Source organism: Serratia sp. 2C06 (assembly GCF_050037615.1).
Lineage (GTDB): Bacteria > Pseudomonadota > Gammaproteobacteria > Enterobacterales > Enterobacteriaceae > Serratia > Serratia ureilytica.
In genome coordinates this window covers 4,928,928-4,986,598 of sequence record NZ_CP188299.1, presented here as the reverse complement: position 1 = coordinate 4,986,598, position 57,671 = coordinate 4,928,928, and the positions used below count along the sequence as shown (strand labels likewise).

Genomic DNA, 57,671 nt, shown 5'->3' with positions numbered 1-57,671 from the left:
GGTGCCGGCGGTGATGTACACCACTTTTTTGCCGGGTTCTATCGGCAGTTCCAGGGGGCCGCCCCAGCCGCTGGCGCCTTTTTCAATACGGATATAAGCACTCATGCTGCACTCCACGAATCAAAGTTGCACCTGGCGATCCAGACGGATGCCCATCTTGCGTTCGAACAGACTGGTGGTGAGATCGGTGACCCAGCCGCGGAAGAAGTTGGTGAACAGCCCCACCAGGAAATAGCTCACCGCCAACGGGCCGAGCGGCAGGCCGAGGGTGGTCAGGCCGCTGGCGATGCCGAGGTAAACGAACAGTTCGCCGGGGTTGATGTGCGGAAACAGGCCGTTCATCGAGTGGCAGCTGTAGGAGGCCGCCGCGTAGTAGCTCGGCTTGTATTTCTCCGGCATGAAGCGCCCCAGGCTGAGGGTCATCGGGTTGCAGAAGACAAAGGTGCCGATCAGCGGCAGCAGCAGATAACGCGAGACGGGGTTGCCCGCGCAGCGCTGCGCCAATCGTTCGATACGTTCCTGGCCAACAAATTTGATCAGCGCGTTCATGATAACCAACAGGCTGATCAACAAAGGCAAAATGCCGGTCACCATGCCGACAAACACTTCACCGCCTTTCTGAAACAGGCCGATAAACCACTCGGCGCCGTGGGTGATTAGCTCAATCATTATGTTCTCCTGTAATGGACTGATATGGCCTGGAGCGAACGGCGGCTCTGTCGCCATGGGCCTTACAGTAGTCACTTTGTTGGGCTATTTGTTTTAAATAGATCACAATTTGAAAGATAAATATTTTATTTTGAAAGTTTAAAGTGAAAGAAAGAGAAGGTGAACGGCGCGAGAGGCGGGATAACGGGCACAAAAAAGCCCGGCGAACCGGGCTTTGTGACAGGCGGTCTGTCACATCAGGCGATGGTGACCTTCTTGTCCAGGTAGGCGTCTTGTACGGCGTTGATCAGCGCCACGCCGTCTTTCATCGATTTCTTAAACGCTTTACGCCCCAGGATCAGGCCCATGCCGCCGGCGCGTTTGTTGATCACTGCGGTGCGCACCGATTCCTGCAGATCGTTCTCACCGGCGGCGCCGCCGGAGTTGATCAGCCCGGCGCGGCCCATGTAGCAGTTGGCCAGCTGGTAGCGCACCAGATCGATCGGGTGATCGGTGGTCAGCTTGGTGTAGACGCGATCGTCGGTATAGCCGAATTTCACCGCGCGGTAACCGCCGTTGTTTTCGGCCATTTTCTGTTTGACGATGTCGGCGCCGATGGTGGCGGCGATGTGGTTGGCCTGGCCGGTCAGATCGGCGCTGGAGTGGTAGTCCACGCCGTCCTTGTTGAACGCCGGGTTGCGCAGATAGGCCCACAGCACCGTGACCATGCCCAGCTCATGCGCGCGCTCGAAGGCGATCGAGATCTCTTCGATCTGGCGGCGCGACTGCTCGGAGCCGAAGTAAATGGTGGCGCCAACCGCCACTGCGCCCATGTTGAACGCCTGCTCGACGCTGGCGTACAGGGTCTGGTCGTACTGGGTCGGGTAGCTCAGCGTTTCGTTGTGGTTGAGTTTGACCAGGAACGGAATTTTATGCGCATAGCGGCGCGATACCGACGCCAGCACGCCGTAGGTGGAGGCGACGCAGTTACAGCCGGCTTCAATCGCCAGCTCGACGATGTTCTTCGGATCGAAATACAGCGGATTGGCGGCGAACGAGGCGGCGGCGGAGTGCTCGATGCCCTGATCGACCGGCAGGATCGACAGGTAACCGGTGCCGCCCAGGCGGCCGTGGTTGAACAGGGTTTGCATCGAACGCAGCACGCTGTTGGGGCGGTTGTTATCGATCATTACGCGGTCGACGAAGTCGGCGCCCGGCAGGTAGAGATTCTCGGCGGGGATAGTGGTACAGCGGTGTTGCAGCAGATCTTCCGCTTCCTTTCCTAGCAACTGCACAATATCAGTCATGATTCACTCCCGATTAAGCTTCTTCATACACCGGCAATGCAAGGGTTTTTGACCACCGGCGTAGTAAAAAAGCGGTGATTGAAGCTGTAAAGCGATGCTACCGAACTTGATCCGGCAAGGACAAACAATAGATGCGATTGAGAGGAAATGCCATTAGCGTGGCCAAATACGCGGGGGCGATCGCCCCCGGCGCGTTAAGTGCTTGATTGTTCGATCTCGCCTGCCTTGGCGTTCCGAGCGGCGAGCGGGCGCAGAGCCGGATTAGCCCAGCAGGGCGCAGTTCGGCGGCAGGCGGCATTCGATGGCCTGCGGCACCACTTCGATGCGGAAATGGCGGCCTTTGAGCGGCTCGCCGTCGAGGTTGAAGGTCATCTCATGCGGCGCGTCGATCTCCAGCCACGGCAGCGCGGCGCTGAGGATGCTGTTGCTCTCTTCGTCGTTGAACAGGGCGGCCACCAGCGCCGGCAGCAGTTCATCGGCGATTAACAGGCGCAGCTGCAACTGCCCGTCGTTAATCAGCGCGTTGGGGCACAGTTCCTGGCCGCCGCCGGCCTGTTTGCCGTTGCCGATGCCGATCACCAGCGCTTCGCCGGCCCAGCGGAAGTCCGGCCCGCGGATTTCACAGCGGTCGGCCTGCAGCGTATCCATGCGCAATAAGCCGTGAACGAAGTAGGACACGCCGCCCAACGCCGCCTTCAGCTTCTCCGGCGTTTCAGTGGTGATACGGGTGCCGAAACCGCCGGTGGCCATGTTGATGAAGTAGCGCTCGCCGTTGACCTTGGCCAGATCGATAGGCACCGAGCGGCCCTTGATCGCCAGCTGCAGCGCCTGCTCGGGCGAGAGGGGAATGTTGCAGGCCATGGCGAAGTCGTTGGCGGTGCCGAGCGGCAAAATGCCCAGCGCCGGCCGACCTTGCGCCGGCAGTTGCGCCAGCGCGGCGGCCACTTCGTTGATGGTGCCGTCACCGCCGCCGGCGACGACGGTGCCGACGCCGAGCCGAGCGGCTTCCGCGACGTAGCGCGCGGCGTCGCCGTGTTCCCAGGTGACGCGCACGTGCAGCGTTATCTGCTCTTCGCGCAGCCGGTTGACGGCCTGGCGCAGCTCTTCGTTGCCGGCGCCCTTGCCGTTGATGATAAGCAGTGCTGGTGCATGTGAGTGTTGAGGCATTGCCGAGCTCCTCCGGCGGAAAACCAATAATGCCTCAAGATAAACCAGCCCAGGCCGCCAAGCCATCAGAATATTCAGCTAATTCCGGTTATTTCCCATTGCGCCGTGAATATGAAGACGATGCGAATTTATCTGAATTTAACCTGACAATAAGCGCAATTTTAATGGCGGCAGGATTAATCGCTATAGCGTTATTTATATATCGATGTGGCGTTATTATTTTTATTAAAATGGATAACGGGAAAACGTAATGAGAAATAGGCGCGCCGGCGGCAATGGCGGGCCCATAAAGAAAAAGCCAGCCCAAGGGAGATTGGGCCGGCTAAGGAGGTGGTTCCTAGTATTGCTATGCAAATATTTTCGTTGTTCGTTTTAAGCAGCGTGATAGTAACCAAGCTGCGGGCACATTGATGTGATCCAATTCTAATATTTGCTAAAAATCGCCGCCGAATGACGGCGATTCATTGTTAGGCTCCGGCGCTATTTTCTTCCGCCAAATTGCGGATCAGCAAAGCATAATTGAGATCGATATCCTGCGGGATCGGCAAATAAACGATATGGCCGTTGCCCGGCGCGACCTCAATCGGCTCGCCTTTCTTATTTTGCATGCTTTCGAGGGTGAACAGCACGTTGCCGCCCGGCGTCATCATCTCGACGCTGTCGCCGAGTGAGAATTTATTCTTCACGTCGACTTCCGCCCAGCCTTCGCGGCGCACGCCGGTGAACTCGCCGACGAACTGCTGGCGCTCGGAGAGCGAAGAGCCGTATTCGTAGTTCTGCTGCGCTTCGTGCACGTGGCGGCGCAGGAAGCCTTCGGTATAGCCGCGGTGCGCCAGGCCTTCCAGCGTGGTGAGCAGGGTCGGATCGAACGGTTTGCCGGCAACGGCGTCGTCGATGGCGCGGCGGTAGACCTGGGCGGTACGCGCGCAGTAGTAAAAGGACTTGGTGCGCCCTTCGATCTTCAACGAATGCACGCCGAGCTGCGTCAGACGCTCTACGTGCTGGATGGCGCGCAGATCCTTGGAGTTCATGATGTAGGTGCCGTGTTCGTCCTCGAAGGCGCTCATATATTCGCCTGGTTTTTGCGCCTCAGACAGCATGAATACCTTGTCGGTCGGCGTGCCGATGCCCAGCGTCGGCTCGACGGTCTGCACCGGGATCGGCTCGTGCAGGTGCACGATATTGCCGGTGTCGTCCTCTTTGCCTTCTTCCGCCTTGTACTGCCAACGGCAGGCGTTGGTGCAGGTGCCCTGGTTGGGATCGCGCTTGTTGATGTAGCCGGACAGCAGGCAGCGGCCGGAGTAGGCCATGCACAGCGCGCCGTGGACGAAGATCTCCAGCTCCATGTCCGGCACTTCGGCGCGGATCTCGGCGATCTCTTCCAGCGACAGCTCGCGCGACAGGATCACGCGGGTCAGGCCCATTTGTTTCCAGAACTTCACCGTCGCCCAGTTAACGGCGTTGGCCTGCACCGACAGGTGGATGTCCATCTGTGGGAAGGCTTCGCGCACCATCATGATCAGGCCAGGATCGGACATGATCAGCGCATCCGGGCCCATATCGACTACCGGTTTCAGATCGCGCAGGAAGGTTTTCAGCTTGGCGTTGTGCGGGGCGATGTTGACCACCACGTAGAATTTTTTACCCAGCGCGTGCGCTTCGTTGATGCCCTGCGCCAGATTCTCGTGGTTGAACTCGTTGTTGCGCACCCGCAGGCTGTAGCGCGGCTGGCCGGCGTAAACCGCATCGGCGCCGTAGGCGAAGGCGTAACGCATGTTTTTCAGCGTTCCGGCCGGGGAGAGAAGTTCCGGTGTAAACATAGTGTGTCTCGGTCTGATTTCAGGTCAGCACCACGCCACCTGATGGCGCAGTAAAAGCGGGGGATTGTAGCCGCGGCGCGGCAAAAAATCAGCAGTTAACCGGATTTATTCAAGGGAGATTGATCCCGGTCAAACGGAAAACGCGCGATGGCGGCCACCGCGCGGGCGAAACGGGGGATCAGGCGCTCAAATCGCGAATATCGGTGGTCGGGCCGTTTTTAATCACCGACTGGATACCGTTTTTGGCTGCGCTTTCGGAGCTGTACATTTCGCTGACGCCGATCACCTGATGGTTCTTGGCCTTCAGCACAAAGTAGGGCTGGTTGCTGGTGCTGTGCTTCAGCTCAAACTGCGCTTCATGCGGCGAATTGGTCTGCACCGAGGCGATGCCGTTCTCCGCCGACGCTTTGCTGGCGTACATCTCGCTGGCCAGAATGATCTCGCCGTTACTGGCTTTCAGGTTGAAGTGGTACTGTCCGTTCTTTGCTTTTTTCAGCTCGTAATGACCGATTGCCATGGTTCTTCTCCTGTAGGTTCCGATTCGTGATGTAAGTGTAGCCAATCGCTTGAAAATCGGTGGCTAAACCTCACAGCAGCTTAGTCGAAAAAATGCGCAATTTTTTTGCGCCGGCGCGGAGTTTTCGCCCGAGAAGCCCGGCGCCGCACGGGAAGCTAAGGGAGGGGCGGTGATTGCGCAGCGCAGTATTTGGGACGTCTAAGCCGTGGAACACTCGCGATTTCATCTTGGCGGGTTCACCTCGCAGAGATAAAATAGGGCAAATTTTGCACAGGAGCGCCAAGGATGGAAAAAATCGAACGGTCAGTAGGAAATGATAAAAGCGAGGGCAGCGATAAAGATTGGGAGCCTCTGTTGAGAATGATCGCTAACACAGCCCTACCACACGACTTCCTGCTGTCGGATGAGCGACAACAGGGTGTGGCTGACCGCGCGCCTTGGTGGAACGCGGTCGATTCTCTCCCCTAAACCCCATTCACCAGCCGGCAGGGTTCGGCTTCCCAGCGGTAACCGACGCCGTATACCGAGCGGATAAAGGATTTTTGCCCGTCGATCAGCTCCAGCTTGCGGCGCAGGTTTTTGATGTGGCTGTCGATGGTGCGGTCGGTGACCACCCGATAGTCGTCATACAGGTTATTCAGCAGCTGCTCGCGCGAAAACACGTTGCCCGGCTGGCTGGCCAGCGTTTTCAGCAGGCGGAACTCCGCCGGCGTCAGATCCAGCAACTGCCCCTGATAGCTGGCCTGGAAGCGCGGTTCATCGATGTGCAGCAGATCATCTTCCCGCGCGTTCTCCTGTGGCCGATAGCTGCGGCGCAGGATGGTTTTCACCCGCGCCACCACTTCGCGTGGGCTGTAGGGTTTGCAGATGTAATCGTCGGCGCCGATCTCCAGCCCCAGCAGGCGGTCAATCTCTTCGATTTTCGCCGTCACCATCACGATCGGTACGTCGCTGAAGCGGCGCAGCTCGCGGCACACCGTCAGCCCATCGGCGCCCGGCAGCATCAGATCGAGCAAGATCAGCGCCGGCGGATGCTGGTGCACGGTCGGCACCACTTCGTTGCCGTTGGTCAGCCAACGGGTGGCGTAGCCCGCCGCCTGCAGATAATCCACCAGCAGCTGGCCCAGCTTGGGCTCATCTTCAACAATCATGATCTGCACGGGTTGATTCTGAATGTCCATCAGGGCGCCTTATTTTTTATCGGGGTAGCAAATTCTACTGTAATGCGCACGCCGCCTAAAGGCGAATGCTCGGCGCGGATTTTCCCGTCGTGCGCTTCCACGATGTTGTGGCAGATCGCCAGCCCCAATCCGGAACCGCCGCTGGCGCGGTTGCGCGAGCCTTCCGCCCGGTAGAAACGTTCGAAAATGCGCGTCAGTTGCTGATCGCTGATGCCTGGCGCGCTGTCCTGCCAGCAGAGGGATAGCCGCCCCGGCTGCAGCTCGGCGCTGATTTCCAGCCGGCCGCCGGCATCGGTGTAGCGCAGGCTGTTTTCCAACAGGTTATTGAACAGCTGATTCAGGCGATCGGGATCGCCGAACAGCGGCGCCTGGGGCGGCAGATGGGTGACGATCTCCAGCCCTTTGGCGCGAAAGCGCTCGCGGAAGGCGGCGACGGCGATCTGCAGCAGATGCACGCAGTCCACCGACGATTTGCGATAGGCCAGCGCGCCGAGATCGGAGAGCGAAAGCTGGTGCAGGTCGTCGACCAGTTTGGTCAGGGTGGACACCTCGGCCTGCAGCGAGCTGAGCGACGCGGGCGTCGGCTGGCGTACGCCGTCCTGCAGCGCCTCCAGCTCGCCGCGCAGCACCGCCAGCGGCGTGCGCAGTTCGTGCGACACGTCGGCCATAAAGGCGCGGCGCATCTGTTCATTTTTCTCCAGCGAGGTGGCCAACTGGTTGAAGTCGTGCGCCAGCCTGCCCAGCTCATCCTGGCTGCTGACCGCCACGCGGGCGGTGAAGTCGCCCGCCGCCAATCGATGGGTGCCCGCCACCAGGCGTTTAACCGGGGCCAGCATGCCGCGCGACAGTAGCCAGGTCACCGCCGCCGCCAGCAGGGTGGAGAGCGCGACGATGATCCAGCTGGTGCGGCGCTGCTGGCGATCGAAGTTGATGTCGGTATTGCGCGTCAGGCGTTCGACCGGGGTAGTGAGCACCCAACCGACGATCTCGTTGTTGTAGCGGATCGGGTGGCGCGGCCCCTCTTTCGGCAACGGGCCGGAATGCCCGACCAGCCGATTGAACTGGCTGTCCACCACCCAAAACTGGGTGCGCCAGCCCTTGGGCGGCAGGTTGTGGCTGCTGTCGCTGTTCTGCTCGAACGAACGCATGATTTGGTAGACCACCTGATCGTTGTTGCGCAGGAATATCCAGTTGCCATGATGGCTGTACTGTTCCTCCAGCGCTTCGCTCAGCATGTTGATGCGCTGCTCGTTACTGCTCTTGATGTAGTCGATAAAACCACGCTCAAAGCTGACGCGCACCCCCCAGTGCATGGTGATCAACACCAGCATGCAGGTGGCGAAAATGGCCAGGAACAGCTTCCCGGTAATGCCTATCTTCATTGCAACCTCGTTGAGCCGGTGCCCGGCTCTTTGGCCAGCGTGCGGTTAGGCGCGCTATCCGCCGGCACGCGCGCGAAGGCCAGCGCGGGCAGGGCGATAATCAACGCCATACAGCAGTAGCTGTAAATAAATGCGCTGTGGATGGCCGGGCTGTCGGCCACCGCCTGGTGATGGGCGAAGCTGCCGATCAAGATGCCGGCGACGCTGACGCCGAGGCTCATCGACAGCTGCATGACCATCGACAACAGGCTGTTGCCGCTGCTGGCCAGCCGGTCCGGCAGGTCTTTCAGCGTCAGGGTATTCATCGCCGAGAAGCGCAATGCGTTGACCATCCCCTGGAAGAACAGTATCACCGGCAGCAGCCACAGCCAGCCGAGCATCGCCGCCAGCAGGAAACTCAGGCTGACCAACGCCAGCAGCAGCGTGGCGGCCACCAGCACGTTGCGGTAGCCGAAGCGGTTGACCACCTGCACCACGATGCGCTTCATGCCCATGCTGCCGATGATCATCGGGATCATCATCAGCCCGGCGTGGAACGGCGTGAAGCCCATGCCCACCTGCAGAAACAGCGGTGTCATGAACGGCAGCATGCCGCTGCCGATGCGCCCCAGCAGACTGGCCAGCAGCCCGATCTTGTAGGTCGGGGTGCGCAGCAGCCGCAGCGAGAACAGGGCGCGGCTATTGCCGTAGGCATGCCAAACATACCCCAACAACGCCGCCGCGCCCAGCGCCACCAGGCCGGCGATGGCGCCGCCGGTCAGGCCCATGCCTTTGTGGCCGTCGAGCGCCAGCGTCAGCGACGCCATGCCGATCGCCAGCAGGAAAAAGCCGCTGAGATCGAAACGGCGGGTCTGCATTTGGTAGTTGGGCATCAGCAGCAGCGTGGCGATGGCGCCCACGATGCCCACCGGAATATTGATCAGGAAAATCCAGTGCCAGCTGGCGTATTGCACCAGAAGTCCACCCAGCGCCGGCCCCATCAGCGGGCCGATCTGGCCCGGCAGCGTCACGAAGGTCATCGCCGCCATGTACTGCTCGCGCGGCACGATCTTCATCACCGTCAGGCGGCCGACCGGCACCATCATCGCGCCGCCGATGCCCTGAAGCACGCGCGAGGCGATCAGCTCGTTCAGGGTTGCCGAGCGGGCGCAGAGGAGGGAGCCGAGGGTAAACAGCACGATGGCGCTGAAAAACACCCGCTGTACGCCGACCTTGTCCGCCAGCCAGCCGCTGGCCGGCAGCGTCACCGCCACCGTCAGCACATAGGCGACGATCACCGACTGCATGCGCAGCGGGTTCTCCCCCAGGCTGGCGGCCATCGAGGGCAGGGCGGTATTGACGATAGTGGTATCCAGCGTCTGCATAAAGAAGCCGAACGCCACTATCCAGAGTTGCCAACGTACCGTGGCGGTGTGTTTCATCAGCATCGGTCGGCCATTAGTGCGGCAGCGGGGCCAGCTGCTTGTTGCGGCGGAACTTCGCCTGCAGCCGGTCGAAGTAAAGATAGACCACCGGCGTGGTGTACAGCGTCAGCAGCTGGCTCATCACCAGACCGCCGGCGATGGTGATGCCGAGCGGCTGGCGCAGCTCCGCGCCGTCGCCGCTGGTCAACACCAGCGGCAGCGCGCCGAACAGCGCCGCCAGCGTGGTCATCAGGATCGGCCGGAAGCGCAGCAGGCTGGCCTGGAAAATCGCCTCGCGGGCGCTGATGCCGCCGTTGCGCTGCGCCTCGAGCGCGAAGTCGACCATCATGATGGCGTTTTTCTTCACGATGCCGATCAACAGCATGATGCCGATCAGCGCGATCAGGCTGAACGGCGCGCCGAACAGCTCGAGCGCCAACAGCGCCCCCACGCCCGCGGAAGGCAGGGTGGAGAGGATGGTCAGCGGATGGATATAGCTCTCGTACAGCACGCCGAGCACGATATACACCGTGGCGATCGCCGCCAGGATCAGGATCAGCTGCGACTTCAGGGTGTCCTGGAACACCTGGGCGGTGCCGGCGAAGGCGCCGCGCACCGTGGACGGCACGCCGAGCTGAGTCATGGTGCGCTCGACAGCGGCGGTGGCGTCCGACAGGCTGCCGCCGTCCGGCAGGTTAAAGGAGATGGTCGAGGCGGCGGACAGCCCCTGATGGTTGACCGACAGCGGCGCGTTGGCCGGTCGCCAACTGGCGAAGTAGGAGAGCGGTATCGCCTTGCCTTCGTTGTTGATGATGAACATCTTGTCCAGCGAGCTGACGTCCTGAGTGTAAGGCGGCGCCACTTCCATCACCACTTTGTATTGGTTGAGCGGTTGATAGATGGTCGAAATCTGTCGCTGGCCGAAGGCGTTGTTCAACAGGTTGTTGGCGTCGGACACCGAAATGCCGAGGCGCGCCATGGTCTCGCGATCGTAGACCAGATCCATCTCCGAGCCTTTATCCTGCTGATCCGAGTTGACGTCCGCCAGCTCGGGCAATGCCGCCAGCGCGGCGCGGATCTTCGGTTCCCAGTCGCGCAGCGCGGCGAGGTCATCCGCCAGCAGCGTATATTGGTAGCTGGCGTTGGCCTGGCGGCCGCCGACGCGGATATCCTGCACCGCCATCAAGAACAGGCTGGCGCCCGGTTCTTTGGCCAGGCGAGCGCGCAGGCGGGCGATCACTTTCTGCGCGTCGTCGCTGCGTACCGACAGCGGTTTCAGTGAGATGAACATCGAGCCGCTGTTGGTGCGCGAGCCGCCGGTAAAGCCGGTGACGTTTTCCACGTCCGGATCTTCGCGCACGATTTTCATGAAATCTTCCAGTTTGCCGCGCATCGCCTGGAACGAGATGCTCTGATCGGCCTGGATAAAGCCCATCAGGCGGCCGGTATCCTGTTCGGGGAAGAAGGTTTTCGGGATGCTGATATACAGCCAGACGTTGAGCGCAATGGTGGCGAGGAACACCGCCAGCACCCAGCGCGAGTGGCCAAGCACCCAGTTCAGCGAGCGTCCGTATCCCTGCTGCAGCGCCAGCAGCATTTTGCCGAAGCCGCGCGCGCGCCGCTGCGAACGCGCCGGCTGGTGGCGCAGCAGATAGGCGCACATCATCGGCGTGAGCGTCAGCGAGACGATCAGCGACAGCCCGATCGACACCGACAGGGTGACGGCGAATTCGCGGAACAGCCGGCCGGGCAGGCCCGCCATCAGCAGCAGCGGGATAAACACCGCCACCAGCGAAACGCTCATCGACAGCACGGTGAAACCGACCTCCCGCGCGCCCAGCAGCGCAGCGTTGATCGGTTTCATGCCGGCCTCGACGTGGCGGGAAATGTTTTCCAGCACCACGATGGCGTCGTCCACCACAAAGCCGGTGGCGATGGTCAGCGCCATCAGCGACAGGTTGTTGAGGCTGAAGCCGCACAGATACATGGCGGCGAACGAGCCGATCAGCGACACCGGCACGGCGACCGCCGGGATCAGCGTGGCGCGGCCGGAGCGCAGGAAGATGAACACCACCAGGATCACCAGCCCGATGGCGATCGCCAGCGACTGTTCGACCTCGGCCAGCGACGCGCGAATGGTCGGCGAGCGATCCTGCGCGACGTTGAGCGAGATTGCGGCCGGAATGTTTTCCTGCAGCGCGGGCAGCTCGGCGCGAATGCGATCGACGGTTTCGATGATGTTGGCGTCCGGCGCGCGGCTGATGGCCAGAACGATCGCCGGCTTGGCGTCGGTCATCCCGGCGTTGCGCACGTCCTGCACCGAATCTTTGACCTCGGCCACGTCGCCGAGCCGCACCGCCGAACCGTTGTTGTAATGAACGATCAGCGGGCGGTAGGCGTCGGCGGTTTTCAGCGCGTCGTTGGCCTGGATTTGCCAACGTTGCTGCGGGTTTTCGACGGCGCCCTGCGGGCGGCGCACGTTGGCGTTGCTGATGGCCTGCCGCACGGCATCCAGCGAAACACCCTGATTGAACAGCGCCGAAGGGTTCAACTCCACGCGCACCGCCGGCAGCGAGCTGCCGCCCACGGAAACGTCGCCGACGCCTTCGGTCTGGCTGATCTTCTGCGCCAGCTGGGTGGACGCGAAGTCGTAAAGCTGCCCCTGGCTGTAGGTGTCCGACGTCAGCGTCAGGATCATGATCGGCGCGTCGGAAGGGTTGACCTTGCGATAGCTGGGGCGGCTCGGCATGCCGGTCGGCAACAGGCTTTGCGCGGCGTTAATCGCCGCCTGCACGTCGCGCGCGGCGCCGTTGATGTCGCGGCTGAGATCGAACTGCAAAATCACCCGGGTGCTGCCGAGCGAGCTCATCGAGGTCATTTCATTGACCCCGGCGATGCGGCCCAGCGCGCGCTCCAGCGGCGTCGCCACCGAGGAGGCCATGGTTTCCGGCGAGGCGCCCGGCAGCGACGCGCTGATCGAAATCACCGGAAAATCCACCTGCGGCAGCGGCGACACCGGCAGCAGGCGAAAACCGATCGCGCCGCTGATGGCGATGGCCAGCGTCAGCAGGGTGGTGGCCACCGGCCGGTGAATGAACAGGGCGAAGAATTTCACGGCAGCTCCTGCGTATCCGGCTGGCGATGCGTGTTGCGCGCCAGTTTGTCAAACAGCAGGTAGATCACCGGCGTGGTGAACAGCGTCAGGATCTGGCTCATGATCAGGCCGCCGACCATACAGACGCCGAGCGGATGCCGCAGCTCCGCGCCGACGCCGGTGCTCAGCATCAGCGGCAGCGCGCCGAGCAAGGCCGCCAGCGTGGTCATCAGGATCGGCCGGAAACGCAGCAGGCAGGCCTGATAGATGGCGTCGCGCGGCGATAAGCCCTGTTCGCGTTCCGCCGCCAGCGCGAAGTCGATCATCATGATGGCGTTCTTCTTCACGATGCCGATCAGCAGGATGATGCCGATGATGGCGATCACGTCCAGTTCGCTGCCGGCCAGCATCAGCGCCAGCAGCGCGCCGACCCCGGCGGTCGGCAGGGTGGAGAGGATGGTCACCGGATGAATGAAGCTTTCATACAGCACGCCCAGCACGATATACATCGCCACCACCGCCGCCAAAATCAGCCACAGCGTGCTGCCGAGCGCCGCCTGGAAGGCCAGCGTCGCGCCCTGGAATTGGGTGGTGATGTCTTTCGGCATGGCGAGATTTTTTTCCGCCTGGGTGACCGCGTCTACCGCTTCGCCGAGCGAGTAGCCGGCGGCGACGTTGAACGAGACGGTGGCCGACGGGAATTGGTCGAGGTGGTTGACCGACAGCGGGCCGAACCGTTCTTCGATTTTGGCGATGGCGCTCAACGGCACCACGGCGCCGTCCTTGCCGCTCAGACGGATCTCATTGAGCGCCGCCAGCCCCGGCGTCGCGCTGACGTCGTGCTCCAACACCACCCGGTATTGATTGGCCTGGGTGTAGATGGTGGAGATCAGGCGTTGGCCGAAGGCGTTGTACAACGCATTGTCCACGTCGCTCATGGTGACGCCGAGGCGCGAGGCCGAATCGCGATCGACGTTGACGTAGGCGACCAGCCCCTGATCCTGCCAATCGCTGGTGACGTCCGCCAGCTGCGGGGTTTGTTTCAGCTCATCCATCAGCTGCGGCACCCACAGGCTGAGATCGTCCAGCGACATCGCCTGCAGGGTGAACTGGTACTGGGTGCGGCTGACCTGGGTATCGATGGTCAGATCCTGCACCGGCTGCAGGTACAGCTTCACGCCGGGGAACTGCGCCGTTTGCTGCTGCAACCGGCTGATGATCGCCGGAATGCGGTCGCTGCGTTCGCTCAGCGGCTTCAGGTTGATCTGCAGCCGGCCGCTGTTGAGCGTGGCGTTGCTGCCGTCGACGCCGACGAACGAGGTCAGGCTTTCCACCGCCGGATCTTTGAGGATCTGCGCCGCGACCTGCTGCTGGCGCTCGGCCATGTTGCTGAACGAAACGCTCTGCGGCGCCTCCAGCGTGCCCTGAATGATGCCGTTGTCCTGCACCGGGAAGAAGCCTTTCGGGATCAGCAGGTACAGCAACACCGTCAGCGCCAGGGTGCCCACGGCCACGCCGAGCGTCAGCCAGGGGTGGTTAAGCACCGTTTTCAGCCACTGGCCGTATCGCGCGATCACGCGCTCGAAAAAGCGCTCAGAGGCGGCGGAGAAGCGGTTCTGCTTGCGCAGCGATTCGTGGCTGAGCATGCGGGCGCACATCATCGGCGTCAGCGTCAGCGATACCACGGCGGAGATCAAAATCGCCACCGCCAGCGTCACGGCGAACTCGCGGAACAGGCGGCCGACGATGTCGCCCATGAACAGCAGCGGGATCAGCACCGCCACCAGCGAGAAGGTCAGCGAGATGATGGTGAAGCCGATCTCGCCGGCCCCTTTCAGCGCGGCGTCGAGCGGTTTTTCCCCTTTCTCGATGTAGCGCGAGATGTTCTCGATCACCACGATGGCGTCATCCACCACGAAACCGGTGGCAATGGTTAATGCCATCAGCGTCAGGTTATTGATGGAGAAGCCGAGGAAATACATGGCGGCGAAGGTGCCGACCAGCGACAGCGGCACCGCCACGCTGGGGATAATGGTCGCCGGCACGTTGCGCAGGAACACGTAGATCACCATCACCACCAGCGCGATCGCCAGCAGCAGCTCGAACTGCACGTCGCTGACCGAGGCGCGGATGGTGGTGGTGCGATCGGTCAACACCTTGACGTCGACCAACTTGGGCAGGCTTTTAATCAGCGTCGGCAGCATTTCGCGGATGCTGTCGGCGGTGGTGATGACGTTGACGCCGGGCTGGCGCTGAATGTTCAGCACGATCGCCTGTTGCTGGTTGGCCCAGGCCGCCAGTCGGGTATTTTCCGCCCCTTGTTCGATGGTGGCGATATCCTGCAGGCGGATCGCCGCGCCGTTCTGATAGGCGACGATCAGCTGGCGATAGTCGTCGGCGGATTTCATTTGGTCGTTGGCGGACAGGGTGACCGAGCGGGTCGGGCCGTCCAGGCTGCCTTTTGCCGAGTTGACGTTGGCGTTGCTGATGGCGGTGCGGATGGTTTCGCTGTTCAGGCCATAGGCGGCGACCGCCGCGGCGTTCAGTTTTACACGCACCGCCGGGCGTTGGCCGCCGGCCAGGGTCACCAGGCCGACGCCGGTCACCTGAGAGATTTTCTGCGCTACGCGCGTCTCCACCATGTCTTCCACCTGCGTCATCGGCATGGCGGTGGAGGTGACGGCCAGCGTCAGGATCGGCGGATCGGCCGGGTTAACCTTGCTGTAAATCGGCGGGTAGGGCAGATCGTTCGGCAATAGGTTGGTGGCGGCGTTGATCGCCGCCTGCACTTCCTGCTCCGCGACGTCGAGCGGCAGCGCCAGCTGGAATTGCAGCGTCACCACCGAGGCGCCGCCGGAGCTTTGCGACGCCATTTGCTTCAGGCCGGACATCTGGCCGAACTGGCGTTCCAGCGGCGCGGTAATGGCGGAGGTGACCACGTCCGGGCTGGCGCCGGGATACAGCGTCACCACCTGGATGGTTGGGTAGTCCACTTCCGGCAACGCGGAAACCGGCAGCGCACGATAGCCGATGATCCCCGCCAGCAGTATCGCCACCATCAGCAGGGTGGTGGCGACCGGGCGCAGGATAAACAGGCGGGAAGGGCCGCCGCCGCGGGTCGGTGGCATCACCTGCATCAGGACTTCCTCTGAACGTCAGGTTCGCGCTTGGCTTTTGACGCCGCAGGCGCGTCGTTCGGCGCCAGCACTTCCACCTGCATGCCTTCGGTCAGGCGATCGATGCCGTCGGTCACCACCCGATCGCCGGCGTTGAGGCCGGCGCTGATCACCACCTGCCGGCTGTCCTGCACGCCGGCGGTGACCCGGTGTTTGCTGACCTTGTTGTCTTCGCTGAGCGTCCAGACGAAGTTGCCTTCGTTGCCCATCTGCAGCGCGGCGGTCGGGATCACCACCGCATCGTGCAGGGTATCCACCTGCAGCCGCGCGTTGACGAACTGGTTGGGGAACAGCGCGTCGTCTTCGTTGGCGAAGCGCGCTTTCAGCTTGATGGTGCCGGTGGCGGTATCAATTTGGTTGTCCAGGCTCAGCAGCGAACCGGTCGTCAGCTTGTTCTGGTTGGTGCGATCCCAGGCTTCGACGCTCACCGGCCCGGCTTTTTGCGCCTTGAGCAGATCGGCGATGTTGCCTTCGGGCAGCGTGAACACCACGTCGATCGGGTGCGTCTGCGTGATCACCACCAAACCGGTGGTGCTGCCGCTGGTGACGTAGTTGCCGACGTCGACCAGTTTCAACCCGACGCGGCCGTCGATTGGCGCAGTGATGCGGCTGTAGGTGATCTGCAGTTTGGCGCTGTCGACCGCGCCCTGATCGGCTTTGATGGCGCCTTCGGTTTGCTGCACCAGCGAGGCCTGCGTATCCAGCTCTTGACGGGAAACCAGATTGGTTTTCACCAATTGCTGGTAGCGCGCCAGATCGCGCCGGGCGTTGGCCAGCGTGGCCTGATCTTTCGCCAACTGCCCCTGCGCCTGGGTCAGTTGCACCTGGAACGGCCGGGGATCGATTTCTGCCAGCAGATCGCCGGCTTTGACCTGCTGGCCTTCGGTAAAGTGGATCGCCATCAGTTGGCCGTCGACCCGGCTGGTGACGGTGACGGTATTGGCGGCGGTGGCGGTGCCCAAGCCGGAAAGATAGCGCGGCACCGTCTGTTGCGTGGCCGTCGCGGCCTGCACCGGCGACATCGGCGCGCCGCGCCGCCCGCCCGCCGCGCGACCGGCCCCCGCTTTGCCGCCGGCCTGCTGCGCGCCCGGGGCCGTGCCGGCCGGCGGTTGAGCGGCGTTAAAATAACGCCAGGCGAAGACGGCGGCGATGACCAGGATGGCCGCAACCAGCAGGCGCGGCATCAGGGAACGGCGTTGGGGTTTTGCATTCATGGCGGCGAAAATTCTCTCCAAAAGGCAGGGGTGCGGGCACTCATTGCCACAAAAATGACACTCCTTACAGGATACTAGTTTAGCCAGCGGGGACGGCATAAAAATGAAGGAAATATGGAGGAACCGTCAGCATTGTCCTAATAAGTGGGTGATTTGAGCGTGCTATGTTTATAAGTGATTTGTTTCAGCTTATAGCCAATCCGTTTTAGCGTTCTATCCTGGTTGGCGCTAATAATTAACCCGCGAATCTTTTCCCACAGGAGCAGGTGATGAGCAACAGAGAATTGGGCCGCTCAGGCATTCAGGTGCCGGCGTTGACCTTTGGCGGCAATGTGTTCGGTTGGACGGCGGATCAAGCGACCTCGTTCAGCCTGCTGGATGCGCTGGTGGACAATCAGCTCAACTTTATCGATACCGCCGACGTTTATTCCAGCTGGGCGCCGGGCAACCGGGGCGGCGAATCGGAAACCGTCATCGGCGAATGGCTGAAGAAGAGCGGCAAGCGCGACCAGGTGATCATCGCCACCAAGGTGGGTAAACCGATGGGCGAAGGCAAACAGGGTCTGTCGCCGCGCTATATTCAGCAGGCGGTGGAAGATTCGCTGCGGCGCCTGCAAACCGATTATATCGATCTTTATCAGTCGCATGACGATGACCGCGATACGCCGCTGGAAGAGACGCTGGCGGCGTTCGATGCGTTGATTAAGGCCGGCAAGGTGCGGGCGATCGGCGCCTCCAACTATCAGGCGGATCGCCTGGAAGAAGCGCTGCGGGTGAGCGAGAGCAACGGATTGGCGCGCTACGAAACCCTGCAGCCGGAATACAATCTGTATGCGCGCGAAGGGTATGAAGCCGAGCTGGAGCGGGTGGCGCAGCGCCATGGCCTCGGGGTGATCAACTTCTTCGCGCTGGCCAGCGGCTTTCTGACCGGCAAATACCGCAGCAAAGCGGATGAGGGCAAAAGTCAGCGCGGCGATCGCATCGTCGAACGCTACCTGAACCCGCGCGGTTTCCGCATCCTGGCGGCGCTGGATCAGGTGGCGGGCAAACACGGCGTCTCTGCGGCGCAGGTCTCGCTGGCCTGGCTGATCGCGCGTCCGAGCATCACCGCGCCGATCGTCAGCGCCACCTCGTTGTCGCAGCTGGATGAGTTGGTCAGCGCCACGCGTCTGACGCTGGATGCGGACGACATTCAGACGCTGAACCACGCCAGCGCCGAGTAAGAGCCGCCGGCGATTTTGCTCTATGCTGAAGGGGTCAATATGACTCATTCAGGAAACTGCAATGTCTGGCGATATCATCAACGACCTCGCGGCGCTGGAACAGCTGTACGGCAAGCCCGCCGCGCCCTCGGTTTTTAAAGAAGTCAGCTACATCCACCCGGCTTACCGTCCGTTTATCGAGGCGGCGCCGTTCGCCGCCCTCTCGACGGTGGGGCCGGACGGCATGGACGTCTCGCCGCGCGGCGATCCGGCCGGTTTCATTCATATCGAAGACGAGAAAACCCTGCTGTTGCCGGATCGGCGCGGCAATAACCGCATCGACAGCCTGCGCAATATCCTGCACGACAACCGGGTGGCGCTGCTGCTGCTGATCCCCGGCATCGGCGAAACGCTGCGGATTAACGGGCGGGCGGAGATCGTGGTGGCGCCGGCGGTGTTGCAGCGCTTCGCCCACCGCAACCAGCTGCCGCGTTCGGTGCTGCGCATTCGGGTGGAGGCGGTGTTCTTCCAGTGCAGCCGGGCGATCTTGCGTTCGGGGTTATGGGAAGAGGCCAGCCGCCTCGAGCGTTCGGTGCTGCCCAGCCCCGGCCATATTTTGGCCGCGGTGAGCCAAACGCGCTTCGACGGTGAGGAGTACGACAGCGCGCTGCCGCAGCGGCTGAAGGATACGCTGTATTAATCGCCGTGGCGTTCGCGCCACGTTTGTCGATTCAGCCGGTACAAGACGTGCTTTTGCAGCGGATGGCCCGCCGGCAGACGCGGGTGCAGGAAGGTTTCGCCGTCGAAGCGCATACCGATGCGCGTCATCACCCGGCGCGACGGCTGGTTATCTTCGGCGGTGAAGGACACCACTTCCGGCAAATGCAGCGTGTCGAAGGCGCACGCCAGCGCGGCGCGCGCCGCCTCAGCGGCGTAGCCGTTGCCCCAGTGGGCCGCCGCCAGCCGCCAGCCGATCTCCACGCAGGGGGAGCAAGGCAGATCGTCGCCCGGCCGCGCCAGCCCGACAAAACCGATAAAAGGCGCGCCGCTTTTCACTTCCACCGCCCACAGCCCCCAGCCGTGCTGTTGCAGGAAGGCGCGGATGCGTTCGGCCTGCGCGCGGCTTTCCTCGGCCGTCATCGTCGCCGGGAAATAGCGCATGACCTGCGGATCGGCGTTGAGCGCGGCGAAGGCCGGCAGGTCGTCGTCGCGCCAGGGGCGCAGCCGTAGCCTGGCGCTGTCGAGGGTAAGGATGGTCGACATGATGCATAGCCTCCAATGAACAAGGGCGCGGCGAGCCGCGCCCTTGGGCTGTCAACGGAACAGCGTTTGCGCCCAGCGCGCCAGCCCGGCGGTGACCGAGCCGAAGTCGTTGCCGCCGACGATCGGAATGCCCGGCAGCTGCTGTTGCAGCGCGGCGCGCAGCAGCGGCGAACGCGCGCTGCCGCCGGTCAGGTAGATCACCTGCGGCGCGGTCTGGCTGCTGGCCAGCGCGGCGCTGACCTGCTCCTGAATGCGCATCAACGGCTGCGAGATGGCGTCGGCGAGCTGATCCTGGCTGATGTTCTCCGCCAGATCGGCCTGCACGAAATTGAGCGGCGCGCTGATGGCCGTTTGGCCGGACAGGGCGATCTTACTCTCTTCGGCCGCCCGCACCAATCGGTAGCTCAGGCGCTGCTGGTACACTTTCAGCAGGCGCTTGACCTTTTCCGGCTCCGCCGCGTCGAGGATCAGATCGCGCAGCACGCGGCCGTTGGCGGCGCTGTAGAAATCGTTTTGCGCCGGCACATCGTTGGTCGCCACCGCGTTCCAGTAAGGCAGCGCCGGCAGGGCGATGCCTTTCGCGGTTTCGCCGCCCAGGCCGAACAGCGGCATCAGCTGCTTGAAGGCCAGCATGATGTCCAGATCGTTACCGCCGACCCGGCAGCCGCTGTGGCCCAGCAGGCTCTGCTGGCGATCGGCGCGGTTGCGCCACTGCGGCCCCATCAGCAGCACCGAGCAGTCGGTGGTGCCGCCGCCGATGTCCACCACCAGCACGGTTTGCTCTTCGCTCAGCGTCGCTTCGAAGTCCAGCCCCGCCGCCACCGGCTCGAACTGGAATTCAATGTCCTTGAAACCGGCGCGTTCGGCGGCGCGTTGCAGAATGCCCTGCGCCTGCCGGTTGGCTTCGTCGCCGCCGATGCCCTGGAAGTTGATCGGCCGGCCGATCACTGCCTGATCGATGCCGGTTTGCAGCACATTTTCTGCCTGGCGTTTGATGTGGAACATCATGGCGCACACCAGGTCTTCGAACAGCGCGATCTGCTGTGGTTTCAGGCCGTTGGCGCCGAGGAAGGACTTCGGCGAGCGCACGAAATACACCTCTTCCGGATCTTCCATATAGTGCGCCAGCGCCTGCAGGCCGAACAGCACGCTGTCGCCGTTGACCGGAATGTCTTCTTCGCGGTTGTAACTGATGGCGCGGCGCAGCAGCTGCTGGTTTTCTTCGCTGCCGGTCGGGATCTGCCAATGGCGGTGCAGGCATTCGCTCACCGCTTCGCGGGTCGGCGCGCACAGCATCGAAGGCAGATAGGGCGCGTTGTTTTCCAGCGTCAACAGCTCGGGGCCGTGGTCGCGCATCACTGCAACGGAACAGTTGGCTGTCCCGTAATCGAATCCAATAAACATCTCTTTTTTGTCCCCATGCCAATGAAGGGGGGCGACTTTACCCGAGACGGGGCCGGCGGGCAATGCGCCAATGCGCGAGTGTCGAAAAATTTAGCGGGCGCGGCGGCTTGCGCGAACTTTCTCAGTGCGGATAACGCTCAAGCCGCAGCAATGGCACAGTCGGCTATGAAAATGGCGTGCTTCGCCCATCAAGACGCACGCCATTTCTTTATACTCAACAGGTATTCCGAGCGGGGAATGCCTTTCCCTATGACTCTGTGATGAGGATTTCATGACGCGCAACTCGACCTTTCTCATGAATATCGGCTGGAGAACCCTGCTGAAAGATCTGGGGCTCCAGCCGACGGATGTTTTACGCCGGGCTGCATTGCCTGAAGATCTGTTGTCACGCACCGCTGAAGGGATCACTACGGAAGAATATTTCCGCTTCTGGCGCGCGATGGAGGAAGGAACGGGCGACCCGTTGTTTCCGTTGAAAATCGTTGCGCTGATGTCAACGGAATCGTTTGACCCTCCGATATTCGCCGCCCTGTGCAGCGCCAATCTGGCGCAAGCTGTCCAGCGGTTAGCGAAATACAAGCAACTTACGGCGCCGATGAGCCTGGAGCTCGCCATCGGCCCTGAAGGCGAAATGACGATTTCACCCCGCTGGTTGTTGGCGGAGGAGGCGGTACCTGCGTCTTTACTGGTGGCTGAGCTGGCATTTTATGTTCGGCTGGCGCAGCTTGCCACGCGCGAACCGGTAAAAGCGCGCCGTATCACCTTGCCTGAACTGCCGCCTGCAGCCCTTTCACGCCCCTTGGCAGCCTTCTTCGGCTGCGCGGTAACGCCTGGGGCAGGGCCGGGCATTACTTTCTCCTCCGCAGATGCCTTGCGTCCCTTTTTGACAGTGAATGAGGGCATGTGGCGCGTTTTCGAACCCGAGCTGCGTCGTCGCCTCAGTGAACTGGACGCCACGGCAACCACCGGAGAGCGCGTTTGTGCGGTGCTGCTGGAGTTGATTCCCAGCAATACCGCCGGCATCGACGCGGTGGCGGCAAGATTGGGCATGAGCCGCCGGACGCTGCAGCGGCGTCTGGAAGATGAGGGCGAGAGTTTTCGTTCGCTGAGCAACGGCACCCGGGAAAAATTGGCGCGCCACTATCTTAAGCATTCGACCCTTACCAGCGGAGAGATTGCCTTTTTGCTCGGTTTTGAAGAGCCGAACTCTTTCTTCCGCGCCTTTCACGAATGGACAGGGCAAACGCCGGAAGCGGCTCGCCAGGCGATGCGGCTGAATTAGCCGAGAGGCGCTGTTCACGTTGGCGCATTCTGCGAGTTGATTGGCGCGGTTCGACATGGTTGCGGCAGGGCCCGTCGCTTAAAGTGGACAACATACAGACTGCGCAGGCAGTCGCCAACGCAATCATCCTAATAAGGAGCAGTCAGTATGAAGTCCAAAGTGATCCTGGTGACCGGCGCCTCGTCCGGTATTGGCGAAGCCACCGCCGTCACGTTAAAGCAGCGCGGGCATACCGTTTATGCGGCCGCCCGCCGGGTTGAACGCATGCAGGCTCTGGCTGCCGCCGGCATTCGCGTTTTGCCGTTGGACGTCACCGACGATGCTTCCATGGCGCAGGCGGTAAAGACCATCATCGCCGAAACGGGGCGTATCGATGTGTTGGTCAATAACGCCGGTTACGGCTCCTATGGCGCTATTGAAGACGTTTCTGCGGATGAGGCTCGCGCTCAATTTGATGTGAATGTGTTCGGTGCGGTTCGGCTGACGCAGCTGATTTTGCCGCACATGCGAGCGCAGCGCTCCGGCACCGTCATCAATATTACGTCGATGGGCGGGAAAATACATACGCCGCTGGGCGGATGGTATCACGGCACCAAATTCGCCTTGGAGGCCATCAGCGACTGTTTGCGCATGGAGGTGCAACCTTTCGGCATCGACGTCGTGGTGATCGAACCCGGCGGCATCCAGAGTGAATGGGCGGATATCGCCGCGGAAAAACTGATCGGCGTTTCCGGCCAGAGCGAGTACGCCGCTCAGGCTCACGCTGTCGCCCACGCCATGGTCAGCGACGCCAGCAAGAAACGGCAATCGCCGCCGAGCGTGATTGCCGATACGATCGCCAAAGCCGTCGCCGCCCATCGTCCGAAAACGCGCTATGCCGTGGGGTTTGGCGCGAAACCGCTGATTTTTCTGCGGCGCTTGTTGTCCGATCGCGCCTTCGATGGGCTGATGCGCCGGGCATTGGGGGTACCGCGCCAGGGGCAATAAGTCGTCGGGCAGCGGGGCTTTATGTCGGTGGCGGTGAAAATGGTGCGTCTGAACACTGTTCAGACGCATAATCATTAAAGACAATCGCTAATCTGGACGGTGGGAAGGTGCGTAACTTAATGTCCGAATTCCGCACGTCAGCGCGCTAGCCGAGTCCCATAATGCAGAAAAAACCGAACCCGAGCGTTGCCATGAATACTCAACAGCAAGCGTTGTACGACGCGCTGCGCGCGCGTGACCGCAAATTCGACGGCCGTTTTTTCGTCGGCGTCTCTTCCACCGGCATCTATTGTCGCCCGGTGTGCAGCGCTCGCACGCCGAAGCTGGAAAACTGCACCTTTTATCCGAGCGCGGCGGCGGCTGAACTGGCGGGGTTTCGCCCCTGCCTCAAATGCCGACCGGAACTGGCGCCCGGCCTGGCGCTGATCGATCTGGGCAACCGCTATGCCCAGGTGGCGGTGCAGCTCATCGAGCAGGGGTATCTGTCCGAACACAGCTGCGAAGCGCTGGCGGCGCGGCTGGGCATTTCCGATCGCCATCTGCGGCGCATCTTCGCCGAACAGTTTGGCGCCTCGCCGATCGATTACGCGCAGTCGCACCGGTTGCTACAGGCCAAGCGCCTGCTGGCGGACACCGATCTGCCGCTCAGCGAGGTGGCGTTCGCCGCCGGTTTCGGCAGCCTGCGGCGTTTCAACGAGCTGTTCAAGGCGCGTTACCGCCTGATCCCGTCGGCGCTGCGCAGCGGCGGCGCGCGCGGTGAACGGGCCGCCGCCAGCGGGTTGGTGTTTCACCTGGGCTATCGGCCGCCCTATGACTGGGCGCGCATGCTGAATTTCTTGCAGGCGCGCGCCGTGCAGGGCGTGGAGCGGGTCGAGGGGCGCCGCTACCTGCGCTCGATCGCCGTCAGCCAGGGCGGCACGGAACACCGCGGCTGGCTCAGCGTGCAGCCGGAAGAGGCGCGCAATCGGGTTCGGGTCGAGATTGCGCCGACGCTCAGTCTGGTGACGACGGAGGTGTTGCGCCGGGTGCGCCTGCTGTTTGATCTGGACGCCGCGCCGGATCGCATCAATGAGGCGCTGGGCTCGCTGGCGGCCGATGCGCCGGGGCTGCGCCTGCCGGGCTGCGTGAACAGTTTCGAGCAGGCGGCGCGTGCGGTGCTGGGGCAGTTGGTCAGCGTGAAAATGGCGGCGACCTTCGCCGGGCGGATGGCCGAACGCTGGGGCGAAGCGCTGGCGACGCCACATGAGGGCATCACCCACGTTTTCCCCACGGCAGAACGGGTGGCGCAGCTGCAGCCTGAAGAACTGCGCCCGCTCGGGGTGCAAGTGAAGCGCGCGGCGGCGCTGATCGAGATCGCCCGCGCGCTGGGGGAAGGACGGCTGCAGCTCGACAACGTGCTGGATATCGAACAGGGCATCAAGGCGCTGACCGCGCTGCCGGGTATCGGCAACTGGACCGCCAGCTATATCGCGATGCGCGCCTGGTCGTGGCCGGACGTGTTCCTGGCCGGCGACTACCTGATCAAACAGCGTTTCCCCGGCATGACGCCGCGCCAGATTGAACGCTACGCCGAGCGCTGGCGCCCGTGGCGCTCTTACGCCACGCTGCATCTGTGGCACAACGGCGGCTGGGCGCCGGAAGCGGAGAGTTGAACGCGGCTAGCGGGGAGACTCGATCAGCTGCAGCAGGCGGCTCATGCCTTCACGCATCAGGAACGCCAGCAGCTTTTCCCGTTCGGCCGGCGTGAGGTGATAGTAATACTCGATCCAGACCCGTACCGGATCCTGACGTTTGACGTCGTAATCCGGATGGTCGGTTTCGCGCAACGCCGACAGGCTGCGCGCGCCGAACGGCAGACTGTCGATATGGTATTCCAGCGCTTTGCCCTGTACGCCGCTGCGGCGGCGACTGACCCAGCCTTCGCGCCGGGCCATCAGATTGACCCCTTGCGGGGTTGACGGCAACCCCGCCTTACCCATCAGTTCCCTGGCGGAAAACCATTTCTTTTCCATAGTCCCTTGTCTCTGAGCCATCACCTGTCGAGGAAAATCAACGGATACGTCGATGTTCGCATGGGGATTTCATCTTACTTAATCGTTTAAGCTTCAGGTGTTATTTATATCACTAATCTTGTCTTGGTTAATATCATGTAACGAACGAGATGCGAGGCGCCGCCCGGGAGACGGCGCCTGAGAGGGGGAGAGGGTTAACGGATGCCGAAATAGCCGTCGCTGAGCAACACCGCCAGCGGCTGCTCCAGCGCCACCTGGTCGCCGTCCGCCAGATCGACGCCAATGTCGCGCAGCGCCTGCAGCGTCACCGGCTGGTGAGCCGGTCCGGCGAAGGTCTGCGCTTTAATGCGATGCGCCGCGCCGTTGAGCATCGAGACCATCAGCTCGTCCATCTGGTTGCAGTGCACGTTGGTGATAAAGCGCTCATCGATGCGAATGATGTCGATCCTCTGGTCGCTGAGCTCATCGAACGCATTGATGTTATGCCCGAAGCCGTTGACGATCAGCCGGCAGCCCTGCTGCTGCAGTTCGCGGAGAAATGCCCGACACTGCGCGGCGTGCTCCAGTATTGCGGCCTCATCGACGCTGAACAGCAGCGCCTGCGGCGGCAGCGAGGAAGCGCGCACCGTTTCCGTCAGGTAGCGCTGGAAGTCGGCGCTCAGCAGGCTGTCGATGGCCAGCGGCAGCGCGAGCGACAGCCCTTTGCGTTTGATGTCGTCGGCATATTTCACCAGCAGTTGCGCCGCCGTCCAGCGGTCGATGTCCGGCATCAGGCCGTACAGCTGCGCGGCGGCGATGAACGCCTCGTGCGACAGCGGGCGGTCGTCCGGCGCCATCACCTGCAGCTTCACCTGGTGAAACGCGGCCGACAGCGGCGTCGCCGGCGGTGCGACCGCGTGAGTCAGCAGCCGCAGTTGCCCCTCGCTGATGATCGTCTGCACTTCCTGCAGGCTCAGCACCTCGTGTTGCCGCTCCAGCAGCTGTTTCTGCCGCGTTTCGTACAGATAAACCTGGCCGCGCCCGTGGTGTTTGGCGGTGTAGCAGGCGATGTCGGCCTGCGCCAGCAGCTCGCTGCTTTTGGCGTCGCCGCCGATGCGCGTGATGCCGGCGCTGGCGCCGACGCGGTAAATCTTTCCTTCCCAGTAGAACGGGTGTTGGCTGATTTGGTTGACCACCTGTTGCATCAGCGATTTGGCCTGTTCAAGCCGGCAGTCGAACAGGATTAGGCCGAATTCGTCGCCACCCAGCCGGGCCAGGCAGTCGCTGTTGCGCAGCTGGTGCCGCATCAGCTGGGCGATGTCCCGCAGCAAGGCATCACCCGCCGCGTGGCCGGCGGTGTCGTTCACCGCCTTGAACCGATCCAGATCGAGGAACACCAGCGAATGCGGTGACGACGGTTCGCCGCTGGCGACGATCGCCGCTTTCAACTGCTTCTCGAAGCGGGTACGGTTCGGCAGGCCGGTCAGCGCGTCGTGCGAGGCGCTGTAGCTGAGCTTTTTCATCAATTCGCGCGAGGCGGTGACATCCTGCAGCACCATCACCGCGCCCATGGTTTCGCCGTCGAGGGTTTTCAGCGGTGAGACCGACTGCTGCACGTCGAAATAGCGCCCGTCGCGGCTGTGCAGCACCAGCGCGTAATCCGCCGGCCACTGCCGTGGGTATTGCGTGAGGTTTTCGATTTCCGGGCCGTCTTTACCGTTGGTCAGGCGCACCACGCCGGCGACGGGCATACCGATCGCCAGATCGAGCGGCCAGCCGCACATCTGCTCGGCCACCGGATTCATAAAGGTAATGCGCTGGTGACCGTCGGTGGAGATCACCCCTTCGCCGATGGCGTCGAGGGTAATGTGCAAGCGCTCTTTCTCCTCGTGCAGCGCTTCGGCGAGGATCTTGAGCTCGGTCATGTCGATATTGGTGCCGATCATGCGCAGCGGCTGGCCCTGGTCGTCGAGGATCACATTGCCCTGGCCGCGAATATGGCGTAACTTGCCGCCGCGCGTGGTGATGCGAAATTCCATGACGAATGGTCGTGGCTGAGCCAGAATCTCGGCCAGCTCGCGATCGGTGCGGTCGCGATCTTCCGGCACCAACAGCGTGCGCCACAGCGCCAACGTCGGCGTTTGGTCGGAATTGAGATCGTAGAGTTCGAACATGCGCTGATCCCAGGTGAAGTTTTCCTGGCTTATCACCCATTCCCAGATGCCGACGCCGCCCACCTGATTGGCCAGCGTTATGCGCTCCACCAGCCGGTTGTTTTCCGCCTGGCTGCGCTTCAAATCGCTGATGTCCTCCACCTGAGAGATGAAGTACAACGGCACCCCTTCGGCGTCGCGCACCAGCGAAACCGCCAGCAGCGCCCAAACGGTCTGGCCGTCGCTGCGAATGTAGCGTTTCTCCAGGGTATAGCTGCTGATATGGCCATCGAGCAGGTCGTGCAACTGGCTGAGATCGGCGTTGAGATCGTCGGGATGCGTAATTTCTTGAAAGGTCAGCTTATGCAGCGCCTCCGGCGTATAGCCGAGCAGCGTGCACAGCGCCTGATTGACCTGCAGCCATTTGCCCTGCGGCGACACCAGCGCCATGCCGATGGCGGAATACTCCAGCGCGCTGCGAAAGCGGCTTTCACTTTCGACGATATGCTGTTTTTCCACTCGGAAGGCGTGCATCACCACCGCCATTGCGTGCGCCGGGATTAAAATCAGCAGCATCGGCAAGTACAGACCGAGATCGCCAAGGTGTTTGCCGGTAGCCTGAAAATGCAGCAGTCCCAGCGAAATCATCACGGTGATCAGCAAGAGGGTGCAGAAGCAAACGGTGAACGCCTCAAAACGCGGCAGTGCGATGGCTGCCCACAGCAGCGGCAAAATCACGAACGTGAACGGAAAAGGCAGATAGGTCAGCGCCATAAAGCTGAAAGCCAGCGTAACCATCAGTGTCAGCAATAATGGAAACGGGTTCAGCGCCGTCAGGGTACGACGGTTGTAAGCGAGGCCGATCGGTGCCAGCGACAGTACCCCTATCGCTTCGGAAATGAACCAGGTACCGAACGGCTGCCAAAAAGGCTGCTCTGGCGCGGGTACCAGGCCGGCGGCCAGCAGCGCGCTGAACAGCGGGGTAAAAATCACCGCACAGACCACAAAACGCAGCCAACTGGCGAGATCATTCAACGGATCGTACGGGTGTAGCATGCGGCGCAACAGCAGGGCGCAAATCGCCGCTTCCAGCAGGTTGATGGCGGCCAGCTTGACGGGAGTGACGCTGACGCCGAACAGCAAGAAGCTGGCGAGCACGATGCCGAGGCCGCTGGCCAGCAGCGGCAGCCCCCAGTGACGCGGGGCGTGGCGGTACAGCACCGCGATTGCGGCGGCGGTCGGGAACCACAGCGGCGTGAAGTGGCGGGCTTCGCTGGACAGCGACAGGCTCAGCAAGGCGAGCAAAAACGTCGCCAGCGCCACGAACAGGGAATGCGTCACCACGACGCCTTTGTGTGTGCCGAACGTGTTCGGCGCGCTGATATCCATAGACACCCTTACCGATGGCCTCTGTCAGTGATTGGATTCATGACGTGGATGAATTAAGACGATTTATTGGCAAAGGGTAGTACAGCGCGAGAGGAAAACCTACCGGGAAGCCCGACTTTACTGCGTTAACGCCAGCCCGGCGACAGAATGACGAAAAAGCCGGCGCGAGGCCGGCTTTTGGCGTATTACAGCAGGAACAGAGTGGCGAGGCCGAGGAAGATGAAAAAGCCGCCGGTGTCGGTCAGCGCGGTGATGAGCACGCTCGAGCCGACCGCCGGATCGCGGCCCAGTTTGAGCATGGTCATCGGGATCACCACGCCCATCAGCGCCGCCAGCAGCAGGTTGAGCAGCATCGCCAGCGTCATCACGCCGCCCATCGCCGCGTCGTCGTACAGCAGCCAGGTGATCACGCCCATGATGCCGCCCCACACCACGCCGTTGATGATGGCGACGCCCAGCTCCCTGAGCATCAGGCGCGAGATGTTGCCGACTTCAATCTGGTGCAGCGCCAGCGCGCGCACAATCATGGTGATGGTTTGGTTGCCGGTGTTGCCGCCGATGCCAGCGACGATCGGCATCAGCGCCGCCAGCGCCACCAACTGGGAAATGGTGTGTTCGAACAGGCCAATCACGCGCGAGGCGACGAACGCGGTACAGAGGTTGATCGCCAGCCAGGCCCAGCGGGTCTTGACCGCCTTGCTGACCGGGGCGAACACGTCTTCTTCCGGGCTCAAACCGCCCATGCGGCGCAGGTTGGTGTCGCTCTCTTCGTTGACGGCGTCGACGATCTCTTCGATGGTCAGGCGGCCCATCAGTTTGCCTTTTGCGTCAACCACCGGGGCGCTGATCAGGTCATAACGTTCGAACGCGCCCGCCGCTTCATCGGCCTTGTCCTCAGGCTGAAAGGTGGCGGGGTCGCTGTCCATCACTTCGCGTACCGGGATCTCCGGATCGTTCAGCAGCACCGCGGTGAGCGGCAGTTCGCCCAGCAGGGTATTTTTGCGATCGGTGACGAACAGTTTATCGGTGGCGTCGGGAATGGTTTTACGCATGCGCAAGAAGCGATGTACCGCGCCGAGCGTGACGTCCGGCCGCACCGTCACCAGTTCGAAATCCATCATCCAGCCGACGCTGTCTTTGGCGTACTGGCTCATCTCGCGCACCTGGGCACGCTGCTCCGGCTCCAGCGAGGTCAGCAACCGGCCCATCAGGTTACGCGGCAGGTATTGCGCCAGGTAGGCCTGCTCGTCGACGTCCAGCGTTTTGATCGCTTTGAGCAGGTCTTTGTCGCTCATTTCCTCGATCAGGCTGTCCCAGACCGGCTCGGCGACCTCCACCAGCGTCTGGCCGCGCTTGCTGTTGCCCACCAGCCGCCACAGCGCCATACGTTCATCCTGCGGCAGCGCTTCCAGCAGGTCCGCCAGGTCGGCGGCGTGCATGTCGTCCAACAGGCCGGTGATTTCCGCCGTCTGGTTCAGCAGTTCGCTTTGGCTGAGGGCGTGCTCATCCCCTGGCCGGCCGAGAATGCCGTCGACCAATTCCTTATTGTTCAACAACAGAGTGAGAATGCGCTGGCGGTGTTCAGCGACTTTTTTGACGTTATGGGTTGCGGCTGACATGGTGTTCCTTAACGGGCGCTCGGCGTTCCTGACGCAGGCTCATTAAAAGATAGAGCATAGCGAGTGCCGGAGTCATTTTTATGAAACGGACGGGGCGCGGCGGTTATTCAGAGGAGGCGTCCTGTTGCGGCGCGCTGACTTCGGTGGCGTTTTGCGCAGCGGCCTGCTTTTTTTCCTGATGATGAGGCACCGCCACCACGGCGGCGTACAGCAGTCGGCCGACTAAAATGATAAAGCTGATAAACAACACTATCTTCGTCATCTGTCCGGTGGTTTTCTTGCGCATATATCACCCGGTATGCCGGTATCCTGTGTTATTCGCTCGAGAATTTGTAACCGGATTTTAGGCGCTGATGACAAAAGTTGTCCATTTTTTTCCGGCGTGCGGCACGGCGCATTAGGGTTTCGTTTAGGTTGTCGGGGCGAGGGCGGAAAGAAAAACCCCCTGTCTGGCAGGGGGCGGGGGGATCAGGCGGAGCGCTGTTCGTCTTGCGAGCCTTCTTCGTCGATCAGCAGCTTCCAGCCGACGACGTCGTTCCAGTAGGCCTGCTCGCGTTCGAAATCGAGCTGCACCAGGTTGTTCTGCGCCAGGTAGCCGGCCGGGAAGCGCAGCGTCCAGTGGTTGTCGTCGGTGGTCAGGCGCAGCGTTTCCGGCGTGGTGGTCGACTGACGCTGGTTGTTGAGCAGGGTGCTCAGACGCAGCAGCTGGATCAGCGGCAGGTAGTGTTTCTTCTTGAACAGGTTGAGGCGAGGCAGCTCTTCCAGCTTGATCGCCTTGCGGTGGAAGCGCACCAGCGCCGCCAGCAGCAGCTGCTGTTCCTGGTTGAAGCCAGGCAGGTTGGAGTTTTGCAGAATGTAGGCCGAATGGCGGTGCATGCCGCTGTGGTTGATGCTCAGCCCCACCTCGTGCAGCATGGCGGCCCATTTCAGCAGGGCTTCCAGCTGCGGATGCGCCAGCTTGGTGTTCTGCGCCATCCACTGCGAATAGAGCAGCTCGGTGGTTTCCAGCACCCGCTTGGCCTGCTCGCGATCGATGTTGTAGTGATCGGCCAGGCTCTTGGCGGTGCGGCTGCGGATGTCCTGGTGGCGGAAACGGCCTTCCATTTCATACAGCACGCCTTCGCGCAGCGCGCCGTCGGACAGGCGCAGATCGCGGATCGCCAGCGCATCGAACACGCCGCACAGGATAGCCAGCCCCGGTACGAACACCGATTGGCGATCTTCCGACAGCCCCGGCAGGCTCAGTGAACTGAAGCTTTTGAACTGCAGCACCTGCTCGGCGAGCATTTCCAGGCGATCCAGGGTGATGAGACCGTCTTTTTCCCCCATCGCCACCAGCACTTCGTGGGCGGCCTTGATGGTGCCCGAAGCGCCCAGCGCATACTGCCAGCCCTGAATGCGGTACTGCCAGGCCAGCGTTTCCAGCTTCTGCGCCGCCGCCAGCCGCGCGCGGCGGAAGTTGTTTTTGCTGATCTCGCCGCCCGGGAAGAACAGCTGGGCGAAGCTGACGCAGCCCATGCGGCGGCTTTCCGCCAGCAGCGGCTCGAAGTCTTCGCCGATCACCAGCTCGGTGGAGCCGCCGCCGATGTCGATCACCAGCTTGCGGCCTTTCTCCGGCTGAGTGTGCTCCACGCCCATGAAGATCAGGCGCGCTTCTTCCTGGCCGGCGATGATTTCTATCGGGTAGGGGATCACTTTGGCGGCGCGCTTGAGGAACACTTCGGCGTTCACCGCCTGACGCAGGGTGTGCGTCCCGACGATGGTGACGTTATCCGCCGGGAAGCCCTGCAGCCGTTCGGCAAACAGGGCCAGGCAGGCCAGGCCGCGCTCTATCGCCTCTTCACTGAGTACGTTGTTGCTGTCCAATCCGTCGGCGAGATGCACCCGCTGTTTTAAACGGCCCAATACCTGTAAGGCGCCGTTGACGACGCGGGCGATCACCATGTGGAAACTGTTCGACCCGAGGTCGATGGCGGCGATTTCCTGCGGTTTGTTCGTTGCAGTGTTTTTTAGCGGCATAGTTGCTGGCCTACTGTCCTGGTTGTTCCAGAGCTTTTAAGTACTCGTAAATAGCCACCTGGGCACGCACTTTGCGACGGTTGCCGCGCGGCACGTACTGGTTGCTCAGTTCTTTATCCACATAACGGGCCTTGACCGTATCGCTGAACAGGATCTCCAGAATGTCCAGAACGCGCTGTTTCAGCGCCGGATCCAGCAGCGATACCGCCACTTCGATACGGTAATCTATGTTGCGGGTCATCCAGTCGGCGGAGGACAGATACACCCGTTTGTCACCTTTGTTGTCGAAAACGTAAACCCGATCGTGTTCCAAAAAGCGATCGACGATGCTGATCACCTGAATATTGTCGCTGATCCCCGGCAGGTTGGGAATCAGGGAACACATGCCCCGCACCAGCAGGCGGATCTTCACGCCGGCGCCGGACGCGGTATATAACCGATCTACCAGCCCTTTATCCACCAGATTATTTATTTTCAACATAATGCCGGCCTGTTCCCCGGCCTGGGCGTTGGCGATTTCGTTGTCGATCAGCTCATACAGCTTCAGGCGCGAGTTCTGCGGCGACACCATCAGGTTGTCGAAGGTGACCGGCCGGTAGGGGTTCTCGATAAAGTTGAACACCCGGCGCACTTCGTTGGTGATGCGTGAGTCGGCGGTCAGCAGCGAATAGTCGGTATAGATGCGCGCGGTTTTTTCGTTAAAGTTGCCGGTGCCGATATGAGCATAGCGCACAATTTCATCGCCTTCACGGCGCGAAATCAGGAACAGTTTGGCGTGGATTTTCAGCCCCGGCGCCGAGAAGATCACGTGTACGCCGGCTTCGGTCAGGCGCTTCGCCCAGTGAATGTTGGCCTCTTCGTCGAAGCGCGCCTGCAGCTCGACCACCACCGTGACCTTTTTGCCGTTGTGCGCGGCGTGGATCATCGATTCGATGATGCGCGAGTCTTTTGCCACGCGGTAGATGTTGATTTTGATCGCCAGCACGCTCGGATCGAACGACGCCTGGCGCAGCAGCTCCAGCACGTGTTCAAAGGTGTGGTACGGGTAGTAGAGCAGCACGTCTTTTTCGCGAATGGCGTCGAAGCCGTTGCGGAAACCGTCGAACCAGATGTGGCGCAGGCGCGGCAGCGGCTTGTTGACCAGGTTGGCCTTGCCGACGTTCGGGAAGCTGATGAAGTCTTTAAAATTGTGATAGCGGCCGCCGGCGATCACCGAATCGTAGTTGGAGATGCCCAGCTTGCCGCGCAGCAGTTCCACCATCTCGTTCGGCATGTCGCGCTGATAAACGAAGCGCACCGGTTCGGCGGTGAGGCGCTGTTTCAGGCTGGAGGACATCAGTTCCAGCAGGCTGGATTCCATTTCGGTCACCAGATCGTACTCGGCGTCGCGGGTCATCTTCATCGAATAGGCGTTGAGCGCGTCGTAGTCGAAGAAGCCTTTGAAAATCTCATCCAGGCAGTAACGCAGAATGTTGTCCAGCAGGATCATCGGCTTGCGGCGGCGCGGCGCTTCCGGCGGCAGATTGACGAAGCGCGGCACTTTGTCCGACGGGATTTCCAGCAGCGCATAGTCGGTGCGCGCGCCGCGGATAATTTCCACCGCCAGATAGGTGTAATCGTCTTTCAGGAACTGCACCAGATTGGTGTCGTGGTTGATCAGGATCGGCGTGATGTGCTGGCGCAGATGCTGTTTGAAATACTGGCGCAGCCAGATTTGCTGGTTTTCGGACACCTGGCGTTCGTTGATCAGGAAGATCTGGTTGCGCGCCATTTCCAGCAGCAGATCGTTGTACAGGCCGTCGAATTCCTGATCGGTTTTCAGCACCTTGGCCTGGATCTTTTTCAGCAGGTGGCGCGAGGCGCCGGCGGAGCCCTGCTCTTCGCTGATCAGGATGCGGCGTTTGAGATCGGCGAAGCGGACTTTATAGAACTCGTCGAGGTTGTTGGAGTAAATGCCCAGAAAACGCATTCGTTCAATCAGGGGATTGCTCTTATCTGCGGCTTCCTGCAACACGCGTTCATTAAAGGATAACCAGCTTAGTTCTTTTTCGATGTAGAGCTTTTCCTGACCCATTGCCACTCCAGTTCAATTTTAGAATAGGATCCGGGACGCAGCGCCCGGATGCCGCTCTAGTGTCCTTCATCATTATTGCGAGAGATTGACAGGAAAGTCCAACATATCCATTGCGTTGGCGCGCGGCGTTTTTCGCCGACAATAAATTTTCCCCGCGGCGGGATGCCCGGCAGTGAAACGATCAGCATGAAATGACGGTTAGCAGGCTTATTCTTGGCGTTATAAAGCGTGTTTATGGTCATTTTTCAGCAATATATCAAATTCATATTGTCTGTTGGCAGTGTAAAAAACCTGGGTTGAGTCGGGTAACTTTGTCATGCAAACGTCATAAAACTGACATAAGATGCCCGGTTATCTTACGGCGTAAGCCCGATTACATCAGCGACAGCGAGACACATGACACAGACGACGGCAAATCAACATCCCCGAGATCGCCTGCGCGGGCGCATCGACCGCGGCGTGCAGGCGGCAGTGACCGCCTGCGGGCTGATGGTGCTGATGACGTTGATGCTGATCTTCGTTTATCTGCTGTTTGCGGTGCTGCCGCTGTTCAAACCGGCCTCGCTTGGGCAAGTTCAGCCGCTGCCGATTGTGGCGTCTTCCCCGGCGCTGGCGCTGGGCATGGACGTGCAGCAGCGCGTCGGTTATCGCATCGATGCGCAGGGCACGGGGCAATTTTATCGTCTGTCGCCGGCGCCGAGCGGCCAGGCCCAGACACCGCTGGCGCAGCAAACGCTGCTGGCCAAACCGGCGCTGCTCGCGCAGGCCGCCGGAGAGCGCGATCTGTTTGCACTGGCGCAGGCCGACGGCCGGTTGGTGGTGGCGCGCGCGGATTTCGCCACGGCGGAAAACGGCCGGCCGCAGTGGCTGTTCCCGCTCGGGCAACCGCCGCTGGCGCTGGATCCGCAGCGCAAGCCGCTGAAGCTGTTGTCGCTGGCGGACGCGCATCGCGGGCAGTATCTGCTGGCCGGGGTGACCGACGATCGGCGGCTGGTGTTCGGCCGTTTCAGCCCGGATCGGCCGCCGCAGTTCAGCGAACGTCCGCTGGAACACGACGCAGGGCAGTTGGTGCTGACGCCGGATGGCCGCCAGCTTTACCTGCTGGCGGGCAACCGGCTGGCGCGTTACCAGATCGACGGCGCGCAGCTGCAACTGCGTGAAACGCGCACCTTGGGCGAACACGCCCCGTACCAGATGACGGCGCTGCCCGGCGGCAGCGCGCTGCTGATCAAGGGCGCCGACGGCAACCTGCGCGAGTGGTTTGAGGTGGAAAAAGAGCAGCGCTGGCGACTGACGCCGGTGCAGCATTTCGACCACGACGCCGACGGGCAGGAGCTGACGGTGGCTGAACCTTATCGCCGGGTGTTCGCCACCCTGCGGCCCGATGGCGGCTTCTCGTTATTCTCCACGATCCAATCCCAGCCGCTGCTGAATACCCGTTTGGGCGCCGAGGTGCGGCAAATGGCGTTCGCGCCGCGCGGCGATGGCCTGCTGCTGGAGAGCGCGCAGGGCTGGCAGCGCTATGCGCTCGACAACCCGTATCCGGACGTCACCTGGCGTTCGCTGTGGGGCAAGGTGTGGTATGAGAACTACCCGCAGCCGGCCTATGTCTGGCAGTCCACCTCCGGCGAAGACAGCTACCAACCTAAATTCAGCCTGATGCCGGTGATCTTCGGCACCTTCAAGGCGGCGGCTTACGCGATGCTGTTCGCCATCCCGCTGGCGTTGGCCGGCGCCATCTATACCGCTTACTTTATGACGCCGGGGCTGCGGCGAGTGATCAAACCGGCTATCGAAGTGATGGGCGCGCTGCCGACGGTGGTGATCGGGCTGGTGGCCGGCATCTGGCTGGCGCCGATCATCGAGCAGTATCTGTTGGCGGTGCTGGCGTTGCCGCTGCTGCTGGCGGCGGCGGTGCTGCTGTGCGGCGCGTTGACCCATCGCTTTATGCCGCGCTGCCGGCCGGGCGTCGATCTGCTGTTGCTGTTGCTGTTGCCGCTGCTGGCGTTGACGGTGTGGCTGGCGTTCAGCCTGGGGCCGTGGCTGGAGGTGGCGCTGTTCGGTGAGCCGCTGCATTTCTGGCTGGGGGATAATTATGACCAGCGCAATGCGCTGGTGGTGGGCGTGGCGATGGGCTTCGCGCTGGTGCCGATCATCTTCTCGCTGGCGGAGGACGCGCTGTTCAGCGTGCCGGCCACCCTGAGCCAGGGTTCTTTGGCGCTGGGCGCCACCCAATGGCAGACGGTGATCAAGGTGGTGCTGCCTTCCGCCAGCGCCGGCATTTTCTCCGCGCTGATGATCGGCTTTGGCCGCGCGGTGGGGGAAACCATGATCGTGCTGATGGCCACCGGCAACACGCCGATTATTGACGGCAGCCTGTTCCAGGGGCTGCGAGCGCTGGCGGCCAATATCGCCATCGAAATGCCGGAGGCGGTTTCCGGCAGCAGCCATTACCGCGTGCTGTTCCTGACTGCGCTGGTGCTGTTTGTCTTCACCTTCGTGTTCAACACGCTGGCGGAGGCGGTGCGCCTGCGGCTGCGCAAGCGCTACACGCCGAATCAGGAGGCGCCATGAAAAGCTGGGTGAAGAGCGGGTCGCCGTGGGTGTGGCTGACCGCCGGTTCGGTCGCCGTCAGCCTGCTGGCGCTGATCGGCATTCTGTTGCTGCTGGCCGGGCAGGGGATGCGCTATTTCTGGCCGAGCCCGGTTTATCAGTTCGAACTGAATCAGAACGGTGCCGGGCCGGTGACGGTGATCGGCGAGTTGTACCAGCAACAAAGCATTTCCCGGCGCCAGTTGGCCGAGGCGGGCGTCACGCCGCCGGGCGAGGCGCAGAACGTCGAACGTTATCTGATTAAGGTCGGCAACCGCGAGCGCGAGGGGCAGGATTTCCGCACCTTGCTGGCCAGCGATATCCGCAGTCAAAGCGCGCCGCGCAGCCTGCTGGTGCTGGAACGCGACAGCCACGGCACCGCTTACGGCTATCTGGCGGGGCTGCTGGAAGACGGGCAACCGCTGACCGGCCGCAATCTGGGGCAGGCGTTGCAGCAGCGCCTGCCGCAAATCGCCGCGCTCTCGCGCCAGGCGCACGACATTCAATTCCGCGACATGGCGCGCATCAATCAGCAGTTTGACGCGTTGCGGCTGCGGGAAAAGCGCCTGCAGCGCGACGATAAACTGGACGCCCGCGCGCAGGACGCGATCAAGGCCGAGCGGCTGGAGCTGCAGCGGCAGTATCAGCTGTTGTCCGAACGTCTGGCGGGGCTGAACCGCGATCGCCAGCGCGACGCGTTGCTGCTGCGCGACATGCACGGGCAGACGTTGACCATTCCGCTCAGCCAGGTGCGCGATGCCTGGTACCCGAACGCCATGAGCACCTCCGAGAAGCTGGCGCACTGGGGCGAGCAGGTGAAGAAGTTTCTCATCGACAGCCCGCGTGAGGCGAATACCGAGGGCGGGGTGTTTCCGGCCATTTTCGGCACGGTGTTGATGGTGATCCTGATGTCGATCGTGGTGATGCCGTTTGGCGTGATCGCGGCGGTGTATCTGCACGAATATGCCGGCAACAATCTGCTGACGCGGGTGATCCGCATCGCGGTGGTCAATCTGGCCGGCGTGCCCTCGATCGTCTATGGCGTATTCGGCCTCGGCTTCTTCGTCTATATGATAGGCGGCACGCTCGATCAGCTGTTCTATCCTGAATCCCTGCCCAACCCGACCTTCGGCACGCCCGGCGTGCTGTGGGCGGCGCTGACGCTGGCGCTGCTGACGCTGCCGGTGGTGATCGTCGCCACCGAGGAAGGGCTGTCGCGCATACCCACCTCGCTGCGGCAGGGCTCGATGGCGCTGGGGGCCAGCCGGGCCGAGACGCTGTGGCGCATCGTGCTGCCAATGGCGGCGCCGGCGATGATGACCGGTCTGATCCTGGCGGTGGCGCGCGCCGCCGGGGAGACCGCGCCGCTGATGCTGGTGGGGGTCGTGAAATCGGTGCCGGTGCTGCCGGTGGACGAGATTTTCCCGTATCTGCACCTTGAGCGGAAGTTCATGCATTTGAGCTTCCAGATCTACGATATGGCATTCCAGAGCCCGAGCGTGGAGGCGGCGCGGCCGTTGGTGTTCGCCACCGCCTTCTTGCTGGTGACGATCGTGGTGAGTTTGAATCTGGCGGCGATGGGCATCCGCCATTCGCTGAGGGAGCGGTACCGAGCATGGTCGCAGTAACAATGACGCTATTTTTGGGGAGTGCGTAATGGGTTTGATGACGCCAGGCAGTTTGCCCCGGCTGGATGTCCAGCATCTCGACGATGAACAGACCGCGCTGGCGGTCAACGGCCTGAACCTGTTTTATGGTGACAAACAGGTGCTGCACGATATCTCGCTGCGTATCCCGAAACACCGGGTGACGGCCCTGATCGGCCCTTCGGGCTGCGGCAAATCGACGCTGCTGCGCTGTTTCAACCGCATGAACGATCTGGTGGACAACTGCCGCATCGAGGGCGAACTGCAGCTGAACGGCGCGGCGATCTCCGGCGCGCAGATCGACGTGGCGGCGTTGCGGCGGCGGGTGGGCATGGTGTTCCAGCGGCCGAACCCGTTCCCGAAATCGATCTATGAAAACGTGGTGTACGGCCTGCGCCTGCAGGGCGTGCGCGACCGGCGCTTGCTGGATGAAGCGGTGGAGCGTTCGCTGCGCGCCGCCGCGCTGTGGCATGAGGTGAAGGACCGGCTGCGCGAAAATGCGTTCCGCTTGTCCAGCGGCCAGCAGCAGCGCCTGGTGATCGCGCGCGCCATCGCCATCGAGCCGGAAGTATTGCTGCTCGACGAGCCGACCTCGGCGCTGGATCCGATCTCCACGCTGACCATCGAAGAGCTGATTTCCGCGCTGAAGCAGCGCTATAGCGTGGTGCTGGTGACGCACAACATGCAGCAAGCGGCGCGCGTCTCCGACTACACCGCCTTTATTCATCAGGGGCGGCTGGTGGAGTACAACGACACCGACGCCATCTTCACTTCGCCGCGTCAGCGCCGCACCGAGGATTATATTACCGGGCGGTATGGGTGAGGGATGAGCGACGGAGGTTTTCGCTCCGTCGCCGGCAATGGCCGTTGCAGTCGGCCTGCGTCTGCTGTTTTATTTTACCCGCGCATTAAGCCGGCATGAATTAAGGCATGGCATAAGTCTGATTGCCGGCGAGTTTGTTTTATTCATTTTTCATCATGTGGAATTCAATCCATTCTCTGCAATTTATTATCAACCACAATTATGTTGTCGATGATGATCAATATAATTGCTCATGTCGATAATAGCTGTGGCGGGCTCGGCGGTGCTGAAATGGTAATCCTTAATGCGCGCGGCCTTTAGCCGTAACCCGCAATACCAACCCCACCAACAGCAACGCAGCGCCCGAGGCATAGAGCGGGAACCAGCGCGTCCACCAGAGCGGGGAAAACAGCGGGGTGCTGTTGGGATCTGCGGACGTGTAGCCGCTATATATATTCAGGGTTACGGCGATGGTAAACATCGCCAGGCCGATAAAAAGCAGCAGGTTTGAAACTTTAGCCATTTACGTTACTCCTTCGTAGAAATTCAGAGGAAAGGTTCTTGTTATTGCGGTGCGTTACTGTTTCATCCACTATTCCGGTTAAATACGCTCTTGGCTTTTTTATCAGCTCATTTTCCGGTAAAAATGGCATCACCGAATACTAGCCGGTTATTCGCCAATAAAAAACCCGCCAGCGCGGGTTTTCTCTTTTTTCTCGCAGACCGTCACTTCACCAGCGGCTTATCGCCCGGCGTTTTGAACTTCGCCAGATATTGCGGCTGGAAGATGCACATGCGCAGCACGGTGCGGTATTCGCCGTTGACGAAGAACTCGTCGATCAGCTCGCCTTCCACGTTAAAGCCCAGCTTGCTGTAGATGTGGATCGCCTTCGGGTTCTCCTTGTCGACGATCAGGTACAGCTTGTACAGGTTCAGCACCGAGAAGCCGTAGTCCATCGCCAGGCGGGCGGCGGTGCTGGCGTAGCCTTTGCCCTGGTGGGCGGGATCGATGATGATCTGGAATTCTGCGCGGCGGTGGATGTGATCGATCTCCACCAGTTCCACCAGGCCGACCTTGGCGCCTTCGTGCTCGATGATAAAGCGGCGCTCGCTCTGATCGTGGATGTGTTTGTCGTAGAGATCGGAAAGTTCGACAAAGGCTTCGTAGGGTTCTTCAAACCAATAGCGCATAACGCTGGCGTTGTTGTCCATCTGGTGGACGAACGACAGATCGTCCCGTTCCAATGGGCGTAACCTGACGCTGGCAGTGCTGGACATGTGGGCTCCTCTGTGCCGTGAAATTGTGCAAAGTATAACTTCACAGAATGGATGAAGGCGAAAAAAAACGGCGCCGCGTGGGCGCCGTTTAGGCAAGGTTCAGACTTCAGACGGTGCAGGTATTAGCTGGCCTGGCGACACTTATGGCCTCTGGTGGCAATGGAGTCTGCAATAAAATTTGTTCGGCGATTTCCGCCGATACTTTTTTAATCGCAACAATCAATTGAATTGCCGAATTTAGGACAACGCTTTTTATTTCTTCCACGCTTTTGCCGCGAAGAAACGAATGCAGGAAGACATCGCCAAACGCGCTATTGTTCAAGTCGCTGCGGGTTTTACAGGCCATCAGACGCTCAAATCCGTTATCGCTGTCATAGGGGCCTTCACAGAAAAATGCCGTTTCTACCGCGATTCGTTTGATCGCCATGAGTACAAATCCGTCCATCGAGGGGCTCTCCATTCGTTTTATTTAAGGAGCGGGCCGTGCGGATCAGGCCAGCGTCATTACCTTTCTCTTTCTGTTCTGCCAGCGCACCTGGCCCTCTCCCCAGGGTTTGAGCTTGTTGAAGCGCTTGATTGCCTGAGGTGCGAAACCGGGCCTGCAACAAAAATCGAGCAGCCATATCCTGTCTCCCTCATTCCATTCGGAAGGGTGAAGTGGGAACCCCGGATCGCGTTGCAATTGCGTTTCGGTGTCCTCCGTCAGACAGGCCCAGAGAACATAGGCCAGCGGTTGGTCATTGGTGTCGAAAAGAAACTTGATCTGCCCGTGCTGTATGGCAAATATCAAGCGCTCTTGAACGCTTTTTATCGGATGAAGGCTGTAATTTCGGTGATGTAACATGCAGCTCACGGCAAAACCAAGCTGCTCATAGTCTGACCATTGTTCTTGGCCGCCGGCGGTTTCTCGAATATAGAGCGTCATGCTGGTTCATTTCTCCTGGAGGGGATGACAAGCGGCTGCCCGCCAAAGGTTTCTTTGGCGAAGGCCACCGCCTTTATCCGCATGTCGGTTAACAGTTGCCGCAAGCGTTGGTCGTCATCACCATTGGCCTCCACCAGAGCCGTGATTTCGTTGAGCATCTGTATTTTCCCGCACTGGGGGCGGGGCCGCAGCCTGAGGCGAGCCTGTTGCGCCATGCCTTTCTGAATAACGGTGGCATCGATTCCCTGGGCGCGGCAGGTTTCGACCAACCAATGATTGACCTGCGAGAAAGCGCGCAGGGTGCCCATAAAACGCGCATCCCGTGAGAAATCGTCATGCGTGGGGACGGGGTGCCCTTGGCTGCAGCGAATCAAGGTCACGACCAAACGTTCCAGCGGCGATTCGTCTCCCGCCATTTCCGCTGAGACATAGAGCTTTCGGCAACGGTGGATAAGCAGCTGCAGGAAACTGTTTGCCAGCCTCTCTAAGGGTTTTGGCGTCTCCGCCGGTGAGAGCAGGTCGATGGGAATGCCCAGTAGCGTCAAATAGCCGCGGCAACAGGCCTGCTGAAAAAAATGCCAGAAATAGGTTTTTACCTGTTGCTGGGCGATGGCAATGAAAGGCCGATCAAACAGGTACTTCCCAAGGTAGAAGCACAGCTCGGATAGGCTGTTCTGAATGATTGCCGGTTCTCTCATCAATTGTGCAAACTTGAGCTGGTATTCGAAATCGTAACGATGATCGCTGGGGAATAAACAGGTTAGCCCGTTAAAATCCAATACCCTACCGTCCATGGTGATGTTGGAGGATGAGGTGGTCAACATCAGGAAGCGGGTGCGGCAAAACGCCATTTGCCGAGCCAGACGTTTGGTGAGCTCATACATCCCCTCAAGGCAGCGGCGCCGCGGATCGCGAGCGGCCTGTTCGCTGAAGCCCGCGGTGGGGACCGGCAAATAGTCCGGCAGGCGGCGAAGCACGGATTTAACCCGTTGAACGTCATGCATGAGCTGCCCTGCATATTCCGCTTTGGGCCGGAAGTAGGGCGTTCGTTCAAAATGTGCCGGGCGGACCAGGGGCTCGCGAACCAGAAGGGCGCGGCGAGAGCGGCCCTTTGTGCGGGTGAAATCCCCATGGGTATAGCTGTCGGTGAGCAAAATCGCGTGGGTGCGCGCGGCGCCATAAGGCAACGTCTGCGCCAGCATTTCGCTCCATAGGGCTTCATAGATCGCCTGTTCGGCGCGCAGTTCGCCATTGGAGTGATACCAATCCGAACCTTGCCCGACCAGCGGATTAGCACCGATTCCTTTCACCTGGTAACGGCCATCAAAACCGCAGCGGGCGCCGCCGCCGTTACGTTGAATACCGCCTCCGCCGTAACGTTCCGCGTGGAAAACTTTGACGGCGCCTGGCGTATCGGGAGTGACCAGATAGCTGCACGCGGCGTGCAGCGCTTCGCCGTCTGCCTTTTCTTCGGCGGACCAAATGAGAGAGGACGTAACCCGGTGTGCCGTGAAAGGCACTAAATTTTCCGCCAGGTCCTTAAGTAAAAAAGAATCGCTCATTGGGTGATGTACTCTATGGTGTAGTTCAGTTCTGATACGGACGTGCGCTGCGCGAAACGAGCAAAAGCGGCGTCCAGATGCCCGGCGATATCGCGCAATGCTTCCGCCCTGGCCATCGCGGGGTGATCGCAGTCGATGTCGATATTTTGTATTCGTCCATGTACATAGGGGCGCCAGGCCTCCAAATCCAACCAGTCTTCTGCGCGCGGCGCTGCTGCCGTGAAGAACAGCAAATTACCGTAGAAGTGGCCGTGTTCCGACTGGCCGACCAGGCGGCGGCTATTAATCACCACGTCAATCAAGCGGTCGAGCGTGCCGTCATCCAGACTGGCCAGGGCGCTGCCGTGTTTTCGCAACAGGGCGATTGTTTCCGCGCGTTGCAGGATCTCGCCTTTCGGCACGACCAGCGAAGGCAATTCTTGATCGAAGGGCAAGGCGATGCCCGCAATGAACAACAGGGCGGCCAGCGCCAGGCTCTCCTCCTCTTCGCCATTGAGCGTTTCAAAAGCGAAGCGTCGCCACAGATCGCTGGGATAGGCATCCATCATCGCCAGCAATTCGACCTGCTGATCTTGTTGCTCTAGGTGGATGGCGACATTGTGGGCGATCATGCCGCCAACCGACCACCCGATGATCCAGTAAGGCCCCTCGGGCTGATGGGCGCGTATGCGCCTGGCATATTCTGCGGCCATTTCATCCATCGTTCGGGTGATATTGCTGCCCGGCGTCAGGCCTTGAGCTTGCAAGCCGACGATTTCACACGGCGTTTTGAGAAAACGCGCCAGGCCGCTGTAACACCAGGCGATGCCACCGGCCGGATGGATGCAAAACAGCGTCGGCAGCGCGTTTTGCGAAGCGCCGGCGCCAGGGCGCAGCAGCAGTGTGGCATCGAGCATATCCGGCGCTGAGTGCTGGCCTTGTTCGGCCAGCGCCCGGGCTGAAGGATGAGCAAAGATACTGGCGATGGTGATTTGCCAACCCAGGCCGGCGTTAATGCGGGCGGCGACATCAACGGCGCTCAGCGAGTTGCCTCCCAGTTCGAAGAAGTTGGCTTCAGGCGCCACGGCAGGCAGGCGCAGCGCATCGGCAAAATATTCGCACAGCCGTTGCTCCGTCAGGGAGGAGGGAATGCCACCGCCCTGTGATTGCGGGCTTTGCGGAGCGGGCAGCGCTTTTCTATCCAGTTTGCCATTGCGGCTGAGCGGCAGTTCGGAGAGAAACACCAGGCACTGCGGCAGCATGTAGGCAGGGAGATATTCCCGGCAGAGCGCTAGTAAGGCTTTTTCATCGGCCTCGGCGCCGCTGGCCACGACATAGGCGACAATGCGCCCGTCATGCATGTTGGCGCAGGACTGGAGCACCTGCGGATGTCGATTGAGAACCGCGTCAATTTCCTCCAGCTCAATACGCTGCCCGTGTATTTTTATCTGGTGATCCAGCCGCCCCAAATAGTCTATTTCGCCATTCGGGCGCCAGCGCGCCAGGTCTCCCGTGCGGTAAAGGCGCTTGCCGTCCGCCGTGGCGAAAAACCGTTCTGCCGTCAGCTCGGGTTGGCCCGCATAGCCGTCAGCGAGACAAATGCCCTCAATGTGCAATTCCCCTTCGATGCCAATGGGGGTGGTGTTGCCGAAGGGATCCAGCACGTGGATGCGCGTATTCCAAATGGGGCGGCCGATAGGCACGCTGCGCTTCTCGTCGCTGCAGCTCAGCGCGTGGTAAGTGACATCAATGGCGGCCTCCGTCGGGCCGTAAAGATTATGCAAAGGCGCCGTCAGCAATGTCCGCTGCCGTTGGGCCAGCTCCGGCGACAAGGCTTCCCCGCTGGCGAATACCCTGAGCAGCGGCAGCGGTTCGGGCCTGCGTTCGACGGCGTCGAGAAACAGCGCCAGCATCGATGGAACAAAGTGCAGCGTTGTGATGCGATGCTGCACGATGCAATTCAGCAGGTACGCCGGATCGGTATGGCCGCCGGGCCGCGCCATCACCAAGGTTGCGCCCCCGATCAGCGGCCAGAAAAACTCCCAAATCGACACATCAAAGGTGGCCGGCGTTTTCTGCAGCACGCGATCCTGCGTTCCGAGAGGATATTCGGCCTGCATCCATTGCAGGCGATTGGCCAAGGCAAGATGGCTCACGATCACCCCTTTTGGGGCGCCGCTGGAACCGGAGGTGAACAGAATATAAGCCGGATCTGCGCCGCTTTGCCGCGTGACGAGCGGCAATGCCGCGTCGCCCTGATGGGCGGCTAGTGAGTACAGCGCGGCGAGATCGAGCCGGGGAACGCTGTCCGGCAACCTGTCGTCATCGGCGCGATCGGCTATCAGCAATGCCGCATTGGCCTGCTCGAGCATCTTTTGCTGTCGCCGCGTCGGCAGTTCGGGCGACAGCGGCAATAGCGTGGCGCCGGCACGCATAATGGCCAGCAGAACCACTTCTAAGGCTACGCTGCGTTCAAGTGTGACGGCGATCACCTGGCCGCGAGCGCCTTGCAGATGGCGTTCAAGGGCATGCGCGCACCGCCGTGAGCGCAGTTCCAGCGCCGAATAGCTCAGCCGTTCGTTTTCGTCGAGCACGGCTAGCTGATGCGGAGTGGCTTGAGCCTGTTTGAGGAACAGGCCGAGGATCGTGTTGGCGGGTAACGGCTGGGCGGTGTCGTTCCATTGCGCGATTAACGCCAGTTCCGCCGGTGCTGGCAGCGTCAGTTGTTGCAGCGGAAGGGTCGGCGCCGCAACCAACTGCATGATCCAATGCAACAGCCGCCGCACATGCAATTGCAGCTCTGCGTGATGATGGCGCGCGGCATTGGCGATAAGACGCAGGCGGCGCGGTTGCAGGTCCGTACCCAGTTCCAGGTGGAGGTTAAGATCGCGTACGGGGCCGGTGGCGATATGTTTGACCGTGGCGCTTAGCTCCGCAAAATCGAGCGTCGCAGGCGGAGGCAAGATGTTCAGTTCGATGCCGTAAAGGGGCAGAGTATCGCCTACCCTGCCGATGGCTCGGCCGATCCATTCTCCGCGGTAGCGCTGGTGCGCGAGCAGCTCGCGCCGGCTGCGGGCGACGGTGGCGCAAACGTCGCGAAAGTGCGCGTGTTGCGGCAAATCCAGCAGAAGCGGCAGGATATTGCTGCGTGTGACCGCCGCCTGGGCGCCATAAGTATCAAGCCGCCCCATGCAGGGCAGGCCGAACAACAGTTGCCGCTCGCCCGACTGACAGCGGGAGAAATAGCTGGCGAACGCGCTGAGCAAGATGTCGGATAACGCGATCCCGCTGCTTTGGTAGAAGCTGCCCAGGGCTAGCGCCAGCTCGGTATCGATAACGGTCTCGACTTCCAACGTGTGCTCGGCCATGGCTTGCGCTGGCGCACCCAGAAAGGTCGGCGCAGGCAACTGCGCGCAGCGCTGCATCCAGTAGCGGTGATCGTCCGCATATTGCGCGCTCTGCCTGTAGAGGACGTCGTCCTGGCAGAGCGTGGTCAGTTTGACAAAGCGGCTGGGGAGAGGCGGCGTTCTTTGCAACAGCGCTCGGTAATGCTCCCCCGCACGGCGGTGGAGCAGGGAATAGGCGTAGGCGTCGAAAGCGATATGGTGTATTCGGGAAAACCATATCGCTTCGCGTTCATTCAAAACATACAGCTGATGTTCATGAAGATGTAAATTCTCCGGTCCCTGTTCCCGTTGCGTTATCTGTTCCATCGCGCGCCAGGCGAGCGCCTCCGGGTCTGCGTGATGGCTGAGATCGCAGACGGTCACGCGGCCAGCAGGCTGGCGGATGCCGAAAGACGGAGTGCCATCGATATCGAGGAAACGGTGGTTGAGCACCTCAATATCCTGCAGAGCCAGTTCGATGGCGTTGAGCAATAATGTCCGATTAATTTCACCGTGCAGGCGCAGGGCTTGCGCCGTCGCATAGAGTTTGGAAGAGTGGCTCGCTTGCGATGCGTACCATACGCCCTGCTGGGTGTCCGCCAGGGGGGTATTATTAAGGGATGAATCATTCATTTTTTCTCTGGCTCCTGTTCTGGAGTGGTACTCAAGTGCCTTGTCACCAGGCTTTCCATTTTCTTTTGGCCTGCAAAATCAAATCAATATCTCTGTGTAATTGATATTCAGTGCTTTGGGTTTTTCACCTAGCGCGATTTCATTCAATGAATGCCCTGCGCTCTTCGTTGGCGACAATGACCGGCGGGGGAAATTGCTTTGCCCTTATCGCCAAGGTCATCGCAAAATCTTCTGCCGCGTTTCGCCGGGCATACCGCAATAAATTAAGTAGCTATCATTTTTTAATCGCTATTGGGCCGCACCCCGGCGGCGACGCGCGGCTTGCTTTTCGCCGGCTCTCTGTTGCGCCCGGCATTATTTTCCCTTTGTCGCTGCGCGAATGGCCGGCAGCACAAACAGTGAGGCGATAAAGCTGATGAATACGCCATAAGCGATACTGATCATCTGCATTTTTCCGCTGACCATCATGGGGAACACCAGCTCATGCGCGTGGCCAAACGTGGTGAACGTGATGCCGTTGAACAGCAACATGCTCAACAAGGCGCCAATGGAAGAGCCTGCCAGGCCCAGCAAGAGGGTTTGGCAGAGATAAGACACATCAATAACCCTGCCGAATCCCAGCAGCAGCGTTATTGCCAGCTGGTCTTGTTGGTTGGCAATGAGCGATTCACACAGCGCGATGATGCCCGCAGTCACCGACACCCCCGCCAGCAATGAAAATAACAGGCCGAACCACAGCAGCACCTGGCCCAACCCTTCGCTGCTGCCGGCATAGTAGGTTCGGCTGTCGCTAATGGCGACTCGGTCATTGAGCGTCCCCTGGATGGCTTGTTGCAGTTGCTCGACAGAGGTGACATTGCTGGTCAATGCCACCAGGTTGTAATCGAGTCCCGCGCCCCAGCTGGTGCGGATATGTTCCAGATCGGCCATGAACTCGGACTGCCGCGGCGAACCGCCGGTGGTAAATTCACCGACGATTTTCCAATCGCGGTCGTGCAGGCGTATGGTCTCGCCCACGTGGAACGCCGGATAATGCCGCGCCAATGACGCGCCGACGACGAGCTCATTTTGCCCCGGCTGAAATGCTCTGCCGCGGGTGAGGGTGACCAGCGGTTGCCCGTTGTTCGCGTTCATCAGCGTGAATGCCGCCGGCGTTACGCCGCGCACCAGATACTCTTTCTCCACGTTGTCTGGGCGGAGCCGCACCAGGACAACCCACTCCGGCGAAGCCGCAACAAGGCCGGGCAAGCGCGAAAGTTGCGCCGCCTGCGTTCGCGTTATCGTGCTGGTCAGTTCGGAAGAGGAGTCTTTGCTTTGCGCAAAATACAGGCCGGGTTCCGCACTCGACTCCAGCGCGCCGATCAGCCCTGCGCGCAGTGAAAATAACGATGTCACAATGACCGCGAGAAAAATGAAGCTGGATAGAATCGCGGTGAAATAAAGCGGCCGCCGCCACAGGTTGCGTAATCCAATGCCCAGCAATATCCCGAGCTGGTGGATTTTCGAGGATGAACGCGGGTTCATTTTCTCTCCTCCTGCAGGCGAGCGATTTGCAAGAGGGAGGGCAATGCGCAGACCAGGGATAAAATAAAGACCAGCAGGAGGCCGATGGCATAATCCTGGAAATGCGGCTCAACGGCGTTTAATACGGCGGGGAACAGCGTCGGCAACAGCAGAATAAAAATAACCGACAACACTATGCCCACGATGGCACCCGCCAAGGTGATGGCGCCGAGTTGCACGGCAACCGCTTTAATCAACTGTGATTTGCGAAAACCCAGATAATTAAGGGTGCGGTAGTCGCTCAAGGCTTTATGCGTCATGACATAGAAGTTGGTGCTGAGCAGCAGCGCCAATAACAGGCACAGCGCCAGATTGACCCAAAAAATCACGCGATGGAAATCGAACAATTTACTCATAAACAATTTTATATGCATGCGTACGGGGGCTGTCTGCGTGGTGCCGCGCAACCGCTCCGCGCCAAACAGGGCATCAATCTGCCGGGAGAGGTTCTCGGCAGACATGCCGGGTTTAGGGGTCGCCATAAAAAAACTCACCAGCCGCTTGCCATTTTGTCTCACGCTGTCGAGGTAGTCATAATGCATCCAGACCGCGGGAGGGGTGTCGGTTTGGGTTTCTTCAACGATGCCAGTAATGTAAAGATCGAGAATGGGGTTAGGCGCGAGCTTCCAAATCGCGGATGAAAGCGGCAGCCGATCGCCCGCTTTTAAGCGATATTGCGCCGCAAAACGGCTGTCGACCAGCACGCCTTGCCGGTCATTCTGCCAACGCTCCAGTAAGCCCGGCGCTATTTTTAAAGAGGGGATCATGGCGAAGTAGTGTTGGTCTTCTACCGCGATAGCGGGCACGAACCATCCGGGGTGGCGATAGTAAGCACCGACCCAAACTCCCCAGCTCAGCCGATCCAACGCCGGCAGTTGACTCATTTTCTGATGATAAAACTGCGGCAGCAGCATTTGGGAACTGAGTGCATTCAGCACCAGTAGCCGGTTGTCTGCGCCGGGCGGATCGCTTGCCTTTAAGCTGAAGGCGCGATCAAAGGTCAGCATGAGCAGCAGCAACATGACGCCGCTGGCGATAAACAGCAAGATCATGATAAATCTTCTCGACTGCTCAGTGGCGGAGCGCCACAACCAGAGGTAAAACACGGCTCTCATGGCATATCCCTACGGATCAGCTTGCCGTCCCTGAGTTGGAATTGGCGCTGTGCCCGCGCGGCGACCTGAATATCATGCGTCACGACGATGATAGCCTTGCCCTGCTCCCGGCTCAGTAGCGTCATAATATCCATAATTTCCTCCCCCGCCTCCTGGCTGAGATCGCCGGTAGGCTCATCGCACAGCAGCAGATCCGGATTAGTGACTATCGCACGCGCAATGGCCACGCGTTGGCGCTCTCCTCCGGAGAGTTCATCCGGCAAGTGGCGGCGCCGGTGTTCCATCTGAACCAGCTCCAGCGCGGCGTCGACGCGTTGCCGGCGCTGTTTGGCGTCCATATGCCAAAGGTGCAGGGGGAGGGCGACATTCTCTTCGGCGCTGAGCACGGGCAACAGGTTATAAAACTGAAAGACGAAGCCAATATGGCGGGCTCGCAGCGAGGTGCGTTCTTCAGGTCGCAGCCGATGCAGCGAATGCCCTTGCAAAAATACCTCGCCCCGATCGCAGACATTAACGCCGGAGATCAGATTGAGCAGCGTCGATTTCCCTGAGCCGGATGGCCCCATGATGCTGACCATCTCGCCGCCGTGCAGGCTAAAATCAAGATCGTGCAATACCGTGATGTGCTCGCGCCCTTTTTTATAGTCTTTGCCGGCCTGTTGCAGTTGTACGACCGGATCGCTCGGCGCGGTTGCCGTTTTATTCATAAAAATCTACCTGAATTGACATATTATGTTTCAGCCAGGGCTGTTGCTGAGCGAGCTTGATAATGACTAAAACCGCCGCGCGTTGCTCATCCACCACCGAAGAGATAAGGCTGACGGTGCCTGAGATCTGTCGATCGGGGAGGCCATCCGGCTTGATTGTCACTCGTTGTTGGGGCGCGACTTTCGCCAGCTGGCTTTCGGGCAGCCAAACTTCGGCATCAAAATTATCCAAACCGACAATGGTGGCGATCCCCGTGCGGGTGAAACCGCCGCCGGCGGAAATGGGCGAGACCGTTTCCCCTGGGGAGGCGTCTAACGACACCACCTGGCCGTCGAAGGGCGCGCGGATAATCGTACGCAACAGGTCGATTTCACTGGCTTTTATCTGCCAGCCCACTTGTTGTAATTCTGCCTGATATTGGCGGCGCTGCGCCTCGAACGAATCCAACTCCGCTTTGGCGCTGTCGACATCATCCTGGCTCACATAGTTGAGCGGCAACAAACGGTTCAATCGCTGCAGCTGATTGCGCGCGCGCGGCAGGCGGGACTCTGTCTGCGCGAGTTTGCCCGCCGCGATTTGCTGGCTGGCCTGGAGCGACGCAAGCTGCGCTCTTAGCGAACGCCCGTCGAGTGATGCCAATCGCTCGCCTTTTTTTACCTTGTCCCCGCGTTGCACATAAATCTCTTGCACCGTTCCCGTAATCTCTGCCGAAACGGTGGAGAGGCGCGAGGCCTTGATGAATCCTGCGGCCGTGACTGCAGATGCGGCCGCCGCAGGGGGCGCTGGCTCGACAGGTGCTGCGGTGTTGGCCTGAGGCTCGGCGGCGCTGGCGCGCTCGGCCGCTGCTGGCTGGGTAAACCATGCCCTGCCGGCAACGAGACCTAAGGCTAACGCCAGCGCAATCGCTCCGACGAGCGCCGCTTTGCGCCATGGCCGCCCGCGCGGCGGAGTATGAGGCGAGTTCAGCAGGTGCAACGCCTGCTGGCGGGCGGCGTTGCGCGGTGCCTCTGAAGATGGGGAACGCATAGGTGCTTAACGATCCCCTACTGTCAGACGCAAGATCACACCAATGAAGAGCAGAGCGGCTCCCGAAGCGTAAAGTGGGAACCAGCGCGCCCACCAGTTGGTGGAGAACAATGACGCACCGTTGGCGTTGCTCGCCGTGTAGCTACTGTAGATATTGAGGGCCAGGGCGACAGCGAACATGACGAGGCCGATAATAAGCAGCAAGCCTGATACTTTATGCATGGGATTTCTCCTTCAGAGGGGACATAAGAGAGGCGTCGAGGTAATCGCCAGGGATGACCATCTCAGTGTGAATTTCAGTGAGATAGGTTTCATTCTTCACTTCCATCCAACTGTTTTCCGGTGACGGGAGAGCCTCTCGGAAGACTAACCAGTCAACTTTTCGCGCCAGTAGCAGCAATTGGTCAAGGCAATGTGAATTGCCCAGCCTGCACCACATCGGCTTGCGAATCTTGTCGTTGTTAAATGACTGCCAGCTAAGATGATCGTTGAATTGCCCGTTCACATAGCTGTCTGTCGGAATGCCGTTCTTCAGTAACAATGCCAACAGGCGCGCCGGATGCTCCGCCGCCTGATGCCCGGACAGCTCATGGAAAATGCGGGAAGAGCGGACCCACCAGGTTTCACGGATCAGGACACAGTCTTCCTCCTCCATGCGCGGGGCATGGCGGAAGTCATGATCCAGCTCATTGGCCATCAATCGCTTGTAGGCGGGGCGGCCAATCTGCACCGGTTCGGCCAGTACGGTAAGCAGGTATTTGGTTCCCCAGGCCACCATCGGCGTCGCCGCGCCGAGGTAACATAATTGGAACGCTTGTCCCTGGTTGTCCGTCAGCTTCAGCAGGCCGCTCTGCGTATCATGATGCAGTTGGAGCCGGTCGAGCGTCAGGTCGCCGGCAACCTGAGGCGGCTCATCCAGGCACAGATGATGAGCCGCCAGGCGGGCCTGAGCCTGGAGATTGCTGGACTCGCCGCTGACGCTGAAGGTTAATGGCAGCGCCGGCGCGGCGAACTGGCGCAGCCAGTTTTGCAGCTGATGGCGTCTGTCGTCGGCCTGGCTGTCGTTGGTCAACGTGGTGCGCGCCAACTGCCAGCCGATACGCGAATACGCATTGTTGATGACCACTTTGCCCCGGGGATGCGCTAGCTGCCCCACATGACGGGCATCCAATTGCAGGAAGAGCGTTACCGGCAGCTTCAGGGCGGCGGGATTGATATTGTGCTGCCGCCAGCGGGCCGTTGTGGCGGCGGACTGCGAGATACGTTGTTGGGTGAATTGAATAAATCCCTGCCAGCTCTGCTGCAAAAACAATGAGACATCGGTGCAGTGGCCACCTGCGCCGTATTTGTCGATAAAGTTCTGCAGCAGCCAGAGGTACTCCTGCGACAACGTGGCGCGTTTGGCCACCGCTTTCGCTACGCGGGCAAGTACATTGGGAATGAAAGCGTCAGGCAATGTCATCCTGATCCCTTCCCGCCAGGCGTCTTCATATAAAATATTGCGAATTTCGGGCATCTGATGGCGGGTCAGCCGCTCCCAGCTCTGTTGAATCGTCTGTTGAGCCTGCTCAAGCAGCGCAACGCGCTCCGCGTTTTCTGCCGCACCAAAGCGTTCGGGCAGTTCGGGCAGGTTGCGCAGAGCGTCGCTGGAGAGCTCCGCCGGCATCAGCGCCAAAACATCGGCCAGAGGGGCAGGATGATGCGTTCCCCACTGTAATGTCGGGCGCAAGACGTCCTTGCGCACCAGCTTTCTCAGCAGTCTTTCCGCTTCGGACGGGGCCATCCCAGCCAGTTCGAAATGCGTTCGCCACGCGCTCCAGCTTTGCTGGTGGCTGGCGCTCAGAACGGCGTCGATTTCCGCCGCCTCCAGGCCCAGGACAAATTGCTGCTCTTCGTTCCATAACAAACCGTGGCGTTTCTCATAGCGATAGAAATGGCCGCGCATCTGGCTGGCGGAAATGCGTTGCAAGGAGGGGTTACGGCACAGCGGCAGATCATGTTTCGCCAACCAGAGCTGCGTATACAGCGCGTCGCGCAAGGCTAATGCGATGGAGCGGTTGAGGTGTACGGTCGAGGTCACCTTGCCTTCACCGGTTTGCAGAGTGGCTTCGCCGGCCGAGCTTTCAAACGGGACCAGGCTAAAAGAGGAAAAGGTGCTGAATGGGCTGACTTTGCCCGCCGCTCGAATCATGTAGGCAAACAAGGAACGCTCTACGCGCCGGCGCCGTTTGGCCGGCCAACTCTGCCAATTTTGTTCCAGATCGCAAAGCAACTGCGGGGAGGCAAGGCAGAGCGCCCGGCGCAGAGCCGGTTCGTTGGCGGCTTTGAGCAACAAGGCCTGCGTCTGTTCGTTGACACGCTGCCAGCGTTGGTTAAAGGTTGCCGCCAACTGCCGGCGCTCATTCGCTATCGCCAACCATTCGGTCAGTTGCTCCAGAGCGGCTGAGTCGTAATGCGCCAACCAGGCGCGCACTTCGGCAGACAGGTTGAAATAGCGATCGTTGAAGATATGGCGGCGACAGCGAATCATATCCTGGCGAACGCTGTCCGCCGAGGGTAATGCGATATTCGCATGCAGCCTGGCGATAAGCGCCTGCCCGAGTTGCCGCCAGGCCGGCTCCTGCAAGTGGTGTTGCCGGATAATCGCGGATAAATCATCCGGAAGTTGGCTGACATAGTGCGCCGGCAGGCCTGCGGTGCGCAGCATGATAAAAGGGGCGACGAGCAACAAAGGCTGCGCGGGTAACGTCATGATAATACTCCAGATGCCAACCAGTTATTCACCTTCTGCCAACTCACGAAGCTTAACCAACCCATCGCCGCCGCCATGCAGAGGCTGTAAAGCAGGCAATAACTGCGGAATAGGCGGCGGCCTCGGGCAGACCACTCGCGGGTTTTCTTATTGGCGCCGGGTTGGGCAAAAGCGCGAAATGCCCGCGTGGCATCCGAAAGCCGAAAAGGGGTGAGATTGAAAAGCAGGCCGAACAATATCAACAGCAGTAACGGCCGTATCGCGGTGGCGGCGGCGCTTTCACTCAGCGCCGCGAGCGCTCCCAGACACAAGAGATCCATCAATGGCCCTGCCATCGCCACCCAGGCCTTCATGCCGCGCAGTGGGAATAGCGCGATGGCGCTGGTGTTGACAAACACGGAGGGCAGCCACCAGCCGCGAAATTGCAGACCTGCCCCCAGAACCGGGCAGCCGTAAAGACGGCAAACGACGGCATGCGCCATTTCATGCAAAAACAGCCATAACGGTATGCCGACAAGCATCACCATCAGCTGGACGCTGGCCCATTCGCCCTGCAGCAGCCAGGCGTTTAGCCCTGGCAAACACGCGATGAAACGCCACAAGGCAGCGGCAATCGCGAGGCTCAGCAGGCCGTAACCTAACCCGCGCGGGACAACCCGCAGCACGGTGGCGATTTTATGTGCGGCGCGATCGGGGTTAGGCAGCTGATATCGCCCGGCCACTTTCGCCGCCGCAGGCGGCTTTTGCGCGCCATCAACGATCATATTCGCCTGTTTCAACCGCAGCAGAAACGCGGACAGCGCCTGTTGGCACTGTTCGGGCGTTGCGTTCGGGTGGTGTTCTGCCAGCTCCGCCAGGAGGGCCGCCATGGAGCTGCCCCCTTGCAACTGTTGGGCAAGCCGGGCAGAAAACCCACTCAGCTTTAACGGCGCATTACTGTTTTCTTGCAGCAACAGCGCCACATTCGCCTGCGGAGAGATCAGTTTCACATCCTCGTTTAAACGCAACAGGGGGGATGCAGGCGGCATGTTAAACACCCTCTGCCGGCGGAGGGGACGCCAGCACTAGACAGAACAGCGGCGCCTCGCGATAGCCGTCGGCGCCCGCGTGGCGAATGAGCCCTTCTTCGATCACGCCTCCCGCCAGCGTTCCGGTCAAGCCGCAGTCCAGCGCCGCCAACCAGCACTGCATCGCGCTTGCCGCGGCGTTTTGCAGCTGCATGCGGTATCCCGCCGCGCCATGGTCATGCAGGGTCTTTTCAAGATCGGCAACCCACATCAGCAACGCGCCGGCTTTATGGAACGCTAATTGATTGATGCAATCAGCCAAATGTGCGCGGCCAAACCCGCTATCCCGTTTCCGCCAGTAACGGCGATCTGCCTGACTGCACTGATAAATGCCCGCGGCAAGTTCGCCGCTGGCTTCCGGCAGCAATATCCAGGGTTCCATTGGCAACGCCGGCATCCCGCGCAGGCGGCTTTGTTCAAGACCGGCATGCGCGACGGCGATCAGGGTATTCAGCCAGGTTTCCGGGAACGGGCTATCGGCATAGTCATACGTCGCCCTGCGGCGCTCCAGCAACGCGGAGAGCGGCTCATCGCGGTGCACAGTCGCCAGTGATGAAAGAGCAGCGGGCGTGGGCGACGCTGGCGCGGCGGCCGGCCGTGGGCGGTGGCTAACGGCGACCAGGCTGCTCGCCGTTTCATAAAGTGGAGCAGGGCACGGCTCACCCTGTGACGGGGGCGCTTGCACATGCAAGACCTGGCAGAGGATATGGGGGTTATCCTGTTGCGTGAAGAAGAGCAATGACGCCAACCATTGCAGGTCGACGCCATGATCTTCTCTCAGCGTCCAGCCCGCCGCGCGCGCGGAAAGCGCGCAATATTGATTAACCACTCCAGCGTCAAGGTTAACGATGTTATAGCTGAAGTCGTTATATTTGCCGCGCACGCGGTTCAGGTTGCCGCTGATAATGAGTGAAATCGGCTCTTCGGGATGCTGGAGCAAGTGTTCCAATTGCTGGCAGTCAATGCCGTCAATCCTGACGAGCTGGTGCTTTTCACCGAGATAGAACCAGGCCCCGCAAGGTATCTCCGGCAGCGGCCGGCGGACGACCACAAACATATCGCACGAGAGCAGTTGCCCACCGCTGGGCGCGATGCGGCGTAATGTGCCGTCTTCACCTTTTTGATAACCCGTGGCGTGGCGCAGCAACCAGCCCAGATTGGCCAGTGTCAACGGTTGTGACGGCATTGCCGACATTCGCCAGGGCGGCGGACAGCGCTCCGCCAATGCGCTGTCGGGCAGGTTGATATGCTGCTGCCCATGCAGCCTGACCGGCCTTGAGGCGTGGCGGTTGAGGTTATCCAGCGTGAAGTGCATCTGATGCGAACGCGGTGGCAACAAGCCCTGCGGCGGCAAGCGTGTGCCGATATGGTGCTGCCAGGCAGTAAATGCCTCTTCCCCCGGCGGCAGATAGGCGGCATGGCCTAAACCGCTTAGCGCGGTACCGGGAATGCGGGCGACCTTATAGGCTAAGGTGTACTCCCCCTCGCCCCGATGGCTATGGGAAACGACCTTGTTGAGGTAGCTTTCAGAGGACAGCCCGAGCAGAATTTGCCCCAGCTCATGGGCGGCATAGACGGCGCGGAACGCCACCTCTTGCCGATCGTTGGCGGGCGATGGCTGCTCACATTGCGTGCGTGCGCATTGATAACTGGCGCTGATGTTCGGGAGGGTATAAGGGCCCACCAGCGTGCGATCCGCGCCAATAATGCAGCTCAGATAACGCACGCCGGCCTGGTGCAACCCATCGGCGCATGCCTGGCGGAAAACGTCGGACTCGCTGCCGTCAAAAATGATCAGTGCATCATCCCAGGGGAGGGCGCTGGACGTTGGGCGCTCGGTCAGAACGTCAATGCTGGCGGCCATAGGCGCCAACGCGTGTTGCAGCAGCGATGACACATCTTCCGGGCAAACCAGGGCGAGCCTGCGGCGGCGGGCGGACTGCAGCGCCGCAGTGCGGTTGGCGTGCAGGCGGGTATTGTCGACAAAGCGGCCGCAATAGCTTGCCAAATGGCTTGGGGCGCCGTCATCCAGGCCTTCACCTTCTTCAAGGAAGCCATAGCGAAACAGTAAGGACAGCATGCCCAGGGCATTCTCGCGGCTCATGGTCGCGTCGTCGGTCAGCACGCTTTCCAGCACGTTGACGCCATCGAGGCGCTCGAGGAAGACCGCCAGCGTGTTTATCCCCTGAACGCAGGTCAGGATGCGCGGCTGATAGGCGCCATACACGGCTACGCGGGTATCGCTTTCAGGAATGAAAATCAGTTCCGGAATTAATTTGGGGCGCTTGGGCAGCAAAGCGTAAAGATCGTTATGGTGGCTAAACTGTGCGCCCGACAAGACGGTC

Annotated in this window: 44 protein-coding genes (2 of these 44 cut by a window edge); 10 read left to right on the top strand and 34 right to left on the bottom strand. The window is 60.8% G+C overall.

Annotated features, from left to right (window positions below):
- The 4 genes from srlE to yegS all read right to left on the bottom strand — a co-directional run.
- Window positions 1-105: the start of a PTS glucitol/sorbitol transporter subunit IIB gene (gene srlE, locus ACP3TA_RS24330; protein ID WP_042785195.1), read on the bottom strand. 879 nt of this gene lie to the left of the window's left edge; 105 of the gene's 984 nt are visible here — the first part of the coding sequence; it begins with the start codon at window positions 103-105; its stop codon lies beyond the left edge, outside the window.
- Between the two features lie 15 nt (window positions 106-120).
- Complete coding sequence (gene srlA / locus ACP3TA_RS24325; RefSeq protein WP_004941528.1) at window positions 121-669, bottom strand: PTS glucitol/sorbitol transporter subunit IIC; 549 nt, start codon at window positions 667-669, stop codon at window positions 121-123.
- Between the two features lie 236 nt (window positions 670-905).
- The gene (fbaB, locus tag ACP3TA_RS24320) at window positions 906-1,955 is read right to left on the bottom strand and encodes a class I fructose-bisphosphate aldolase (protein ID WP_015378749.1); all 1,050 of its coding nucleotides are present in this window, start codon (window positions 1,953-1,955) and stop codon (window positions 906-908) included.
- 261 nt (window positions 1,956-2,216) lie between these two features.
- Complete coding sequence (yegS, locus tag ACP3TA_RS24315; protein ID WP_033644066.1) at window positions 2,217-3,122, bottom strand: lipid kinase YegS; 906 nt, start codon at window positions 3,120-3,122, stop codon at window positions 2,217-2,219.
- 29 nt (window positions 3,123-3,151) lie between these two features.
- Between yegS and ACP3TA_RS24310 the strand changes: the two genes are divergently transcribed.
- A complete protein-coding gene (locus ACP3TA_RS24310; RefSeq protein WP_127897175.1) occupies window positions 3,152-3,373 on the top strand; it encodes a hypothetical protein in 222 nt (73 codons plus the stop codon).
- A 216-nt stretch (window positions 3,374-3,589) separates the two neighbouring features.
- Here the strand turns inward: ACP3TA_RS24310 and yegQ are convergent, their stop codons facing one another.
- Window positions 3,590-4,942: a tRNA 5-hydroxyuridine modification protein YegQ gene (yegQ, locus tag ACP3TA_RS24305; protein WP_047574075.1), complete on the bottom strand. Its 1,353-nt coding sequence runs from the start codon at window positions 4,940-4,942 to the stop codon at window positions 3,590-3,592.
- 178 nt (window positions 4,943-5,120) lie between these two features.
- On the bottom strand, window positions 5,121-5,459 hold the full coding sequence (locus tag ACP3TA_RS24300; RefSeq protein WP_033644064.1) for a YegP family protein: 339 nt from the start codon (window positions 5,457-5,459) through the stop codon (window positions 5,121-5,123).
- A gap of 285 nt (window positions 5,460-5,744) precedes the next feature.
- On the opposite strand from ACP3TA_RS24300, the gene ACP3TA_RS24295 reads away from it, so the two are divergent.
- On the top strand, window positions 5,745-5,927 hold the full coding sequence (locus ACP3TA_RS24295; protein ID WP_046687632.1) for a hypothetical protein: 183 nt from the start codon (window positions 5,745-5,747) through the stop codon (window positions 5,925-5,927).
- Here ACP3TA_RS24295 and baeR read toward each other — a convergent pair.
- Genes baeR through ACP3TA_RS24265 form a run of 6 tightly spaced genes read right to left on the bottom strand, consistent with a single transcriptional unit; the run spans window position 5,924 to window position 16,909 of the window.
- Window positions 5,924-6,640 carry a two-component system response regulator BaeR gene (gene baeR, locus ACP3TA_RS24290; protein WP_033644062.1) on the bottom strand — a complete coding sequence of 239 codons (717 nt, stop codon included), beginning with the start codon at window positions 6,638-6,640 and terminating at the stop codon, window positions 5,924-5,926. The genes ACP3TA_RS24295 and baeR overlap by 4 nt on opposite strands.
- Window positions 6,640-8,022 (bottom strand): two-component system sensor histidine kinase BaeS, encoded by a 1,383-nt coding sequence (baeS, locus tag ACP3TA_RS24285; RefSeq protein ID WP_033644061.1) that lies wholly within the window; start codon window positions 8,020-8,022, stop codon window positions 6,640-6,642. The genes baeR and baeS overlap by 1 nt, the downstream gene beginning before the upstream one ends.
- Window positions 8,019-9,449 carry a multidrug transporter subunit MdtD gene (gene mdtD, locus ACP3TA_RS24280; protein ID WP_033644060.1) on the bottom strand — a complete coding sequence of 477 codons (1,431 nt, stop codon included), beginning with the start codon at window positions 9,447-9,449 and terminating at the stop codon, window positions 8,019-8,021. Before mdtD ends, baeS begins: the two co-directional genes overlap by 4 nt.
- A gap of 10 nt (window positions 9,450-9,459) precedes the next feature.
- Window positions 9,460-12,540 carry a multidrug efflux RND transporter permease subunit MdtC gene (mdtC, locus tag ACP3TA_RS24275; RefSeq protein ID WP_047574078.1) on the bottom strand — a complete coding sequence of 1,027 codons (3,081 nt, stop codon included), beginning with the start codon at window positions 12,538-12,540 and terminating at the stop codon, window positions 9,460-9,462.
- A complete protein-coding gene (locus ACP3TA_RS24270; RefSeq protein WP_206196264.1) occupies window positions 12,537-15,656 on the bottom strand; it encodes an MdtB/MuxB family multidrug efflux RND transporter permease subunit in 3,120 nt (1,039 codons plus the stop codon). Before ACP3TA_RS24270 ends, mdtC begins: the two co-directional genes overlap by 4 nt.
- Window positions 15,656-16,909, bottom strand: a complete 1,254-nt coding sequence (locus ACP3TA_RS24265) for an MdtA/MuxA family multidrug efflux RND transporter periplasmic adaptor subunit (protein WP_033644057.1) — start codon at window positions 16,907-16,909, stop codon at window positions 15,656-15,658. Before ACP3TA_RS24265 ends, ACP3TA_RS24270 begins: the two co-directional genes overlap by 1 nt.
- Window positions 16,910-17,178: 269 nt before the next feature.
- On the opposite strand from ACP3TA_RS24265, the gene ACP3TA_RS24260 reads away from it, so the two are divergent.
- Entirely contained in the window at window positions 17,179-18,132 is a 954-nt protein-coding gene (locus ACP3TA_RS24260; protein WP_060660366.1) for an aldo/keto reductase, read from the top strand.
- A gap of 61 nt (window positions 18,133-18,193) precedes the next feature.
- Window positions 18,194-18,811: a pyridoxamine 5'-phosphate oxidase family protein gene (locus ACP3TA_RS24255; RefSeq protein WP_033644055.1), complete on the top strand. Its 618-nt coding sequence runs from the start codon at window positions 18,194-18,196 to the stop codon at window positions 18,809-18,811.
- On the opposite strand, the gene ACP3TA_RS24250 is transcribed toward ACP3TA_RS24255, so the two are convergent.
- Both ACP3TA_RS24250 and yegD read right to left on the bottom strand, forming a co-directional pair.
- Window positions 18,808-19,374 carry a GNAT family N-acetyltransferase gene (locus tag ACP3TA_RS24250; RefSeq protein ID WP_033651544.1) on the bottom strand — a complete coding sequence of 189 codons (567 nt, stop codon included), beginning with the start codon at window positions 19,372-19,374 and terminating at the stop codon, window positions 18,808-18,810. The two genes, ACP3TA_RS24255 and ACP3TA_RS24250, sit on opposite strands and share 4 nt — an antisense overlap.
- Before the next feature lie 51 nt (window positions 19,375-19,425).
- Window positions 19,426-20,778, bottom strand: coding sequence for a molecular chaperone (yegD, locus tag ACP3TA_RS24245; RefSeq protein ID WP_033644053.1), 1,353 nt, complete (start codon window positions 20,776-20,778; stop codon window positions 19,426-19,428).
- 271 nt (window positions 20,779-21,049) lie between these two features.
- On the opposite strand from yegD, the gene ACP3TA_RS24240 reads away from it, so the two are divergent.
- The 3 genes from ACP3TA_RS24240 (at window position 21,050) to alkA (ending at window position 24,699) form a co-directional block, all read left to right on the top strand.
- On the top strand, window positions 21,050-22,060 hold the full coding sequence (locus ACP3TA_RS24240) for an AraC family transcriptional regulator (RefSeq protein WP_033644051.1): 1,011 nt from the start codon (window positions 21,050-21,052) through the stop codon (window positions 22,058-22,060).
- 147 nt (window positions 22,061-22,207) lie between these two features.
- Window positions 22,208-23,047 (top strand): oxidoreductase, encoded by an 840-nt coding sequence (locus tag ACP3TA_RS24235; protein ID WP_033651541.1) that lies wholly within the window; start codon window positions 22,208-22,210, stop codon window positions 23,045-23,047.
- A 161-nt stretch (window positions 23,048-23,208) separates the two neighbouring features.
- Window positions 23,209-24,699: a DNA-3-methyladenine glycosylase 2 gene (gene alkA, locus ACP3TA_RS24230; protein ID WP_033644049.1), complete on the top strand. Its 1,491-nt coding sequence runs from the start codon at window positions 23,209-23,211 to the stop codon at window positions 24,697-24,699.
- A 6-nt stretch (window positions 24,700-24,705) separates the two neighbouring features.
- Here the strand turns inward: alkA and ACP3TA_RS24225 are convergent, their stop codons facing one another.
- From ACP3TA_RS24225 to ppk1, 6 genes are all read right to left on the bottom strand, one after another.
- Entirely contained in the window at window positions 24,706-25,059 is a 354-nt protein-coding gene (locus ACP3TA_RS24225; protein ID WP_033644048.1) for a DNA-binding protein, read from the bottom strand.
- 194 nt (window positions 25,060-25,253) lie between these two features.
- The gene (locus tag ACP3TA_RS24220; RefSeq protein ID WP_206196265.1) at window positions 25,254-28,580 is read right to left on the bottom strand and encodes a diguanylate cyclase; all 3,327 of its coding nucleotides are present in this window, start codon (window positions 28,578-28,580) and stop codon (window positions 25,254-25,256) included.
- A gap of 185 nt (window positions 28,581-28,765) precedes the next feature.
- Complete coding sequence (mgtE, locus tag ACP3TA_RS24215) at window positions 28,766-30,199, bottom strand: magnesium transporter (RefSeq protein ID WP_206196266.1); 1,434 nt, start codon at window positions 30,197-30,199, stop codon at window positions 28,766-28,768.
- A gap of 103 nt (window positions 30,200-30,302) precedes the next feature.
- Window positions 30,303-30,485, bottom strand: a complete 183-nt coding sequence (locus tag ACP3TA_RS24210; RefSeq protein ID WP_206196267.1) for a YfgG family protein — start codon at window positions 30,483-30,485, stop codon at window positions 30,303-30,305.
- 182 nt (window positions 30,486-30,667) lie between these two features.
- The gene (ppx, locus tag ACP3TA_RS24205) at window positions 30,668-32,218 is read right to left on the bottom strand and encodes an exopolyphosphatase (protein WP_049200673.1); all 1,551 of its coding nucleotides are present in this window, start codon (window positions 32,216-32,218) and stop codon (window positions 30,668-30,670) included.
- Between the two features lie 10 nt (window positions 32,219-32,228).
- A complete protein-coding gene (gene ppk1, locus ACP3TA_RS24200) occupies window positions 32,229-34,292 on the bottom strand; it encodes a polyphosphate kinase 1 (protein ID WP_033644044.1) in 2,064 nt (687 codons plus the stop codon).
- 396 nt (window positions 34,293-34,688) lie between these two features.
- Between ppk1 and ACP3TA_RS24195 the strand changes: the two genes are divergently transcribed.
- Genes ACP3TA_RS24195 through pstB form a run of 3 tightly spaced genes read left to right on the top strand, consistent with a single transcriptional unit; the run spans window position 34,689 to window position 39,353 of the window.
- On the top strand, window positions 34,689-36,866 hold the full coding sequence (locus tag ACP3TA_RS24195) for an ABC transporter permease subunit (protein ID WP_206196268.1): 2,178 nt from the start codon (window positions 34,689-34,691) through the stop codon (window positions 36,864-36,866).
- Entirely contained in the window at window positions 36,863-38,512 is a 1,650-nt protein-coding gene (gene pstA / locus ACP3TA_RS24190) for a phosphate ABC transporter permease PstA (protein WP_060660370.1), read from the top strand. Before ACP3TA_RS24195 ends, pstA begins: the two co-directional genes overlap by 4 nt.
- 28 nt (window positions 38,513-38,540) lie before the next feature.
- Complete coding sequence (gene pstB / locus ACP3TA_RS24185; protein ID WP_004941613.1) at window positions 38,541-39,353, top strand: phosphate ABC transporter ATP-binding protein PstB; 813 nt, start codon at window positions 38,541-38,543, stop codon at window positions 39,351-39,353.
- A 280-nt stretch (window positions 39,354-39,633) separates the two neighbouring features.
- Here pstB and ACP3TA_RS24180 read toward each other — a convergent pair whose 3' ends face one another.
- From ACP3TA_RS24180 to ACP3TA_RS24115, 14 genes are all read right to left on the bottom strand, one after another.
- Window positions 39,634-39,855: a hypothetical protein gene (locus tag ACP3TA_RS24180; RefSeq protein ID WP_206196269.1), complete on the bottom strand. Its 222-nt coding sequence runs from the start codon at window positions 39,853-39,855 to the stop codon at window positions 39,634-39,636.
- A gap of 203 nt (window positions 39,856-40,058) precedes the next feature.
- The gene (speG, locus tag ACP3TA_RS24175; RefSeq protein ID WP_033644040.1) at window positions 40,059-40,610 is read right to left on the bottom strand and encodes a spermidine N1-acetyltransferase; all 552 of its coding nucleotides are present in this window, start codon (window positions 40,608-40,610) and stop codon (window positions 40,059-40,061) included.
- Window positions 40,611-40,716: 106 nt separating this feature from the next.
- On the bottom strand, window positions 40,717-41,055 hold the full coding sequence (locus ACP3TA_RS24170; protein ID WP_033644039.1) for a hypothetical protein: 339 nt from the start codon (window positions 41,053-41,055) through the stop codon (window positions 40,717-40,719).
- Window positions 41,056-41,100: 45 nt separating this feature from the next.
- The gene (locus ACP3TA_RS24165) at window positions 41,101-41,535 is read right to left on the bottom strand and encodes a toxin-activating lysine-acyltransferase (RefSeq protein WP_060660372.1); all 435 of its coding nucleotides are present in this window, start codon (window positions 41,533-41,535) and stop codon (window positions 41,101-41,103) included.
- A complete protein-coding gene (locus ACP3TA_RS24160; RefSeq protein WP_047025625.1) occupies window positions 41,532-43,097 on the bottom strand; it encodes a hypothetical protein in 1,566 nt (521 codons plus the stop codon). Before ACP3TA_RS24160 ends, ACP3TA_RS24165 begins: the two co-directional genes overlap by 4 nt.
- A complete protein-coding gene (locus tag ACP3TA_RS24155; protein WP_426784466.1) occupies window positions 43,094-47,095 on the bottom strand; it encodes an amino acid adenylation domain-containing protein in 4,002 nt (1,333 codons plus the stop codon). The genes ACP3TA_RS24160 and ACP3TA_RS24155 overlap by 4 nt, the downstream gene beginning before the upstream one ends.
- 354 nt (window positions 47,096-47,449) lie before the next feature.
- The gene (locus ACP3TA_RS24150) at window positions 47,450-48,619 is read right to left on the bottom strand and encodes an ABC transporter permease (RefSeq protein ID WP_033644036.1); all 1,170 of its coding nucleotides are present in this window, start codon (window positions 48,617-48,619) and stop codon (window positions 47,450-47,452) included.
- Complete coding sequence (locus tag ACP3TA_RS24145) at window positions 48,616-49,710, bottom strand: ABC transporter permease (protein ID WP_033644034.1); 1,095 nt, start codon at window positions 49,708-49,710, stop codon at window positions 48,616-48,618. Before ACP3TA_RS24145 ends, ACP3TA_RS24150 begins: the two co-directional genes overlap by 4 nt.
- Window positions 49,711-49,769: 59 nt before the next feature.
- Window positions 49,770-50,480: an ABC transporter ATP-binding protein gene (locus ACP3TA_RS24140; RefSeq protein WP_047025626.1), complete on the bottom strand. Its 711-nt coding sequence runs from the start codon at window positions 50,478-50,480 to the stop codon at window positions 49,770-49,772.
- On the bottom strand, window positions 50,473-51,507 hold the full coding sequence (locus ACP3TA_RS24135; RefSeq protein ID WP_080273402.1) for an efflux RND transporter periplasmic adaptor subunit: 1,035 nt from the start codon (window positions 51,505-51,507) through the stop codon (window positions 50,473-50,475). Before ACP3TA_RS24135 ends, ACP3TA_RS24140 begins: the two co-directional genes overlap by 8 nt.
- Before the next feature lie 6 nt (window positions 51,508-51,513).
- A complete protein-coding gene (locus tag ACP3TA_RS24130; RefSeq protein ID WP_033644030.1) occupies window positions 51,514-51,729 on the bottom strand; it encodes a hypothetical protein in 216 nt (71 codons plus the stop codon).
- Window positions 51,722-54,259 (bottom strand): lantibiotic dehydratase, encoded by a 2,538-nt coding sequence (locus ACP3TA_RS24125; protein ID WP_033644029.1) that lies wholly within the window; start codon window positions 54,257-54,259, stop codon window positions 51,722-51,724. The genes ACP3TA_RS24130 and ACP3TA_RS24125 overlap by 8 nt, the downstream gene beginning before the upstream one ends.
- Window positions 54,256-55,287 (bottom strand): PqqD family peptide modification chaperone, encoded by a 1,032-nt coding sequence (locus ACP3TA_RS24120; RefSeq protein ID WP_089195060.1) that lies wholly within the window; start codon window positions 55,285-55,287, stop codon window positions 54,256-54,258. The genes ACP3TA_RS24125 and ACP3TA_RS24120 overlap by 4 nt, the downstream gene beginning before the upstream one ends.
- A 1-nt stretch (window position 55,288) precedes the next feature.
- Window positions 55,289-57,671: the 3' portion of a nitroreductase family protein gene (locus ACP3TA_RS24115; protein ID WP_060660375.1), read on the bottom strand. Its footprint extends 20 nt past the window's final position; only the last 2,383 of its 2,403 coding nucleotides appear in the window; its start codon lies off the right edge, out of view — the gene reads right to left on this strand; the stop codon is at window positions 55,289-55,291.

Coding starts and splice junctions, on each gene's coding strand:
- srlA (WP_004941528.1), bottom strand. CDS start 669: ATGATTGAGCTAATCACCCACGGCGCCGAGTGGTTTATCGGCCTGTTT.
- fbaB (WP_015378749.1), bottom strand. CDS start 1,955: ATGACTGATATTGTGCAGTTGCTAGGAAAGGAAGCGGAAGATCTGCTG.
- yegS (WP_033644066.1), bottom strand. CDS start 3,122: ATGCCTCAACACTCACATGCACCAGCACTGCTTATCATCAACGGCAAG.
- ACP3TA_RS24310 (WP_127897175.1), top strand. CDS start 3,152: ATGCCTCAAGATAAACCAGCCCAGGCCGCCAAGCCATCAGAATATTCA.
- yegQ (WP_047574075.1), bottom strand. CDS start 4,942: ATGTTTACACCGGAACTTCTCTCCCCGGCCGGAACGCTGAAAAACATG.
- ACP3TA_RS24300 (WP_033644064.1), bottom strand. CDS start 5,459: ATGGCAATCGGTCATTACGAGCTGAAAAAAGCAAAGAACGGACAGTAC.
- ACP3TA_RS24295 (WP_046687632.1), top strand. CDS start 5,745: ATGGAAAAAATCGAACGGTCAGTAGGAAATGATAAAAGCGAGGGCAGC.
- baeR (WP_033644062.1), bottom strand. CDS start 6,640: ATGGACATTCAGAATCAACCCGTGCAGATCATGATTGTTGAAGATGAG.
- baeS (WP_033644061.1), bottom strand. CDS start 8,022: ATGAAGATAGGCATTACCGGGAAGCTGTTCCTGGCCATTTTCGCCACC.
- mdtD (WP_033644060.1), bottom strand. CDS start 9,449: ATGCTGATGAAACACACCGCCACGGTACGTTGGCAACTCTGGATAGTG.
- ACP3TA_RS24270 (WP_206196264.1), bottom strand. CDS start 15,656: ATGCAGGTGATGCCACCGACCCGCGGCGGCGGCCCTTCCCGCCTGTTT.
- ACP3TA_RS24265 (WP_033644057.1), bottom strand. CDS start 16,909: ATGAATGCAAAACCCCAACGCCGTTCCCTGATGCCGCGCCTGCTGGTT.
- ACP3TA_RS24260 (WP_060660366.1), top strand. CDS start 17,179: ATGAGCAACAGAGAATTGGGCCGCTCAGGCATTCAGGTGCCGGCGTTG.
- ACP3TA_RS24255 (WP_033644055.1), top strand. CDS start 18,194: ATGTCTGGCGATATCATCAACGACCTCGCGGCGCTGGAACAGCTGTAC.
- ACP3TA_RS24250 (WP_033651544.1), bottom strand. CDS start 19,374: ATGTCGACCATCCTTACCCTCGACAGCGCCAGGCTACGGCTGCGCCCC.
- yegD (WP_033644053.1), bottom strand. CDS start 20,778: ATGTTTATTGGATTCGATTACGGGACAGCCAACTGTTCCGTTGCAGTG.
- ACP3TA_RS24240 (WP_033644051.1), top strand. CDS start 21,050: ATGACGCGCAACTCGACCTTTCTCATGAATATCGGCTGGAGAACCCTG.
- ACP3TA_RS24235 (WP_033651541.1), top strand. CDS start 22,208: ATGAAGTCCAAAGTGATCCTGGTGACCGGCGCCTCGTCCGGTATTGGC.
- alkA (WP_033644049.1), top strand. CDS start 23,209: ATGCAGAAAAAACCGAACCCGAGCGTTGCCATGAATACTCAACAGCAA.
- ACP3TA_RS24225 (WP_033644048.1), bottom strand. CDS start 25,059: ATGGAAAAGAAATGGTTTTCCGCCAGGGAACTGATGGGTAAGGCGGGG.
- ACP3TA_RS24220 (WP_206196265.1), bottom strand. CDS start 28,580: ATGGATATCAGCGCGCCGAACACGTTCGGCACACACAAAGGCGTCGTG.
- mgtE (WP_206196266.1), bottom strand. CDS start 30,199: ATGTCAGCCGCAACCCATAACGTCAAAAAAGTCGCTGAACACCGCCAG.
- ACP3TA_RS24210 (WP_206196267.1), bottom strand. CDS start 30,485: ATGCGCAAGAAAACCACCGGACAGATGACGAAGATAGTGTTGTTTATC.
- ppx (WP_049200673.1), bottom strand. CDS start 32,218: ATGCCGCTAAAAAACACTGCAACGAACAAACCGCAGGAAATCGCCGCC.
- ppk1 (WP_033644044.1), bottom strand. CDS start 34,292: ATGGGTCAGGAAAAGCTCTACATCGAAAAAGAACTAAGCTGGTTATCC.
- ACP3TA_RS24195 (WP_206196268.1), top strand. CDS start 34,689: ATGACACAGACGACGGCAAATCAACATCCCCGAGATCGCCTGCGCGGG.
- pstA (WP_060660370.1), top strand. CDS start 36,863: ATGAAAAGCTGGGTGAAGAGCGGGTCGCCGTGGGTGTGGCTGACCGCC.
- pstB (WP_004941613.1), top strand. CDS start 38,541: ATGGGTTTGATGACGCCAGGCAGTTTGCCCCGGCTGGATGTCCAGCAT.
- ACP3TA_RS24180 (WP_206196269.1), bottom strand. CDS start 39,855: ATGGCTAAAGTTTCAAACCTGCTGCTTTTTATCGGCCTGGCGATGTTT.
- speG (WP_033644040.1), bottom strand. CDS start 40,610: ATGTCCAGCACTGCCAGCGTCAGGTTACGCCCATTGGAACGGGACGAT.
- ACP3TA_RS24170 (WP_033644039.1), bottom strand. CDS start 41,055: ATGGACGGATTTGTACTCATGGCGATCAAACGAATCGCGGTAGAAACG.
- ACP3TA_RS24165 (WP_060660372.1), bottom strand. CDS start 41,535: ATGACGCTCTATATTCGAGAAACCGCCGGCGGCCAAGAACAATGGTCA.
- ACP3TA_RS24160 (WP_047025625.1), bottom strand. CDS start 43,097: ATGAGCGATTCTTTTTTACTTAAGGACCTGGCGGAAAATTTAGTGCCT.
- ACP3TA_RS24155 (WP_426784466.1), bottom strand. CDS start 47,095: ATGAATGATTCATCCCTTAATAATACCCCCCTGGCGGACACCCAGCAG.
- ACP3TA_RS24150 (WP_033644036.1), bottom strand. CDS start 48,619: ATGAACCCGCGTTCATCCTCGAAAATCCACCAGCTCGGGATATTGCTG.
- ACP3TA_RS24145 (WP_033644034.1), bottom strand. CDS start 49,710: ATGATCTTGCTGTTTATCGCCAGCGGCGTCATGTTGCTGCTGCTCATG.
- ACP3TA_RS24140 (WP_047025626.1), bottom strand. CDS start 50,480: ATGAATAAAACGGCAACCGCGCCGAGCGATCCGGTCGTACAACTGCAA.
- ACP3TA_RS24135 (WP_080273402.1), bottom strand. CDS start 51,507: ATGCGTTCCCCATCTTCAGAGGCACCGCGCAACGCCGCCCGCCAGCAG.
- ACP3TA_RS24130 (WP_033644030.1), bottom strand. CDS start 51,729: ATGCATAAAGTATCAGGCTTGCTGCTTATTATCGGCCTCGTCATGTTC.
- ACP3TA_RS24125 (WP_033644029.1), bottom strand. CDS start 54,259: ATGACGTTACCCGCGCAGCCTTTGTTGCTCGTCGCCCCTTTTATCATG.
- ACP3TA_RS24120 (WP_089195060.1), bottom strand. CDS start 55,287: ATGCCGCCTGCATCCCCCCTGTTGCGTTTAAACGAGGATGTGAAACTG.